42 protein-coding genes and 1 pseudogene are annotated in these 52,048 nt (G+C 70.5%); 24 read left to right on the top strand and 19 right to left on the bottom strand.

The window, feature by feature from the left end; genetic code table 11:
• Positions 1 to 593: 593 nt before the first annotated feature.
• The 3 genes from ACZ53K_RS38535 to ACZ53K_RS38525 all read right to left on the bottom strand — a co-directional run bounded on the left by ACZ53K_RS38535 (position 594) and on the right by ACZ53K_RS38525 (position 5,248).
• Positions 594 to 1,556, bottom strand: coding sequence for a carbon-nitrogen hydrolase family protein (locus ACZ53K_RS38535; protein WP_468846538.1), 963 nt, complete (start codon positions 1,554 to 1,556; stop codon positions 594 to 596).
• Between the two features lie 193 nt (positions 1,557 to 1,749).
• A complete protein-coding gene (locus tag ACZ53K_RS38530) occupies positions 1,750 to 2,661 on the bottom strand; it encodes an acyl-CoA thioesterase (RefSeq protein WP_468846535.1) in 912 nt (303 codons plus the stop codon).
• A 73-nt stretch (positions 2,662 to 2,734) separates the two neighbouring features.
• Positions 2,735 to 5,248, bottom strand: a complete 2,514-nt coding sequence (locus ACZ53K_RS38525) for a DEAD/DEAH box helicase (protein WP_468846533.1) — start codon at positions 5,246 to 5,248, stop codon at positions 2,735 to 2,737.
• 147 nt (positions 5,249 to 5,395) lie between these two features.
• On the opposite strand from ACZ53K_RS38525, the gene ACZ53K_RS38520 reads away from it, so the two are divergent.
• Positions 5,396 to 6,187 carry a metal-dependent hydrolase gene (locus ACZ53K_RS38520; protein WP_468846531.1) on the top strand — a complete coding sequence of 264 codons (792 nt, stop codon included), beginning with the start codon at positions 5,396 to 5,398 and terminating at the stop codon, positions 6,185 to 6,187.
• Between the two features lie 122 nt (positions 6,188 to 6,309).
• Here the strand turns inward: ACZ53K_RS38520 and ACZ53K_RS38515 are convergent, their stop codons facing one another.
• Both ACZ53K_RS38515 and ACZ53K_RS38510 read right to left on the bottom strand, forming a co-directional pair.
• On the bottom strand, positions 6,310 to 8,091 hold the full coding sequence (locus ACZ53K_RS38515) for an ABC transporter ATP-binding protein (RefSeq protein ID WP_468846528.1): 1,782 nt from the start codon (positions 8,089 to 8,091) through the stop codon (positions 6,310 to 6,312).
• A complete protein-coding gene (locus ACZ53K_RS38510) occupies positions 8,088 to 9,932 on the bottom strand; it encodes an ABC transporter transmembrane domain-containing protein (protein ID WP_468846525.1) in 1,845 nt (614 codons plus the stop codon). The genes ACZ53K_RS38515 and ACZ53K_RS38510 overlap by 4 nt, the downstream gene beginning before the upstream one ends.
• Before the next feature lie 311 nt (positions 9,933 to 10,243).
• Here ACZ53K_RS38510 and ACZ53K_RS38505 point away from each other — a divergent pair, with 311 nt between their 5' ends.
• A complete protein-coding gene (locus ACZ53K_RS38505) occupies positions 10,244 to 10,927 on the top strand; it encodes a L,D-transpeptidase family protein (RefSeq protein ID WP_468846522.1) in 684 nt (227 codons plus the stop codon).
• A 57-nt stretch (positions 10,928 to 10,984) separates the two neighbouring features.
• Here ACZ53K_RS38505 and ACZ53K_RS38500 read toward each other — a convergent pair whose 3' ends face one another.
• The 3 genes from ACZ53K_RS38500 to ACZ53K_RS38490 form a co-directional block, all read right to left on the bottom strand.
• Positions 10,985 to 12,466, bottom strand: a complete 1,482-nt coding sequence (locus tag ACZ53K_RS38500) for a Gfo/Idh/MocA family protein (protein ID WP_468846519.1) — start codon at positions 12,464 to 12,466, stop codon at positions 10,985 to 10,987.
• A gap of 372 nt (positions 12,467 to 12,838) precedes the next feature.
• The gene (locus ACZ53K_RS38495) at positions 12,839 to 15,796 is read right to left on the bottom strand and encodes an FAD-binding and (Fe-S)-binding domain-containing protein (RefSeq protein WP_468846516.1); all 2,958 of its coding nucleotides are present in this window, start codon (positions 15,794 to 15,796) and stop codon (positions 12,839 to 12,841) included.
• Positions 15,797 to 15,871: 75 nt separating this feature from the next.
• Positions 15,872 to 16,354: a MarR family winged helix-turn-helix transcriptional regulator gene (locus tag ACZ53K_RS38490; protein ID WP_468846514.1), complete on the bottom strand. Its 483-nt coding sequence runs from the start codon at positions 16,352 to 16,354 to the stop codon at positions 15,872 to 15,874.
• Positions 16,355 to 16,449: 95 nt separating this feature from the next.
• Here ACZ53K_RS38490 and ACZ53K_RS38485 point away from each other — a divergent pair, with 95 nt between their 5' ends.
• The 3 genes from ACZ53K_RS38485 (at position 16,450) to ACZ53K_RS38475 (ending at position 19,294) form a co-directional block, all read left to right on the top strand.
• Positions 16,450 to 18,306, top strand: coding sequence for an ABC transporter ATP-binding protein (locus ACZ53K_RS38485; RefSeq protein WP_468846511.1), 1,857 nt, complete (start codon positions 16,450 to 16,452; stop codon positions 18,304 to 18,306).
• 83 nt (positions 18,307 to 18,389) lie between these two features.
• Positions 18,390 to 18,749, top strand: a complete 360-nt coding sequence (locus ACZ53K_RS38480) for a DoxX family protein (RefSeq protein WP_468846545.1) — start codon at positions 18,390 to 18,392, stop codon at positions 18,747 to 18,749.
• A 122-nt stretch (positions 18,750 to 18,871) separates the two neighbouring features.
• Positions 18,872 to 19,294, top strand: coding sequence for an ASCH domain-containing protein (locus tag ACZ53K_RS38475; protein ID WP_468846508.1), 423 nt, complete (start codon positions 18,872 to 18,874; stop codon positions 19,292 to 19,294).
• 25 nt (positions 19,295 to 19,319) lie between these two features.
• On the opposite strand, the gene ACZ53K_RS38470 is transcribed toward ACZ53K_RS38475, so the two are convergent.
• On the bottom strand, positions 19,320 to 20,495 hold the full coding sequence (locus tag ACZ53K_RS38470; protein WP_468846543.1) for an SGNH/GDSL hydrolase family protein: 1,176 nt from the start codon (positions 20,493 to 20,495) through the stop codon (positions 19,320 to 19,322).
• A 293-nt stretch (positions 20,496 to 20,788) separates the two neighbouring features.
• Between ACZ53K_RS38470 and ACZ53K_RS38465 the strand changes: the two genes are divergently transcribed.
• A complete protein-coding gene (locus tag ACZ53K_RS38465) occupies positions 20,789 to 21,781 on the top strand; it encodes a hypothetical protein (protein ID WP_468846506.1) in 993 nt (330 codons plus the stop codon).
• Between the two features lie 60 nt (positions 21,782 to 21,841).
• Here the strand turns inward: ACZ53K_RS38465 and lacZ are convergent, their stop codons facing one another.
• From lacZ to ACZ53K_RS38445, 4 genes are all read right to left on the bottom strand, one after another.
• Complete coding sequence (lacZ, locus tag ACZ53K_RS38460; protein ID WP_468846504.1) at positions 21,842 to 25,033, bottom strand: beta-galactosidase, LacZ type; 3,192 nt, start codon at positions 25,031 to 25,033, stop codon at positions 21,842 to 21,844.
• Between the two features lie 110 nt (positions 25,034 to 25,143).
• A complete protein-coding gene (locus ACZ53K_RS38455; RefSeq protein ID WP_468846501.1) occupies positions 25,144 to 25,788 on the bottom strand; it encodes a LutC/YkgG family protein in 645 nt (214 codons plus the stop codon).
• Positions 25,785 to 27,260, bottom strand: a complete 1,476-nt coding sequence (locus tag ACZ53K_RS38450; RefSeq protein WP_468846498.1) for a lactate utilization protein B — start codon at positions 27,258 to 27,260, stop codon at positions 25,785 to 25,787. The genes ACZ53K_RS38455 and ACZ53K_RS38450 overlap by 4 nt, the downstream gene beginning before the upstream one ends.
• Positions 27,257 to 28,054, bottom strand: a complete 798-nt coding sequence (locus tag ACZ53K_RS38445; RefSeq protein ID WP_468846496.1) for a (Fe-S)-binding protein — start codon at positions 28,052 to 28,054, stop codon at positions 27,257 to 27,259. Before ACZ53K_RS38445 ends, ACZ53K_RS38450 begins: the two co-directional genes overlap by 4 nt.
• Before the next feature lie 582 nt (positions 28,055 to 28,636).
• Between ACZ53K_RS38445 and ACZ53K_RS38440 the strand changes: the two genes are divergently transcribed.
• The 3 genes and pseudogenes from ACZ53K_RS38440 to ACZ53K_RS38430 all read left to right on the top strand — a co-directional run bounded on the left by ACZ53K_RS38440 (position 28,637) and on the right by ACZ53K_RS38430 (position 31,365).
• Positions 28,637 to 30,016 carry an MFS transporter gene (locus tag ACZ53K_RS38440; protein WP_468846493.1) on the top strand — a complete coding sequence of 460 codons (1,380 nt, stop codon included), beginning with the start codon at positions 28,637 to 28,639 and terminating at the stop codon, positions 30,014 to 30,016.
• 238 nt (positions 30,017 to 30,254) lie between these two features.
• A pseudogene (locus ACZ53K_RS38435) lies at positions 30,255 to 30,677 on the top strand (acyl-CoA desaturase); the annotation flags it as partial.
• 199 nt (positions 30,678 to 30,876) lie between these two features.
• Positions 30,877 to 31,365, top strand: a complete 489-nt coding sequence (locus ACZ53K_RS38430; RefSeq protein ID WP_468846490.1) for an Asp23/Gls24 family envelope stress response protein — start codon at positions 30,877 to 30,879, stop codon at positions 31,363 to 31,365.
• A gap of 735 nt (positions 31,366 to 32,100) precedes the next feature.
• On the opposite strand, the gene ACZ53K_RS38425 is transcribed toward ACZ53K_RS38430, so the two are convergent.
• Positions 32,101 to 32,520 carry a spore-associated protein A gene (locus ACZ53K_RS38425; RefSeq protein WP_468846540.1) on the bottom strand — a complete coding sequence of 140 codons (420 nt, stop codon included), beginning with the start codon at positions 32,518 to 32,520 and terminating at the stop codon, positions 32,101 to 32,103.
• Between the two features lie 626 nt (positions 32,521 to 33,146).
• Here ACZ53K_RS38425 and ACZ53K_RS38420 point away from each other — a divergent pair.
• Both ACZ53K_RS38420 and ACZ53K_RS38415 read left to right on the top strand, forming a co-directional pair.
• Positions 33,147 to 33,782 (top strand): DUF4386 domain-containing protein, encoded by a 636-nt coding sequence (locus ACZ53K_RS38420; protein ID WP_468846487.1) that lies wholly within the window; start codon positions 33,147 to 33,149, stop codon positions 33,780 to 33,782.
• A 56-nt stretch (positions 33,783 to 33,838) separates the two neighbouring features.
• Complete coding sequence (locus ACZ53K_RS38415; protein WP_468846485.1) at positions 33,839 to 34,546, top strand: DUF4386 domain-containing protein; 708 nt, start codon at positions 33,839 to 33,841, stop codon at positions 34,544 to 34,546.
• A 1,786-nt stretch (positions 34,547 to 36,332) separates the two neighbouring features.
• Here ACZ53K_RS38415 and ACZ53K_RS38410 read toward each other — a convergent pair.
• The gene (locus ACZ53K_RS38410; protein ID WP_468846482.1) at positions 36,333 to 36,887 is read right to left on the bottom strand and encodes a DUF5994 family protein; all 555 of its coding nucleotides are present in this window, start codon (positions 36,885 to 36,887) and stop codon (positions 36,333 to 36,335) included.
• 569 nt (positions 36,888 to 37,456) lie between these two features.
• Complete coding sequence (locus ACZ53K_RS38405) at positions 37,457 to 37,927, bottom strand: DUF5994 family protein (protein WP_468846479.1); 471 nt, start codon at positions 37,925 to 37,927, stop codon at positions 37,457 to 37,459.
• Between the two features lie 389 nt (positions 37,928 to 38,316).
• Here ACZ53K_RS38405 and ACZ53K_RS38400 point away from each other — a divergent pair, with 389 nt between their 5' ends.
• From ACZ53K_RS38400 to ACZ53K_RS38380, 5 genes are all read left to right on the top strand, one after another.
• Positions 38,317 to 38,883: a DUF5994 family protein gene (locus ACZ53K_RS38400; RefSeq protein ID WP_468846478.1), complete on the top strand. Its 567-nt coding sequence runs from the start codon at positions 38,317 to 38,319 to the stop codon at positions 38,881 to 38,883.
• 64 nt (positions 38,884 to 38,947) lie between these two features.
• The gene (locus ACZ53K_RS38395) at positions 38,948 to 39,169 is read left to right on the top strand and encodes a hypothetical protein (protein WP_468846476.1); all 222 of its coding nucleotides are present in this window, start codon (positions 38,948 to 38,950) and stop codon (positions 39,167 to 39,169) included.
• Between the two features lie 480 nt (positions 39,170 to 39,649).
• A complete protein-coding gene (locus ACZ53K_RS38390; RefSeq protein WP_468846475.1) occupies positions 39,650 to 40,030 on the top strand; it encodes an STAS domain-containing protein in 381 nt (126 codons plus the stop codon).
• Positions 40,031 to 40,263: 233 nt separating this feature from the next.
• Positions 40,264 to 41,706: a PP2C family protein-serine/threonine phosphatase gene (locus tag ACZ53K_RS38385; protein WP_468846473.1), complete on the top strand. Its 1,443-nt coding sequence runs from the start codon at positions 40,264 to 40,266 to the stop codon at positions 41,704 to 41,706.
• A gap of 95 nt (positions 41,707 to 41,801) precedes the next feature.
• Positions 41,802 to 41,975: a CsbD family protein gene (locus tag ACZ53K_RS38380; protein ID WP_078575542.1), complete on the top strand. Its 174-nt coding sequence runs from the start codon at positions 41,802 to 41,804 to the stop codon at positions 41,973 to 41,975.
• Between the two features lie 104 nt (positions 41,976 to 42,079).
• Here ACZ53K_RS38380 and ACZ53K_RS38375 read toward each other — a convergent pair whose 3' ends face one another.
• Together ACZ53K_RS38375 and ACZ53K_RS38370 are read right to left on the bottom strand one after the other, a co-directional pair.
• A complete protein-coding gene (locus tag ACZ53K_RS38375; RefSeq protein ID WP_468846471.1) occupies positions 42,080 to 42,820 on the bottom strand; it encodes a hypothetical protein in 741 nt (246 codons plus the stop codon).
• A complete protein-coding gene (locus ACZ53K_RS38370) occupies positions 42,817 to 43,185 on the bottom strand; it encodes a helix-turn-helix domain-containing protein (protein ID WP_468846470.1) in 369 nt (122 codons plus the stop codon). Before ACZ53K_RS38370 ends, ACZ53K_RS38375 begins: the two co-directional genes overlap by 4 nt.
• A gap of 14 nt (positions 43,186 to 43,199) precedes the next feature.
• Between ACZ53K_RS38370 and ACZ53K_RS38365 the strand changes: the two genes are divergently transcribed.
• From ACZ53K_RS38365 to ACZ53K_RS38350, 4 genes are all read left to right on the top strand, one after another.
• Positions 43,200 to 43,673 (top strand): DUF5994 family protein, encoded by a 474-nt coding sequence (locus ACZ53K_RS38365; protein WP_468846469.1) that lies wholly within the window; start codon positions 43,200 to 43,202, stop codon positions 43,671 to 43,673.
• A 273-nt stretch (positions 43,674 to 43,946) separates the two neighbouring features.
• The gene (locus tag ACZ53K_RS38360) at positions 43,947 to 44,336 is read left to right on the top strand and encodes a hypothetical protein (protein WP_468846467.1); all 390 of its coding nucleotides are present in this window, start codon (positions 43,947 to 43,949) and stop codon (positions 44,334 to 44,336) included.
• The gene (locus ACZ53K_RS38355) at positions 44,333 to 44,791 is read left to right on the top strand and encodes a DUF5994 family protein (protein ID WP_468846466.1); all 459 of its coding nucleotides are present in this window, start codon (positions 44,333 to 44,335) and stop codon (positions 44,789 to 44,791) included. The genes ACZ53K_RS38360 and ACZ53K_RS38355 overlap by 4 nt, the downstream gene beginning before the upstream one ends.
• Positions 44,792 to 44,903: 112 nt before the next feature.
• A complete protein-coding gene (locus tag ACZ53K_RS38350; protein ID WP_468846465.1) occupies positions 44,904 to 45,902 on the top strand; it encodes an acyl-CoA desaturase in 999 nt (332 codons plus the stop codon).
• Positions 45,903 to 46,120: 218 nt separating this feature from the next.
• Here the strand turns inward: ACZ53K_RS38350 and ACZ53K_RS38345 are convergent, their stop codons facing one another.
• Positions 46,121 to 46,585, bottom strand: a complete 465-nt coding sequence (locus ACZ53K_RS38345; protein ID WP_468846463.1) for a TetR-like C-terminal domain-containing protein — start codon at positions 46,583 to 46,585, stop codon at positions 46,121 to 46,123.
• Between ACZ53K_RS38345 and ACZ53K_RS38340 the strand changes: the two genes are divergently transcribed.
• The 4 genes from ACZ53K_RS38340 to ACZ53K_RS38325 all read left to right on the top strand — a co-directional run bounded on the left by ACZ53K_RS38340 (position 46,566) and on the right by ACZ53K_RS38325 (position 50,561).
• Positions 46,566 to 46,883 (top strand): hypothetical protein, encoded by a 318-nt coding sequence (locus ACZ53K_RS38340; protein WP_361591820.1) that lies wholly within the window; start codon positions 46,566 to 46,568, stop codon positions 46,881 to 46,883. The genes ACZ53K_RS38345 and ACZ53K_RS38340 overlap by 20 nt on opposite strands.
• On the top strand, positions 46,880 to 47,011 hold the full coding sequence (locus ACZ53K_RS38335) for a hypothetical protein (protein ID WP_468846461.1): 132 nt from the start codon (positions 46,880 to 46,882) through the stop codon (positions 47,009 to 47,011). The genes ACZ53K_RS38340 and ACZ53K_RS38335 overlap by 4 nt, the downstream gene beginning before the upstream one ends.
• Positions 47,012 to 47,163: 152 nt before the next feature.
• Complete coding sequence (locus ACZ53K_RS38330) at positions 47,164 to 48,249, top strand: Rossmann-fold NAD(P)-binding domain-containing protein (protein ID WP_468846459.1); 1,086 nt, start codon at positions 47,164 to 47,166, stop codon at positions 48,247 to 48,249.
• Between the two features lie 830 nt (positions 48,250 to 49,079).
• Positions 49,080 to 50,561, top strand: a complete 1,482-nt coding sequence (locus tag ACZ53K_RS38325; RefSeq protein ID WP_468846457.1) for an MFS transporter — start codon at positions 49,080 to 49,082, stop codon at positions 50,559 to 50,561.
• Positions 50,562 to 52,048: the final 1,487 nt, after the last annotated feature.

Here is a 52,048-nt window from a genome sequence, read left to right as displayed (position 1 = left end):
GCAACAACTCCCACAGGTCTTCCGGCGCCATCCGCTCGACAAGCGCAGCAGTCATCACCCCAGACTCCCGCAAGATCACACCAACTGAAATGGCGTCTTAGGGGTTCATCTGCCGGAGATCCCCGTCACTGCTGCTACCCGGTGGTCCTGGCCACCACGTCCGGGGGCGGGCTGGTTACGGGCTGGACGCGGCGCCGTGCCAGGCGCCAGCGCGGAGTAATGCTGGAGCAGCGTGGCAGCTCGTCGCTATGTCGACTCAAGAGGGGTTTCTGCGATTCCGGGGGCCCGCCGGAATGGCTGGACGGCTGAGAAAGGTGCGGGGTGGGTCGATAGCTGACATAGCCACCCCTGTGCCGGGTTTTGACGCACCCGGCACCGGCACCGCGCTGGCGCTGGCGGAGATGTCTGCTCAGCCGCCTGAGGGCTCGTGGCGGGTGTCGGTGGCGGTGGCTGGGGCCGGGGCGGTGGCCGCGGCCCGCTGTCGGATGGGCCGAAGCCGGGTTGCGGCTCTCGGGATTCGGGTTGGTTACTCTCGTTACCCACCGCGTAACGATTGGGCACGACAACCCCGCATGGAGCCGTGACCGCCTGCTCTACCGCCCCGGAAGCGAACCAGGGCGCTGACCCTCGCGATCGCTCAGGACGACGCCTTGCTTCGCACGTTCGTCGACGTGGAGCGTGAAGATGTCCGGCCGGGAGTAGTGCCCCGTCACATCCAGGTCGAAGCGTGCCCGGGCGAGTTCGTCGAGATCCAGCTCGGCGGTGAGGGTGCCCTCGCCGTCCCGCAGCGGTCCGGCCAGCACCTCCCCGAGCGGGGAGACGATGACACTGCCTCCACCGATCAGCACAGTGCCGGCCTCGTCGCCCTGTACCGGGTGTACATCCACCGGCAGGTCCGCGCGCGTCAGATACTGGCAGGCGCTGAGCACGAAGCACCGGCCCTCCAAGGCGATGTGCTGCATCGTTGCCTGCCAGCTCACCCGGTCGTCCACTGTGGGCGCGCACCAGATGCCGACGTTCTCGGTGTACATCGCCGTGCGGAACAGCGGCATGTAATTCTCCCAGCAGATGGCCGAGCCCAGGCGAGCCCGGCCGGTCTCGATCACCGGCATCGTGGAGCCGTCGCCGAGGCCCCAGATCAGCCGCTCGGAACCGGTGGGCATCAGCTTCCGGTGCTTGCCCAGCAGCCCGTCCGGCCCGAAGAACAGCGCCACGCAGTACAGGGTGTGGCCGCTGCGCTCGACCGCCCCGACCACGGCATGGCACCCCAGCTCACGGGTCAGCGCTCCCAGCGCCTCGGTGGCGGGACCGGGTACGTCGATCGCCCCGTCCCAGTAGCGGCGGAACTCCTCACGCCCGGGTGCGGACCGGGACCCCACGGTCACCCCGAAGTCCAGGCCCTTGGGGTAGCCGCCGATGAACGCCTCCGGCAGAACGACGAGCTCAGCGCCCTCCCGCGTGGCCGCGGTGATGAGCCGCTGCGCCTTTGCCAATGCCTCGCCCGTATCGAACAGCGGAGACCCTGCCTGAACGACGGCCACCTTCATGCGGTCCATGACGCAAAGATACGGAGAGAGGTGCGAAGAAAGATATGGAGTTCGCACAGAGAACACAGAGTGGGCTGCGATATCGCGCGGAGGAGGGCGGGCCACCGAAACGACAGACGGCCTGGTCGGCTGATCGGTTGGTCGGACCGTGAGGGAGCCCGCTACCGCATCACCGGCCGGCCCGGGCCCAGACCCAGCCCCTCTACGCCCCCGCCTCTTCCTCGTACGGGCGTTCCAGGCTGTGGTCCTTGGTGTGGGGGCGGAGGAGGCCTTCCTGGACGACGGAGACGAGGAGATTGCCCGCGCGGTCGTAGATGCGGCCGCGGGCCAGGCCGCGGCCACCGGTGGCGATGGGGGACTCCTGGTCGTAGAGGAACCACTCGTCGGCGCGGAAGGGGCGGTGGAACCACATCGCGTGGTCGAGGGAGGCCATGTCGAAGCCGCGCGGGCCCCAGAGCGGTTCGATCGGGATGCGGACGGCGTCCAGCAGGGTCATGTCGCTGGCGTAGGTCAGCGCGCAGGTGTGGATCAGCGGGTCCTCGTCCAGGGGGCCGACCGCGCGCATCCAGACCGCGCTGCGCGGCTCCGCGCCCTCGATCTCCTCCGGCTTCCAGCGCAGCCGGTCGACGTAGCGGATGTCGAAGGGCTGTCGGCGGGCCATCCGCTCCAGCGCTTCGGGCAGCCCGCCCAGGTGCTCGCGCACCTCCTCCGCGACGGTCGGCAGTTCCTCGGGGGCGGGCACCACACGGCGCATCGGCAGCTGGTGTTCGAAGCCCGGTTCGGGCCGGTGGAAGGAGGCGGTCAGGTTGAAGATCGTGCGTCCCTGCTGGACGGCGACCACGCGGCGCGTGGTGAAGGAGCGGCCGTCCCGTACCCGCTCCACCTGGTACACGATCGGCACCCCGGGCCGACCCGGGCGCAGGAAGTACGCGTGCAGCGAGTGCACGGGCCGGTCGCCCTCCGTGGTGCGGCCGGCCGCGACCAGCGCCTGTCCGGCCACCTGCCCGCCGAAGACGCGCTGGAGGCTTTCCCGCGGGCTGCGGCCGCGGAAGATGTTCACCTCGATCTGCTCCAGGTCCAGCAGATCCACCAGGCGCTCGGCGGGATTGGTCATGGCCGTACGTCCTCCGTCGGGTGTGTCGACGCCCTTGTCGGGCGTCGCGCCCCTCGTGGGGCGCGGCATCCGGTCACAGCTGTCCCACGGCGGTGACGCGCACGACCGCGCGCCCCTCCTCGTCGGAGGCCGCCAGGTCCACCTCCGCGGAGATGCCCCAGTCGTGATCGCCGTTGGGGTCGGCGAAAGTCTGCCGTACCTTCCACAGCCCGTGCTCGGGTTCCTCCTGAATCTGCAGCAGCTTGGGGCCCCGCGCATCCGGACCGGTGCCCAGCTCGTCGTACTCGTCCCAGTACGCGTCCATCGCCTCGCCCCAGGCGTCCGCGTCCCAGCCGGACTCGGCGTCCATCTCGCCGAGCTCCCCGACCTTGTCCAGCGCGGCCAGCTCGACCCGCCGGAAGAGGGCGTTGCGTACCAGCACCCGGAACGCGCGGGCGTTCGCGGTGACCGGCTTGACCTGGTCGGCCCGCTCGGCGGCCTGCTCGGCGGTCTCCTCCGCCGGGTTGGCCAGCTGCTCCCACTCGTCCAGCAGGCTGGAGTCCACCTGGCGGACCATTTCACCCAGCCAGGCGATGATGTCCTCGAAGTCCTCGGACTTCAGATCGTCCGGCACGGTGTGGTCGAGTGCTTTGTAGGCGCTCGCGAGATAGCGCAGGACGATGCCCTCGGTGCGCGCGAGCTCGTAGAACGAGGTGAACTCGGTGAAGGTCATCGCCCGCTCGTACATGTCGCGGATGACCGACTTCGGCGACAGCGGGTGGTCGCCGACCCACGGGTGGCTCTTGCGGTAGAGGTTGTACGCGTGCGAGAGCAGCTCCTCCAGCGGCTTGGGGTACTCGACGTCCATGAGGCGCTCCATGCGGTCCTCGTATTCGACGCCGTCGGCCTTCATCTGGGCCACCGCCTCGCCCTTGGCCTTGTTCTGCTGGGCCGCGAGGATCTGCCGCGGGTCGTCGAGGGTGGACTCCACCACCGAGACCATGTCCAGCGCGTAGGAGGGCGACTCCGGGTCCAGCAGGTCGAACGCGGCCAGCGCGAAGGTGGACAGCGGCTGGTTGAGCGCGAAGTCCTGCTGGAGGTCGACGGTCAGGCGGACGATCCGTCCCTCCGCGTCCGGTTCGGCGAGGCGCTCGACGATGCCGCCGTCCAGCAGCGAGCGGTAGATGGCGATGGCGCGGCGGATGTGCCGCAGCTGGTTGCGGCGCGGCTCGTGGTTGTCCTCCAGCAGCTTGCGCATCGCCTCGAAGGCGTTGCCGGGCCGCGCGATCACGGACAGCAGCATGGCGTGGGTGACCCGGAAGCGGGAGGTCAGCGGCTCCGGCTCGGCGGCGATCAGCTTCTCGAAGGTGTTCTGGCCCCAGTTGACGAAGCCCTCCGGCGCCTTCTTGCGTACGACCTTGCGGCGCTTCTTGGGGTCGTCGCCGGCCTTGGCGAGCGCCTTCTCGTTCTCCACGACGTGCTCGGGCGCCTGTGCGACGACGAAGCCGGCGGTGTCGAATCCGGCGCGGCCCGCGCGCCCCGCGATCTGGTGGAATTCCCGGGCCCGCAGCGTCCGTACCCGGGTCCCGTCGTACTTGGTCAGGGCGGTGAACAGCACGGTACGGATGGGGACGTTGACGCCGACGCCGAGCGTGTCCGTACCGCAGATGACCTTGAGCAGGCCCGCCTGGGCGAGCTTCTCGACGAGCCGGCGGTACTTGGGCAGCATGCCGGCGTGGTGGACACCGATACCATGCCGGACATAACGGGACAGATTGCGTCCGAACTTGGTCGTGAACCGGAAGTTCCCGATCAGCGCCGCGATCTGGTCCTTCTCCTCACGGGTGCACATGTTGATGCTCATCAGCGCCTGCGCCCGCTCCACGGCCGCGGCCTGCGTGAAGTGCACGATGTAGACCGGGGCCTGCCGCGTCTCCAGCAGCTCGGTCAGCGTCTCCGTCATCGGGGTCGCCCGGTATTCGTACGACAGCGGTACGGGCCGGGTCGCGGACCGTACGACCGAGGTCGGCTTGCCGGTGCGCCGGGTCAGGTCCTCCTCGAACCGCGTCATGTCGCCGAGCGTCGCCGACATCAGCACGAACTGCGCCTGCGGCAGTTCCAGCAGCGGGATCTGCCAGGCCCAGCCCCGGTCCGGCTCGGCGTAGAAGTGGAACTCGTCCATGACGACCTGACCGATGTCGGCGTCCTTGCCGTCCCGCAGCGCTATGGAGGCGAGCACCTCGGCCGTGCAGCAGATGACCGGCGCGTCCGCGTTGACGGAGGCGTCGCCGGTGAGCATGCCGACGTTCTCGGTGCCGAAGAGCTTGCACAGGTCGAAGAACTTCTCCGACACCAGGGCCTTGATCGGCGCGGTGTAGAAGGTGACCTGGTCATGGGCGAGGGCGGTGAAGTGCGCACCGGCCGCGACCAGGCTCTTTCCGGAGCCGGTGGGGGTGGACAGGATGACGTTCGCCCCCGAGACCACCTCGATCAGCGCCTCCTCCTGGGCAGGGTAGAGCGCGATGCCCTGCTGTTCGGCCCAGCTCGAAAAGGCTTCGAAGAGGGCATCGGGGTCGGCGTCGTTCGGGAGATGATCGATGAGGGTCACGCCCCCATACTGCCTTCCCCTGGTCCGGATCGGACAACCGGCGGGTCAGACCTAGATCATCTGACGCTACGCTGTGTCGCCGACCCGGCGTCAGAAACCGGGCATCCGAGCTTTGAGTCCAGAACGATCCGGGGATGGGGAACGACCATGATGGGACCGGCGCACTCGCTGTCCGGCGCTGCGGCCTGGCTGGGGGTGGGCGCGGCGACGGCGGCCGCGGGGTATCCGATGCCCTGGCCGGTACTCGTCGTCGGCGCGCTGATCAGCGCCGGTGCGGCGCTCGCCCCCGACCTGGACCACAAGTCGGCCACGATATCGCGCGCCTTCGGACCGCTCTCACGGTCGGTGTGCGGCGTCGTCGACAGCATCTCGCACGCGGTCTACAAGGCCACGAAGATGCGCGGTGACTCGAACCGCAACGGCGGACACCGCACCCTCACTCATACGTGGGTGTGGGCGGTCCTGGTCGGCGGCGGCATGTCCCTGCTGGCGGTCACGGGCGGCCGCTGGGCGGTGCTCGGCATCCTCTTCGTCCACATGGTGCTGGCGATCGAGGGACTGCTGTGGCGGGCGGCCCGGGTCTCCAGCGACGTCCTGGTGTGGCTGCTGGGCGCCGCGACGGCCTGGATCCTCGCCGGAGTCCTGGACCAGCCGGGCAACGGCGCGGGCTGGCTGTTCACCGAGCCCGGCCAGGAGTACCTGTGGCTGGGCCTGCCGATCGTGCTGGGCGCGCTGGTCCACGACATCGGCGACGCGCTGACCGTCTCGGGCTGCCCGATCCTGTGGCCCATCCCGATCGGCCGCAAGCGCTGGTACCCGCTCGGCCCCCCGAAGGCGATGCGGTTCCGCGCCGGAAGCTGGGTGGAGCTGAAGGTACTGATGCCCGCGTTCATGCTGCTGGGCGGGATCGGGGGGCTGGGGGCCTTGGGGTACATCTGACGGTGTCGCGGGGGGACGAGGACTGCGGGCGCCCCCCGCCGCCGTACGACGGCCCGTACCGCAGCCCGTACGACCCCCCGCGCGCCCGCCCAAGCAGCTGCCCCCCACCAGGCCCCCTCGTGCTATCCGTGCCACGACCTCCACAACGCCGCATAAGCCCCGTCCGCCGCGACCAGCTCATGATGGCTGCCCAGCTCGCTGATCCGGCCCTCCTCGACCACCGCGATCACATCCGCGTCGTGCGCGGTGTGCAGCCGGTGGGCGATCGCGACGACCGTACGGCCGTCCAGCACCCGGCCCAGTGAGCGTTCCAGGTGCCGGGCCGCGCGGGGGTCCAGCAGCGAGGTCGCCTCGTCGAGGACGAGCGTGTGCGGGTCGGCCAGCACCAGCCGGGCCAGTGCGATCTGCTGGGCCTGTGCGGGGGTGAGGGGGTGGCCGCCCGAGCCGACCTCGGTGTTCAGGCCGCCGTCGAGCGCCCGCGCCCAGTCGTCCGCGTCGACCGCGCCGAGCGCGGCCCACAGTTCGGCGTCCTCGGCGTCCGTACGGGCCAGCAGCAGGTTGTCGCGCAGTGAGCCGACGAAGACGTGGTGCTCCTGGTTGACCAGTGCCACATGTTCCCGTACCCGCTCCGCCGGCATCCGGGACAGTTCGGTGCCGCCGAGTGTGATCTCGCCGGTGCGCGGGGCGTAGATCCCGGCGAGCAGCCGTCCGAGCGTCGACTTGCCCGCGCCGGACGGCCCGACCAGCGCCATCCGCGTCCCCGGGCGTACCCGCAGCGAGACCTCGTGCAGGACGTCGACGCCGGCGCGGTAGCCGAACCGTACGTTGTCCGCCCGTACGTCCCGTCCCGCCGGCTCCGCCCGTTCGTCGGCGGCGTGCGGCTCGATCTCCCGTACGCCCACCAGCCGCGCGATGGAGACCTGGGCGATCTGGAGTTCGTCGTACCAGCGCAGGATCATCGACACGGGCTCGCTCATCATCTGCGCGAGCAGCGCGCCGGTCGTCAGCTGCCCCGGCGTGAGCCAGCCGCGCAGCACGAACAGGCCGCCGAGCAGCAGCACCGAGCCCAGGATCAGCACATGCGTGACGTTGACGACCGGGAAGAGCACGGAGCGCAGGTAGAGGGTGTAGCGCTCCCATCGGGTCCATTCGCGGATCCGGCGTTCGGACAGCTTGATGCGGCGTTCGCCGAGCCGGTGCGCCTCGATGGTCCGGCCCGCGTCCACCGATTCGGTCAGCGCCGCCGAGACGGCGGCGTATCCGGCCGCCTCGGAGCGGTAGGCGTGCGGGGCCCGCTTGAAGTACCAGCGGCAGCCGACGAGCAGGACGGGCAGGCCGACGAGGACGGAAAGGGCCAGCGGGGGAGCGGTGACGGTCATGCCGCCGAGCAGCAGCGCGATCCAGACCACGCCGATCGACAGCTGCGGCACGGCCTCGCGCATCGCGTTGGACAGCCGGTCGATGTCCGTGGTGATGCGGGACAGCAGATCGCCGGTCCCGGCCCGTTCCAGTACGCCCGGCGGCAGGGCCACGGACCGTACGAGGAAGTCCTCGCGCAGATCCGCCAGCATCCGTTCGCCGAGCATCGCGCCGCGCAGCCGTACCAGACGTACGAACACGGTCTGGACGGCGAGCGCGAGGACGAACAGGCCGACAACGCGTGTCAGGTGGAGGTCGCGGGCGCCGTCGCCCAGGTCCTCCACCACACCGCCGAGCAGGTACGGGCCGGCCATGGAGGCGAGCACGGCGACGGCGTTCACGGTCACCAGCAGGACGAAGGCCCGCCGGTGCCGGCGGATCAGCCCGCCGACGTACGCGCGTACGGTCGCGGGCGAGCCGACCGGCAGGGTCGTGGCCGTCCGCGGGGCGTCCGGATCGTGCTCCGGTGGCGCCAGGCCGATCATGCGCTCTCCTCGATGTGGTCGATCCGGTCGGTGCCGGTACGGGCGAAACGCCGGCCGGCCGTTGCCGGGCCGGCCACGGACGCGGCCGCCGGCTCGGGTTCGTCTTCGGTCTCCCGGGTCACCACGGCCCGGTAGGCGGGGTCGGTGTGCAGGAGTTCACGGTGGGTGCCGGTGCCCGCGACCCCGTCCGGGCCGAGGAAGACCACCCGTTCGGCGCGGTCCAGCAGCAGCGGGCTGGAGGTCAGGACCACGGTCGTGCGGCCCGTCCGCAGGGCGCGCAGCCCGTCCGCGATACGGGCCTCGGTGTGCGAGTCGACGGCGCTGGTCGGCTCGTCCAGGACCAGCACCTCGGGGTCCGTGACCAGCGACCTGGCCAGTGCCAGCCGCTGCCGCTGCCCGCCCGACAGGGACCGGCCGCGCTCGGTGATGTGGGTGCGCATCGGGTCGCCGGAGTCGTCGGCCGAGTTCTGCGCCAGCGCGGTCAGCACGTCGCCGCACTGTGCCGCCGTCAGCGCGTCCTCGGCCCGTACGGATCCGGCGGACGGGATGTCCAGCAGTTCGCCGAGCGTTCCGGAGAGCAGGATGGGGTCCTTGTCCTGGACGAGGACGGCGGTACGGGCAAAGTCGCGCGGTACGTCGTCCAGCGCGGTGCCGCCGAGCAGGACCGACGGGGTGCCGTCCGGCGTGTCGGCGGGGTGGCCGCCGAGCCGGTCGGCGAGCCGTCCCGCCGCGTCCGGGTCGCCGCAGACCACGGCGGTGAGCTGCCCGCTCGGTGCGCACAGCCCGGTGACCGGGTCGTACAGGTCGCCGCCGAGTGCTCCGGCCCCGGTGATCCGCCCGTCGGCGGGCCGGCTCAGCGCGAGAACGCGTGCGGTGCGGGTGGCCGAGGGCTTGGAGAAGGAGTAGGCCTGAGCGATCTCTTCGAAGTGCCTGAGGGGGTACAGCAGGAACGTCACCGCGCTGTACACGGTCACCAGTTCGCCGACCCCGATCCGGCCGTCGAGCGCGAGCCCGGTCCCGTACCAGACCACCGCGATCAGCAGCAGTCCGGGCAGCGCGACCTGGACCGCGGAGATCAGGGACCACATGCGGGCGCTGCGTACGGCGGCCCGGCGGACGTCCTGGGAGGCGCGCCGGTAGCGGCCGAGGAAGAGTTCCTCGCCGCCGATGCCGCGCAGGACGCGCAGGCCGGCGACGGTGTCGGAGGCCAGTTCGGTCGCCCGGCCCGCTTTCTCGCGCTGCTCGTCGGCGCGGCGGGTCGCGGGCGGCAGCAGCGGCAGTACGGCCAGTGCCAGTACGGGCACGCCGACCGCCACGACCACGCCCAGCACGGGCTGGTAGACCACCAGGGCCACGCAGACGCCGACGGAGGTCAGGGCCGCGGCCCCGAACCGGGAGACGGCCTCGACGAACCAGCCGATCTTCTCCAGGTCGGCGGTGCTCACGGCCACGATCTCACCGGCGGCGACCCGCCGGGTCATGGCCGACCCCAGCTCCGTGGTCTTGCGTGCCAGCAGTTGCTGGAGACGGGCCACCGAGGTGATCCAGTTGGTGATCGCGGCGCGGTGCAGCATCACGTCGCCGACCGCGACCAGGGCGCCGAGCAGCAGCAACAGCCCGCCGGCGAGCAGCAGCCGGGAGCCGGAACGGTCCACGACGGCCTGCACCGCGAGGCCCACGGGGACGGGGAAGGACGCCACGCCACCGGTGTGCACCAGCCCCCAGCACAGTGCCTTGGTCTGTCCGCCGAGCTGCTGCCGGTACAGCCAACGGAGCAATCGGCCGCCGGAGCGGACGTCCGGGACCCCTGGGTCGGCATGGGGAAGATCGCGAATGTGCATGATGTCCAAAGTTCGGTCGGATGGCGGCGTTTCGGAGCTGGACGTGGCCGAGTGCCGGCCGGAAGGCCCGGTGACCGGCCCGAGGAATGGCGGGCCGGTGCCGGTCGCCGTGCAAGCGCGCGGGCGGAAGGAAGGACGCGGCTTCGGGGGAGCCATGGAAGACTGGCGCGTCACGGCACCCCGGTTCAACCGGTTTTCCGCGCGGGGCGCACACAACGGGACGCTGTCGTACGGCCCGTACGCGCCCTCGGGGTGCGACCATGGGAGCCATGCGAACTGCGTGCTGCATGGTACGAAGGGCGGCGCCGGCCATGGTGGGCTTGATCCTCCTGGCGGGCTGCGGCGCGAGCGGCGGATCGGCGAAGGACAACAGCAAGGGCAGCGGCGGCCGCACGGCCGAGGCTGCCGGATACGCGAAGAACATCCCGGGCGTGGGCGCGAAGCTGCGCTCGCGCATCCCCCGGGACACCCGGCAGGTCGTGGCCGTGTACGGCAAGGGCGCCGACTCGCCCGACGCCACGCTGGCCCTCTACGATAAGGCCGCCAAGGGGTGGCAGCGCACCGCGACCTGGCCCGCGCACAACGGCAGGAAGGGCTGGACCGCCGACCACCACGAGGACGACCTGCGCAGCCCGGTCGGCGTCTTCGGCCTCTCCGACGCGGGCGGCGTACTGCCCGACCCGGGCGCGAAACTGCCGTACACCCACTCGTCGGCCTTCACCCCGCCGCCGTACTGGGAGAAGAAGACCCGGCACGACTTCGACCACGTCATCGCGATCGACTACAACCGGGTCAAGGGCACCACGCCCCTGGACCCGACCCGGCCGCGGGGGCAGAAGAAGGGCGGCGGCATCTGGCTCCACCTGGACCACGGCGACGGCACGTCCGGCTGCGTGAGCATCTCGAAGGCGGGCATGGTCGAGCTGCTGCGCACGCTCGACCCGCGGCGGCATCCCGTCGTCGTCATGGGGGACATCGCGCGGCTCGCCGCCTGAAACCGCCCGGTGGTGCCGGGGCCGGACGGGGCGTCAGGCCCGCCCGGCCCCGCCCGGTCACTCCTGCGGCTTCGGGGAGTCCACGCCCTGCCGCGGCTTGCGCCACAGCCCCCGGGTGAAGTCCGGGATCTCCTGCGGTTCGCCCTTCGCCTTGATCGAGGCGTGGCTCAGCGGCACCGGCGCGCTCCAGACGGCCGCGTCGTACACGTCGAAGTCCGGTACGAGCCCGAGATGGAAGCACTGCATGAGCCGGTACAGCATGATGTAGTCCATGCCGCCGTGGCCGCCGGGCGGGTTGGAGTGCTCCTTCCACAGCCAGTGGTCCCACTCCGCGTACTTGCTGAAGTCCCCCCACTCGTCGTTGGTCTGGTCGGGTTCGATGTAGATCCGCTCCGGGTAGTCCTCGAAGACGCCCTTGGTGCCGCCGAGGCTGTTGATACGGCTGTACGGGTGTGGCGTGGACACGTCGTGCTCCAGTCGCAGCACCCTGCCCTTGGCGGTCTGGATGAGGCTGAAGGTGCGGTCGCTCTCGATGTACGACTCCCGCCAGCTCGGGTCGCCGGGCGGCATGTGCGCCTCCCGGTATTCGGCGAGTCCCAGTGCGGGCGTGCCGAAGCTGGAGATCCGTACCACCCGGTCGCCGCGGTTGATGTCCATGTAGTTGGCGATCGGCCCGAAACCGTGGGTCGGGTAGAGGTCGCCGCGCAGCCGGGTGTGCCACAGCCGCCGCCACGGGCCCTCGTAGTACGTCGGGTCGAACATCAGCTGGCGCAGGTCGTGGTTGTACGCGCCGGCGGCGTGCAGCAGCTTGCCGAAGCGGCCCGCGTGCGCCATCCGCAGGACGCGCATCTCGTTGCGGCCGTAGCAGCAGTTCTCCACCTGCATACAGTGGCGGCGGGTGCGTTCGGAGAGGTCGACCAGTTCCCAGAGCTGGTCCATGCGCATGGAGACCGGGCATTCCACGCCGGCGTGCTTGCCGCCCAGCAGCGCGGCCTTGGCCATCTCGAAGTGCCAGTCCCACGGGGTGGCTATGTAGACGTAGTCCAGGTCACCGCGCTCGCACAGGTTCTCGAAGTCCTCGTCGCCCTTGGTGTAGACGGCCGGCGCGGGCTGTCCGGCCGCGGTGACCAGCTGGGCGGCCTTCGCCGCTTTCTCCTTGACCGGGTCGCAGAGCGCCACCACCCGTACGCCCGGGATGGCGAGGTAGAGGGGCAGCATGCCCATGCCGCGGTTGCCCAGGCCGATGATGCCGATCCGTACCGTGCTCCGTCTTTCGAACGGTACGCCGATCATGGTCTTGTGCCGGCCCTTGGGAGCCGCTTCCGCCGGTCCGGAGGCGGCCGTTGCCGCCGCTCCCCGGTCGGCGTCGGCCGCGGCGGCGCTGCCCGTGCCCAGCCCGGCGATGCCGAGGCCGGCTCCCGCCGCTCCGGCGGTCCACAGAACGGAGCGTCTGCTGGGCCCGGCCCCTTCGGGACCGGGCCCCTCCTCGTGGCCGTCGTTCTCGCGGGGCTCGTGGTTCTGCGATGGTGCCTCGTTCATCGGTCCTCCATGGGAACGGATGGTGCGTGGCGGAAGCGTGAACCTCGCAGAGGACCTTGACGCTTGTGCGGCTCGCTGCACAAGAGGGCCGCCAGGACTGATCTTTTGTACGGAGGTCCGGGGGTCTGCCTGCTGTGGACCGGCGGCGGAGGGAGTCCGTTTCTTGCCCGAACTCCCGGACATGCTTGTGGGAGCTCTTGACGAGGCAACCGGCGGAACGTCAGGCTCCTTTGGACATTCCCTCCGTGGAGGATCGGTACGCGGCTGCCCGCCCGAAGACGGCCCGCGGTGTCCCGCCACCGCACACCGCGAAGAGCGCGGCGCCGCCGCATGCACCGGACTGAAGAGCCGCGGGAGGCAGCGCCCCCGCCGTCACCCCTCCGTCCGCGTCGCCCGCTCCAGAGCGAGCAGCGCCGAGTGGTACCCCCGGCCGCCGGTCGCGTGATCCATCCCCACCTCGCACATCCGGTTCGCCGACAGGTGCGCGTCGTAGTGCCGGGACGTCACCTCCGCCGCCTCCTTGGCGGTCGCCGCCTCCGTCAGCTCCTTGTGCAGCATGCCGCGGTCGCCCGCGAAGGCGCAGCAGCCCGCGTCGTCCGGGACGACGACCTCCGCCGCGCACGCCTCGGCGACCGCGCGCAGCTGCGCCTCGTCACCCAGGTGCCGCATCGAACACGTCGGGTGGAGCACGGCGGAACCGACCGTCCGCAGGATCTCCAGGTGCGGCAGCAGTTCCTCGGCCGCCCAGACCACCGAGTCGACGACGGTCAGCTCGGCGTGCAGCTCCCGGTTGCCGGGGGTCAGGTACGGCACGACCTCGTGGGCGATGCCCAGCGTGCACGAGGAGGCGTCCGCCACCAGCGGCAGCCGCCCGCCCGCCGTCCAGCCCCACGCGGCCTCGACGATGCGGTTGGCCATCACCCTGTTGCCCTCGTCGTAGCCCTTGGAGTGCCAGATGGTGGCGCAGCAGGTGCCGGTCACGTCGTCGGGAATCCACACCGGCTTTCCGGCGCGCCCGGACACCGCCACGACCGCCTCGGGCAGGGACGGGCCGTCGAAGCCGTCCGGTTCGCCGAAGATGCGGTTCACACAGGCCGGGTAGTAGACCGCGGCGGCGCCCACCCGCCGGGTGGCGGGCAGCCGGCGGGCCGCCGCGCCGGGGATCTGCGGCAGCCATTCCGGTACGAGGTCGGGGCGTACGGCCTTGCGTGCCGCGCCGGTCAGGGAGCGCAGCAGCCGGTCGGCGCGCCCCGTGCCGATCCGGTCGCCGATCTTCGCGGCGGCGGCCACCGCCAGCCGCGCCGACCGCTCCACCGTCGTGAAGTGCCGGGCGGTCAGGGCCGCGGCGCGTTCCTCCATGGGGGAGTGCCGCCGGTGCCGGAAGTCTTTCATCATCGCGCCGGTGTCGATGCCGACCGGGCAGGCCAGCGCGCAGGTCGAGTCGCCCGCGCAGGTGTCCACCGCGTCGTACCCGTAGGAGTCCAGCAGTGCGCCGGTGACCGGCGAGGCCGGGGTCTGGCGCATCATCTCGCGGCGCAGCACGATGCGCTGCCGCGGTGTCGTGGTGAGGTCCTGGCTGGGGCAGGTCGGTTCGCAGAAGCCGCATTCGATGCAGGGGTCGGCGACCGCCTCGACCCGCGGAATGGTCTTCAGGCCGCGCAGATGGGCTTTCGGGTCGCGGTCGAGCAGGACGCGCGGGGCCAGGATGCCGTGCGGGTCGACGGTCTGCTTGACGCGCCACATCAACTCCGTCGCGCGCGGGCCCCATTCGAGCTCCAGGAACGGTGCGATGTTGCGGCCGGTGGCGTGCTCGGCCTTCAGCGAGCCGTCGAAACGCTCGACGGTCAGGGTGCAGAACTCGTCCATGAAGGCGGCGTAGCGCTCCACGTCCGCGGGCCGGGCGGCGTCAAAGGCGAGCAGGAAGTGCAGGTTGCCGTGGGCGGCGTGGCCCGCCACCGCCGCGTCGAAGCCGTGCCTGTCCTGGAGTTCCAGCAGCGCCGTGCAGGCCTCGGCGAGCCGGGACGGCGGTACGGCGAAGTCCTCGGTGATCAGTGTCGTGCCGGACGGGCGGGAGCCGCCGACCGCGGTGACGAACGCCTTGCGGGCCTTCCAGTACCCGGAGATGGTCCCGGCGTCCCGGGTGAACTCATTGGTGACGGACGCGACCGGGGCGACCAGCTCCAGCCCCGCCAGCACCTTGCGCGCGGCCTCCTCCTGCGCCTCCCGCGCCGCCTCGTCGGGCGCGCGGAACTCGACCAGCAGCGCGGCGGTCGCCTTCGGCAGCTCCGCCCAGTCGGCCGGCACCCCGGACACGCGCACCGACGCGCGCAGCGTGTTGCCGTCCATCAGCTCCACGGCGATCGCGCCGGCCTCGTTGAACAGCGGTACGGCCGCCGCGGCGGCGCTCAGCGTCGGGAAGAACAGCAGGGCGGTGGAGGTGTACCGGTTCAGGGGCAGCGTCTCGAAGACGGTCTCCGCGATGAAGCCGAGGGTGCCTTCGGAGCCCACCGCCAGCCCGCGCAGGATCTCGACGGGGGTGTTGCCGTCGAGGAAGGCGTCCAGGCGGTAGCCGTTGGTGTTCTTGATCTCGTACTTGGCGCGGATGCGGGACACCAACTCCGGGTCCGCCTCGATCTCCGCCTTCAGCGCCAGCAGCCCGCGGCACAGTCCGGGTTCGGCGTGGGCCAGTTCCTCGTCCGCCGCCGGGTGGCCGGTGTCCACGATCGTGCCGGAGGGCAGTACGAGCGTGACGGAGGCGAGCGTCCGGTAGGAGTTGCGGGTGATGCCCGCCGTCATGCCGGAGGCGTTGTTGGCGACCACACCGCCGAGCGTGCAGGCGATGGCGCTGGCCGGGTCCGGGCCGAGCAGCCGGCCGTACCGGGCGAGCGCGGCGTTGGCCCTTACGACCGTGGTGCCGGGCCGGATACGGGCCCGGGCGCCGTCGTCCAGCACCTCGACGCCTGCCCAGTGCCGGCGTACGTCGACGAGGATGTCCTCGCCCTGCGCCTGCCCGTTGAGCGAGGTGCCGGCCGCCCGGAAGACGACGTCGCGGCCCTGGCCGTGCGCGTAGGAGAACACCGCGGAGATGTCGTCCACGTCCTCGGCCAGCACGACGACCTGCGGGACGAAGCGGTACGGGCTGGCGTCGGAGGCGTACCTGACCAGGTCGGAGATGGTGTGCAGCACCTTCTCGGGGCCGAGCAGCGCGGCCAGGTCGTCGCGCAGCCGTTCCGGTGTGCCGGACGCCTGCCGGTCGGCGACCCGGTCGTGGTACGGGCCTTCGGTGGCGGCCGGCCGCAGGGTCCCGGGCTTCGGTTCCAGCAGGGGCATGACGACTCTCCTCCGGTCGGCGCGGGCTCGCTCCGGCGGCGCTCCGGCGCCGGTGCGGCCGCCCGGTTCAGTGTTTCAGCAGCGTGCCGCCGTCCCGTCCACCAGGGTGGACAACAGGCCGCCGAGCACGTCCCGCTGTTCGGCGGTCAGTGGGGCCAGGATTTCGTGTGCCGCGTCCCGGCGCGCGCCGCGCAACGCGCGCAGCGTCGAACGGCCGGCGTCGGTCAGCTCGATCCGTATGACGCGGCGGTTGGCGGGGTCGGGCACCCGGCGGACCGCGTTCTTCGCCTCCAGCGCGTCGACCAGCGTCGTCACGGCCCGCGGCACCACCTCCAGGCGCGCGGCCAGGTCGGCCATGCGGGGCGGTGTGCCGTCGCGGTAGTGGTCCACGATGCGCAGCAGCCGGGTCTGTGCGGGGGTCAGTGCGATGTCGAGCGTCTCCATGTGCCGTTTCTGCGCGCGGTGCATCCGGCGGGTGAGCCGCACCAGCTGCTCCGCGAGATCGGGGTCGGTGAGGACGGGACCGGGTCCGGCGGTGGCGGGATCGGGGGAGGACATGGCCGGAGGATATCAGGACCAAGCTCATTGTGAATATAGGTAACAATGAACTATGCTCGACGGGCCCCGGCCCCGCGACCCCTCCGAAGGAGCCCATGCGCCCCGACGAACCCGAGTGGACCCCGCCGCCCAGGGACCCGGCCCAGCCGGCCCAGGTGCGGCGCATCCTCGCCCTCTTCCGCCCCTACCGCGGCCGGCTGGCCACGGTCGGCCTGCTGGTGGCCGCCTCCTCCCTGGTCTCGGTCGCCTCGCCGTTCCTGCTCCGCGCCGTCCTGGACGTGGCGATCCCCCAGGGCCGTACCGGCCTGCTGACCCTGCTCGCCGCCGGCATGATCGTCACTGCCGTGCTGACCAGTGTCTTCGGCGTCCTGCAGACCCTGATCTCGACCACCGTCGGCCAGCGCGTCATGCACGACCTGCGCACCGCCGTCTACGCCAAGCTCCAGCGGATGCCGCTGGCGTTCTTCACCCGCACCCGCACCGGCGAGGTGCAGTCCCGCATCGCCAACGACATCGGCGGCATGCAGGCCACCGTCACCTCCACCGCGACCTCCCTGGTCTCCAACCTCACCTCCGTGGTCGCCACCGTCGTCGCCATGCTCGCCCTCGACTGGCGGCTGACCCTGGTCTCCCTGCTGCTGCTCCCGCTGTTCGTGTGGATAAGCCGCCGGGTCGGCAACGAACGCAAACGGATCACCACCGCCCGGCAGAAGCAGATGGCCGCGATGTCCGCCATGGTCACCGAGTCACTGTCGGTCAGCGGCATCCTGCTCGGCCGCACGATGGGCCGCGCCGACTCCCTCACCGCGAACTTCGCCACCGAGTCCGACCGGCTGGTCGGCCTGGAGGTCCGCGCCAACATGGCCGGACGCTGGCGGATGGCCACCATCGGCATCGTCATGGCCGCCATGCCCGCCGTCATCTACTGGTCGGCCGGCCTCGTCCTCCAGCTCGGCGGCCCGGCCTTCTCCATCGGCACCCTCGTCGCCTTCGTCACCCTCCAGCAGGGCCTGCTGCGCCCCACCGTCTCGCTGCTGTCCACCGGCGTGCAGATGCAGACCTCCGTCGCGCTCTTCCAGCGCATCTTCGAATACCTCGACCTGCCGGTGACCATCACCGAACCGGAGCACCCGGTACGCCTGGCCGAACCGCGCGGCGAGATCCGCTTCGAGCAGGTGACGTTCGCGTACGACAACCCCGAGCGCGAGTCCGGCGCCGCGCCCGCCCCGGCGACCCTGCGCGACATCGACCTGCGCGTCCCGGCCGGCAGCAGCCTGGCCGTCGTCGGCGCGACCGGCAGCGGCAAGAGCACCCTGAGTTACCTGGTGCCGCGGCTGTACGACGTGACGGCGGGCCGGGTCACCCTGGACGGCACCGACGTCCGCGACCTGGACTTCGACTCCCTCGCCCGCGCCGTCGGCGTGGTCTCCCAGGAGACGTACCTCTTCCATGCCTCCGTCGCCGACAACCTCCGCTTCGCCAAACCGGACGCCACCGACGAGGAACTGAAAGCCGCCGCCCGCGCGGCACAGATCCACGACCACATCGCGGGCCTTCCGGACGGCTACGACACCCTCGTGGGCGAACGCGGCCACCGTTTCTCCGGCGGCGAGAAGCAGCGCCTTGCCATCGCCCGGACGATCCTGCGCGACCCGCCCGTCCTCGTCCTCGACGAGGCCACCAGCGCGCTGGACACCCGCACCGAACACGCTGTGCAGCAGGCCATCGACGCGCTCTCCAAGGGCCGTACGACGATCACCATCGCGCACCGCCTGTCCACCGTTCGCGACGCCGACCAGATCGTCGTCCTCGACGCCGGCCGGATCGCCGAACGCGGCACCCACGGTGAACTCCTCGCGGCCGACGGCCGTTACGCGGCTCTGGTGCAGCGTGACGCACACCTCGCCCCCAACGGTGATCAGCCCCTGTCCGCCGACCTGACCCACGGGTAAGGTCGGCCCCGACCGCACCGGACCGACCCTGGGAGCGCCCCGTGGCAGCCGCCGACTGCACCGCCGACCGATCCGCCCTGACGATGGCCCGGATGCTCGGCGGCATGGGGGCGCTCCACTTCCTCACCCCCAAGCCGTTCGACGCGATCGTGCCCCGCGCCCTGCCGGGCTCCCCGCGCACCTGGACGTACGCCAGCGGCGCCGCCGAACTCGCCGTGGCCGCCGCGGTCGCCCTGCCGCGCACCCGCCGGGCCGGCGCACTGGCCGCCGCGGGCCTGTTCGCCGCCGTCTTCCCCGCCAACATCAAGATGGCCCGTGACTGGCGGCACCGCCCCGCGCCCCTCAAGGCCATCGCGTACGGCCGCCTGCCGCTCCAACTGCCCATGGTGGCCTGGGCCCTGCACACGGCACGCGTGGCTGGGCGGCAGGACGACCGTCCCTGAAGGGCAGGCGCCTCGCGCCACGCAGTCGCCGACGGCACGCGGGCACGAACTCGCCTGATCCACCCGGCCGCCGTGCTCCACGACCGAAAGCCTCCCGGAGCCGGCCGCTTAGGATGAGCCGCATGCCTGCCCACGAAGACCTGCCGCCCTTTGAGTTCGCCTTCCCCGGCCCGCTGCGGGACCAGCTCGTCGCCGCCGTTCTCTCCGGTGCCAAGACCACCACGACGGGCCTGCTGGCGGACTACGAGCACGAGGGCGACCCGCTGCCGCGCGCCGGTGACCGCTATCAGGTTCCGGACTCCGAGGGCCGCCCCGTCGCCGTCATCGAGGTGACGGAGGTACGGGTGCTGCGGCTGGCCGATGTGGATCTGCGGCACGCCGTGGACGAGGGGGAGGGCAACGAGACCGTGGCGGACTGGCGGGCCGATCACGAGAGTTACTGGCACGGACCGGAGATGCGCGCGGCGCTCGGCGACCCGGATTTCCGTGTCGACGACGACACCCGGGTCGTGGCCGAGCGCTTCCGGGTCGTCGAGCGCCTGTAGGTGACGGGAAGGCGCCGCGGCGCGCTCAGAGGGATGCCAGGTCGATCGCCGCGGCCATCGCCCGGTACCCGGCGTCGTTGGGGTGCTTGTGGTCGCCGCTGTCGTAGGCGGGCAGCAGCGCCTCGGGGCGCGACGGATCGGCCAGCGCCGCCGCGAAGTCGGCGACCGCGTCGAACGCGCCGGAGGTGCGGATCCAGGTGTTGATCTCTTGGCGCTTGGCCTCGGCTTCCGGGGTGTGGTACTCGGCGCCCTGGAACGGCATGATCGTTCCGCCGGTCACCCGTACCCCGGCCGCGTGCGCCTGCGCGATCAGGTCGCGGTAACCGTCGATGAGCTGCGCGGCGGACAGCTTCGGGTTCGGCCGGTACGTCGGGAAATCGGCCCCGTCCACCTCGCTGAACCCGATGTCGTTCAGGCCGACGAGCACGATCACCGTCCGTACCCCCGGCTTGTCCAGGACGTCCCGCCGGAAGCGCGTGCCGGCCCGTTCGCCGAACCAGGGCGCGTCGTTGAGCAGCAGGTTTCCGCCGATCCCGGCGTTGAGCACCGGGCGGGCCCGGCCCTCGGCGGCCAGTCGCCCGGCGAGGGCGTCCGGGTAGCGGTGGCCGGCGTCGGTGGTCGAGGCGAAGCCGTCGGTGATCGAGTCGCCGAACGCCACCACGGTGTCCTGCCGGGCCGGGCCGCCGGTCAGCTCGACGTCGGCGAGGAAATACCAGGACACCGTGGTCTCGGTGAAGACCGCCGGGTCGGCGGCGGTCAGCTGGTCGCCCGCCGCGCGGTAGGCGGTGGTGAACGCCTGGGCGTGGAAGGTCGCCGGACCCGTCGGCCGGGCGAAGTACAGGCTCACCGTCAGCTGGTCGAAGGGCGCCACGGGCAGCTCGGCCGCGTCGCTCCAGACTTCGCCGCCCGCGGGGATCCGGACGGACCCGGCGCCCGCGAAGGTCAGCCGGCGGGTCGTCCCGTCCTGGACGGCGGCGCCTTGATCCGTACGGGCGAGGGTGGCGCCGCCGACCTCCAGGGGAGCGCTGCCGAAGCGGTTGGAGAGGCGGACGCGGGCCGCCGTGCCGGAGCCGGTGACCCGGACGACCTGACGTACCGTCTGGTCCGCGAAGCCCTCCTCGGCCCAGTTCTTGTCGAATCCGGTGCTGGGGCGCTGTACGGCGGTGCTCCAGCCGGCGTTCCACCCGATGGCGTCGCTCATGGTGATCACTCGCTCTTCTCTCGTCGTTGCGGTGATCACGAGTCTGCTGCGCGCGGGTCGGGGCACCCAGCCCTCCCGGATGCGTACGCATCCGGTGCCTACCAACGCGAGGGTCACCCTGCGGGTCCGGCCGGTCCCCTCCCGGCGACCGAAGTTGGCGCAATCTTGATCGAGTGGAGTCAGGAAGCGTGCCGAGTGGAGTTTCACCCGATCAGACCCGGCAAGGCGAACGGCACACACCCCACCAGAGATCACCCTGACCCCTGACACCCCTACGGACACACGGAGGCGACGTGCTCGACAGCGCATCCGCACCGGGCCGCCGCAGCGCCCTGGCCGCCACCGTCGCGGCCGGCCTCGGCCTCCTCACCGCCTGCGCAGGGACGGCGGACGGCGACGCGCCACCGCGCCGCGCGGCGCCGCCCCGGACCTCGGGCACCCCCGGCGGCCGGACGGGCAGCCCCACGCCCTCGCCGACCAGGAAGCGGCCCCAGCTGCCGCGCGGCGGCCGGGAGCTGTTCCCCCGGCACCGCCTCGCGGGCTACTGCGGCCTGCCCGGCGCCGCCGCGCTCGGCCGCCTCGGCACCGGCGACCTGGACCAGCGCGCCCGCGAGATCGAGAAGCTCGCACAGACCTACGCCGCCGACGACCGCGAACCACTGCCCGTCCTGGAACTCCTGGCCGTGGTCGCCAACTCCGGCGCGGGCCCCGACGGCACCTACCGCTCCCGCACCTCCGCCGACACCGTCCGCCGCTTCCACGAGGCGGCACGCAAGCACCGCGCGCTGCTGCTCCTGAACATCCAGCCGGGCCGCGCCCCGGCCCTCGGCGAGGTCAAGGCGCTGCGCGAATGGCTGGTGCACCCGGACGTGGGGGTCGCGCTGGACCCCGAGTGGGAGATGGGCCCGGGCGAGAAGCCGGGCGACACCTACGGGAGTACGGACGGCGGCGAACTCACCGAGATCGCCCGCTACCTCTCCGGCCTGGTCCGGGAACACGACCTGCCGGAGAAGCCCTTCGTCTTCCACCAGGTGGCGACCTCGGTGGTCGAGGACCAGGACGCCTTCCGCCCGCAGCCCGGCGTCGCCGCCATCAAGTGCGCCGACGGCATCGGCTCGCCGGGACTGAAGCGCGGCACCTGGAACGACCTGGTCAGAAACCTGCCCCGCGGGATGCACACCGGCTTCAAGCTCTTCTACGACGAGGACACCGAGGGCAGCCGCCTGATGACCCACAAGGAGGTCCTGGCGCTGCGGCCGCAGCCCGAGTACGTCATGTACGAGTGACGGCACGCCGGCCCGCGTGCCCCCGCTCCGCGACCGACACCCGGAGCGGGGGCACCGGCTTCACGCCGGCCGCAGCCGGTACGCGTAGTTGTAGGGCCGGTCGGCGTGCAGCAGGTAGGTGTCCAGCGGCGGCGCGCCCCACGAGTCGTTCCCGCCGACACCCATCTGCCGGTGGTTGACGCCGAGCACCGTCTCGGGGCGCCGCTTCAGCTCGTACGGGTGCTCGTGCCGCTCGCTCTCCAGGTCGGCGGGCGCGTGGTGCAGGGCGCTCAGCTCCAGGAGCGGCGCGCCGTCGCCGGGCTCCGCGCGCACGGTCAGCCCCGTACCGTCGTGGCCGGTGAGGGAGGCGTGGCGTACGTCGGTCACGTTGCCGGTCTGCTGCGGCCGGACGTAGTTGCCGAGCTGGGCGTCGACGCTGCCGCGGTAGCGGCCGACGAAGGCCGCCGAGTGCCGGTCCCAGTAGTTCTCGTGCGGTCCGCGTCCGTACCAGCTGAAGGTCTCCAGCCCGGCCGGTACGGTCAGCAGCGCGCCCACCACGGGCAGGTCGGGCAGTCCGGCGCCCGGCGTCAGCGTGTGCCGTACCCGCACCTCGCCGTCACCGCGCACGGTGAGGACGGTGTCCCACCGTGAGGCGGCGGGGGAGGTGGGCAGGGTGGCCGAGACCTCGATGGTCACCTCGGAGGCGGACGGCTGGGCGGCCTTCACCCGCGTCACGGTGCGCTTGGCGCCCGCCTCGCGCCAGGTGCGCAGCGACTTGTGCGCGTCCCGGCCGATGTCGTTGTCCGTGGGGCCGCGCCAGAAGTTGGGCACCGGGCCGGCGGTCAGCAGGGCCCGCCCGCGGTGGCGGTAGGCCGACAGGGTGCCGCTCGCCTTGTCGAGGACGAGTTCCAGGTCGCGCCCGCCGACCGTGACGGCGTGGTCCGACTCGGTGAGGTGCAGCGGCGGCAGTCCGGCGGGGGAGGGGGCGGCGGCTGCGGGGGCGTGCCAGGGCAGTGCGAGCTGTTCGGCGGCGACGCTGTGGCCCGCGTCGGCCCAGGAGGTGGCGTGCCGCAGCACGAAGGAGAGATTCAGCCAGTACTCGGCGCCCGGAGCGGGCCGTTCGGGCCGCTCGAAGGGAATCCGTACGGTCGTGTCCCGGCCCGGCGCGACCTTCGGCGCGGGGAGCGTGCCGTGCTGGAAGCGCTCTCCGTCCCGGGTGACCTCCCAGCGCAGCTCGTAGGCGTCCAGGCCCAGGAACAGCTGCCGGTTGGTGACCCGAACCGTGCCGGTGGCGAGGTCGGCCGCGGCTGCCCGAACGGCCTGGTAGACCTTCTTCACCTCATGGATGGCCGGGTGCGGCGCGCGGTCGGCGGCGACGATGCCGTTGCAGCTGAAGTTCCAGTCGGTTGGGTAGCCGGGGTGCCAGTCGCCGCCGTAGGACAGATAGGTGCGCTTCGGGTCGCCGGGGACGGGCCGGCGGATGGCCTGGTCGACGAAGTCCCAGATGAAGCCGCCGTGCAGGTTGGGGTAACGCTCGAAGACGTCCCAGTACTCCTGGAAGTTGCCGGTGCTGTTGCCCATGGAGTGCGCGTACTCGCACAGGATGAACGGTTTCGGGTTGCCGGATCTGCCGTACCGCTCGACCTCGTCCGGCTTGCCGTACATCCGGCTCTCGATGTCCGCGACCGCGTTCATGCCCTCGTAGTGCAGCGGCCGGGACGGGTCGCGGCGGCGCGTCCAGCCGGCCATCGCCACGAAGTTGAGCCCCTGGCCCGCCTCGTTGCCCAGCGACCACACCACGACGGACGGGTGGTTCTTGTCCCGCTCGACCATGGACCGCATCCGGTCCAGGCAGGCTCCGGTCCACGCCGGAAGGCTGCCGGGCAGCCAGTCGCGCACCCCGTGCGACTCCAGGTTGGCCTCGCCGACGACGTACAGGCCGTACTCGTCGCACAGGTCCAGCCAGCGCTGGTCGGCGGGGTAGTGGGAGGTGCGTACGGCGTTGATGTTGTGCTGCTTCATGATGCGGATGTCCTGGAGCATCCGCTCCTCCGGGACGGCCTGTCCGCGGTCGGGGTCGGTCTCGTGCCGGTTGACGCCGCGGAAGACGACCGGCTGCCCGTTGACGGTGAGCTTGCCGGGCCCGTACGCGATGGAGCGGAAGCCGACGCGGGTGCTCTGTACGTCGACGGTGCGGCCCGCCGGGTCGGTGAGGGTGAGGACGAGCGTGTAGAGGTTCGGCGTCTCGGCGGACCACAGGTCCGGGGCCCGGACGGTGGCTTTCGGTGCGACTGTGACGTCCTGCCCGCCGGTGAAGCGGACCGTCGCGGTCAGCGGCGCGGGCAGCACCGGCCGTCCCCGGCCGTCGTACAGCACCGCGCCGAGCCGGTGCGCGTCCGCCGCTGCCGCGCCCCGGTTGCGTACCGTCGCTTCCACGGTCATCTCCGCGTCGTGGTGCGCGGCGTCCAGAGCGGTGCGCACGTGGAGGTCCTGGAGGTGCACGGAGGCCGTGGAGTACAGGTACACGTCGCGGAAGATCCCGGACAGGTCGATCATGTCCTGGTCCTCCAGCCAACTGCCGTCGGACCACCGGTAGACCTCGACGGCCAGCACGTTCGTGCCGGGACGCAGCCGCTCGGTGATGTCGAACTCGGCCGGCGTGTAGCTGTCCTCGCTGTAACCGACCCGCTCGCCGTTGACCCACACGAAGAACGCCGACTTCACGCCCTGGAAGGAGAGCAGGGTGTGGCGGCCGTCCCAGTCGGCGGGCACGGTGAAGGTGCGCCGGTAGGAGCCGACAGGGTTGAAGCCGTGCGGGACGTGCGGCGGCCGCGGGTCCTCGTAACCGATCCAGGGGTACTTGACGTTGAGGTAGATCGGCTCCGGATAGCCCTCGATCTCCCAGTTGGAGGGCACGGTGATCCGGTCCCAGCCGCTGTCGTCGTACCGGGGCGCGAAGAAGTCGCGGGGCCGCTCGTCGGGGTTCTTCGACCAATGGAAGCGCCAGCTGCCGTTGAGCGAGCAGTAGTACGGTGACGCGCCGAACTCCCCGGTGCGCGCCGCCCGGGCGTCCGCGTACGGGACGAGGCGGGCGCGGGCCGGTTCGCGGTTGACCTGGAAGACGCGCGGGGCGGCGTCCCACTCGGTGCCGGCGGTGGCGGTCGTGCCGACGGTGGCGGCGAAGGACCGTTTCTGTGCGGTGAAGGCGGCCCACCCGGCCAGCGCGGCACCGGTGGCGAGGAACGACCGGCGGTTGATGCGGCGTACGTTCATGGAACAGCTCCGAACGTAAGGCAACAGGAAGCGTCAGGGTCGAACGTTGGTGGCGTGCATGACAAGACATCCGCGCGTCACTTCCCACCGCCCCGGCCCGGCCGTGCCCCTCACTCCGAAAGCAGGACCACCTCCAGCTTCCGCGGCCCGTGCACCCCCTCCACCCGGTCCAGCTCGATGTCACTGGTCGCCGACGGACCCGAGATCCACGTCAACGGCCGGGCCGGATCAAGGCGTTCGAGCGCCTGCGGCACCGAGTCGACAACCTGGTCCGGCACACGGATCACACAGATGTGGTGATCGGGAACGAGCGAAACCCGGCGGCGCCCCTGGTCGGGCGAACCGTCCAGCACGATCGTCCCGGTCTCGGCGATCGCCACCGCGCAGCCGGTCACGACACTCTCCACCGCGTCCAGTTCCCGCGCGGTGCTCGCCGCCCGGTCGTGGACGCGGGCGGGCTCCGCGGCAGCCGTCCACTCCGGATCCAACCCCGGCGGTACGAGTACGGACCGCGCACCGTGCTCGTTGAGCAAGCGCGCGACCAGCGTGCCCACGTCGCCCGCGCCGCAACGATGCACCACCGCCCGGTACTCCGCGAGATTCTCCGCCAGCAGCGCCACCCGCTCCGCCGCCGTACGGGAGCCGTGCACCCGCAGATAGTCGCGCGGGACCGGCGGATCCTCGTACCCCTCACCGCGCGGCACGTCCGCCAGCGCCCGGCGCACCCGCGCCAGCACCACATCCCTGCTGCTCACTTCGCCCGCTCCTCTCCCCGCGTGCGCCGCCACCAGTCCCGGAAGGACTCGGCCGGCACCGGCGGCAGGTCCCGGGTGTCCGACCAGGCGCGCCCGGGCCCCGGCAGCCGGCGCGGATGCAGCCGCCGGGTACGGGCCGCCAGCCGCTGGCCCGTACGCAGCACCCCCGGATGGTCGAACGCGAACCCCGCCGCGCGCATCGCGGCCCGCTCGGCGGCGTGCCTCTTGGCGGGCTTGAGGACGGTCTTCACGCCGCGTCGCGTCACCCGGCCGCCCTGCACCACCCGCTCCCGCAGATGCACCAGTACCTCCGGGATGTCGATGGCCACCGGGCACACCTCGTAGCAGGCGCCGCACAGCGACGACGCGTACGGCAGCGAGGCGTCCAGCTCGCTCGCCGTACCGCGCAGCTGCGGGGTGAGGATCGCGCCGATCGGACCGGGGTACGCCGAGCCGTATGCGTGCCCGCCGGCCCGCTCGTACACCGGGCACACGTTCAGGCAGGCCGAGCAGCGGATGCAGCGCAGCGCCTGGCGGCCCACCGTGTCGGCGAGGGTGTCGGTGCGCCCGTTGTCGAGCAGCACGAGGTGGAAGGCGCGCGGTCCGTCGCCGTCCGTCGTGCCGGTCCACATCGAGGTGTACGGATTCATCCGCTCGGCCGTCGAGGACCGGGGCAGCAGCTGAAGGAAGATCTCCAGGTCCTGCCAGGTCGGCACCACCTTCTCGATGCCGACGACCGAGATCAGCGTCTCCGGCAGGGTCAGGCACATCCGGCCGTTGCCCTCGGACTCCACGACGACCAGCGTCCCGGTGTCGGCCACCATGAAGTTGGCGCCGGAGACCCCGACCTTCGCGTTCAGGAACTTCTCGCGCAGATGCAGCCGCGCCGCCTCCGCCAGCTCGGACGGCGCGTCGGACAGTTCCTCCGGCGCCGGGCGGCCCCAACGCCCCATCTGCTCCCGGAAGATGTCGCGGATCTCGCTCCGGTTGCGGTGGATCGCGGGCACCAGGATGTGCGACGGCAGATCGTCCCCGAGCTGCACGATCAGCTCCGCCAGGTCCGTCTCGTACGCGCTGATGCCCGCGTCGGCCAGCGCCCGGTTCAGCCCGGTCTCCTGCGTCGCCATCGACTTGACCTTGACGACCTCGCGCTCGCCGGTCTCCCGCACCAGCCGGGTGACGATGGCGTTGGCCTCGGCGGCGTCCGCCGCCCAGTGCACCTGCCCGCCGGCGGCCGTCACCGACTCCTCCAGCTGTTCCAGGTAATGGTCCAGATGGCGCAGCGTACGGTCCTTGACGGCGGCGCCCGCCGCCCGCAGCCGCGCCCAGTCGTCCAGCTCGGCCACCGCCTTGGCCCGTTTGTCGCGGATGGTGTGGGTGGCGTGGCGCAGGTTGCCGCGCAGCCGCTCGTCCTGCGTGGAGGACGCGGCGGCCGCCGGGAACGCGGGCATACCGAGATACGTGCCGCTCACCGCGGACTCCCTTCCTCGGCGGGGGCATGGGCGGGTTCCCGGGCGTCGGCCTCCGTGGCGGCCAGGATCTCCGCGATGTGCACGGGCCGGGCCGCCGCGCCCTGCCGCCGGAGCGTGCCGCCGATGTGCAGCAGACAGGAATTGTCGACCGTGCAGACCGCCTCCGCGCCCGTCTCCCGGATCGCCCGCGCCTTGTCGGCGCCCATCGCGGCCGACACCGCAGGGTTCTTCACCGCGAAGGTGCCGCCGAAGCCGCAGCACTCCTCGGCGCCCGGCAGCTCCCGCAGCTCCAGCCCCCGTACGTGCTCCAGCAGCCGGCGCGGCCGGTCGCCCAGGCCCAGCATCCGCAGGCCGTGACAGGTGGGGTGGTACGTGACGGTGTGCGGGTAGTACGCGCCCACGTCCGTCACCTTCAGCACGTCCACCAGGAACTCGGTCAGCTCGTACGTCTTCGGCACGGCGCTCGCCGCGGCCCGCGCCAGCTCCTCCCGCCCGGCGCGCCCCTCCTCCGCGGCCCGCGCGGCGATCCGCGGATAGTTGTCCCGCACCATCGCCGCACACGACCCGGACGGGGTGACCACATGGTCGTAATCGGCGAAAGCACGGTCGAATCGGTGCACCAGCGGCTCGGTCAGATGCCGGTAACCGGTGTTGAACTGCGGCTGGCCGCAGCAACTCTGCGCTTCCGGGAATCCCACCTCGACCCCGAGGCGTTCCAGCAGCGTGATCACTGCCCGGCCGGTGTCCGGGTGGAGCGTGTCGTTGATGCAGGTGACGAACAGTGCTACGCGCACGTTGCCATCTCCTTTCGGCTGCCGGGACCGCTGGCGGCGGGCCGCCTCACCGGTACATGATCACCTGTCGGCTCATCCTGCCCCAGCGGCGGGCGAAGGAGAAGGACCCGGAGCGGAGGACCATGACATGTGTGCAACAGGCCGAGGACGTGACGGAGGACGGCGCGCCGCGGAAGGTGTCGCAGGTACGGCAGCTGGCCGCGGCGTCGGTCGGCAACGCGGTGGAATGGTACGACTGGTTCTCCTGCACGGACGCCCAGGCAGTCTACTTGAGTGCCTCGTGCCTGCATCGATGCAGGTCGGCATAGATGTGTGAGCGGTCATTCATGTGCAGGTGTTACTGGGCTCCGCCGCCTCTGGCCGGGTCGATTCTGACTATCCGCTGACTTGCCTGACGGGTAGTCAGGTGTGCTGCGAGCGCCTGAGCCGAGCCCTTGCGAGGTGGAGGTTCTCGTTCCTGGTGTCAGGCGACCTCGATGAAGCGGTCGCTGGTGAAGGTTCGTCCGTGGCGTTAGCGCTACGCACTCTGGAGAGATTGGCGTGGCGTAATCGCCGTGCCCGAAGGCGGGGAGATTCGTCATCATGACAGCTTTCAGAAAAGGCTCTGCGCCCGTGGACGGGCCGCATTTCGCTACTGATGAGACGTTTCGCGCGAGTGCTGTGACATCTCCGGCGCGTCCTGTGCGGCAGCTGCTAGCCGCCTCGGTCGGTAATGCGGTCGAATGGTACGATTGGTATACATATACTTTCCTTGCCGCATACATCGCCGCGCAGATCTTTCCCAAGAGCGCGGGGAATTCGCTCGTGCCGTTGCTGTCAACGTTCGCGGTCTTCGCGGTGGGGTTCTTCATGCGGCCCATCGGCGGGCTGCTGATGGGTGCGGTCGCCGACCGGCGCGGGCGCCGTGCGGCGCTGACGGTGACCATTCTGCTGATGGGCGGCAGCAGCCTGCTGGTGGGGCTGACGCCGACGTACGCCGCCGCCGGGATCCTCGCGCCCGCCATCCTCGTCCTGGCCCGGCTGCTGCAAGGGTTGTCGGTGGGCGGAGAGTTCGCCGCGTCGACCACGTTCCTCGTGGAGTCGGCCGGGCCCGGGCGACGGGGGCTCTTCTCCAGCTTCCAGTACGTGTCGACGACCATCGGGCAACTCGTCGCGTCCGGCGTCGCGGCGGTGCTCGTCGCGAACCTTGCGCCCGCCGCCATGGGCAGCTGGGGCTGGCGCGTCCCGTTCGTGCTGGGCGCGCTCCTGAGCCTGGTGGGCTTCTGGGTCCGGCGCGGCGCCCACGAGACCCTTCCCCAAGCTCTCAATTCCGTTCGAGCAGAGCAGACCCCCATCGAGGAGCAGGCGAAGGCGCCCCGTCCCGGTCTCTTCGAGGCGCTGCGCCGCCATCCGCGCGAGTCGCTGCTGATCTGCGGGATCACCGCGGGGGGTACGCTCGCGTACTACACGTGGACGTCGTTCCTGCCGACGTATGCTGAGCTGAACGCCGGAGTTGAGAAGGCAGACGCGCTGCTGGCCGGCACCCTTTCTCTGACGTTCTTCGCCGTGCTCCAGCCCGTCGCGGGCATCGTGTCCGACCGTTTCGGGCGCAAGCCGCTGCTGCTGATGTTCGGGATCGGCTTCGCCGTGCTGAGCGTGCCGCTGCTGCGCGCGCTCGACGACTCCTTCGTCACGCTGCTGCTCGTGCAGTGCGCGGGCATGATCCTGCTGAGCGGCTTCACGGCCATCTCGGCGGCCGTGAACGCGGAGACGTTCCCGGCGCGGGTGCGCGCCGCGGGCATCGGGTTCCCCTACTCGCTCACCGTCGCCCTCTTCGGCGGCACGGCGCCCTACATCGGCACACTGTTCAAGGACATGGGGCAGGCCGGCCTCTTCCCCGTGTACGTGGCCGTGCTGTGCCTGGTCTCCTCCGCCGTCTACCTCCGGCTGCCCGAGACCGCCCACCGCCCGCTGGAGCGGTGAGGACGCGGGGCACCGGTTGCCTACCTGGGGCGGCTCCTTTCCGGGGGCGCCGAACGGCGCGACCTGGGCACCCATGTCATGAAGCCGTCTACCGGACCGGTCTGACCTGTGATTTTGCAGCCTTCCGCGCCTCTGACCTGCGGAGATCGGCCTTTCAGTGCTTTCAGCGTTGTTTCGCTTTGCGTAGCCGGTTCTCCCCAGCGGCCTCTGTACTCCCCAGATTCTCCCCAGGAGGGCGCTAGTGCTCCCGCCCGGCATGGCGGTGGCCTTCCTGACGGCCCACCAGTGTCTGTTCGGCGTCTACCTGGGCCCCATCTTCGCTCCCAACCACAAGGGCATGCCCACCCTGACCGGCCCCGAACGCCTCGATTTCCTGCGCCGCCAGGTTCTTACCTCCCGGAACGTACGCGGCGGCTGGTTCACCGACATCGCACTGGGCGGCCTGAACTACCAGATCGAACACCACCTGTTTCCGAACATGCCCAGCCCGCCCCTGCGCAAGGCGCAGCCCATCGTCCGCCGGTACTGCCAGGAGGCGGGCATCGACTACCTGGAGGCCGGCCTGTTCGCCTCCTGCCGGCAGGCCCTCAAAAGCCTGCACCACGCCGGCACCCCAATCCGTCAGGGGACCCGGACCGCCCCTGACACGCCCACCGGGTAGTGGCGGCTCTGTCATCCGGCGCCGTCATGAACAGCGCGCCGGACCTCAAAGCCGCAGGTGCTCCGGATGGGGGAGCGACGCCCCGGAGACATCGTTAAAGCCTGCGCAGATGCTGAGTTGGCCGGTACTCGGGGTGTACGGCGTAACTCCGACCGTTGGAGCATGAGAGCCGGGGGACCACCCAAGGAGGTGGCTTCGCATGACGGAGCCGATCAGCCCGAGCACGCACCAACCCGCTGAGCCCCGCCGCCCGGACAACGCGACGACACCATCCGGGCGGACCGGCCCCGCCCAGTTGTCCTCGCCCCGGGGCAAGACCACCATCGCGGACGGAGTGGTGGAGAAGATCGCCGGAATGGCGGCCCGCGAAGTGCCCGGCATCCACGCACTGGGCGGCGGCCTTGCCCGTACCTTCGGTGCGATGCGCGACAAAGTCCCCGGCGGCGGCTCGAACTTCAGCCGCGGGGTCAAGGTCGAAGTCGGTGAACGGCAGACAGCCATCGACCTGGACGTGGTCGTCGAGTACGGGGGCGGCATCCCCACCATCGCCGCCGACGTCCGCAACAACGTGACCTCAGCCCTGGAACAGATGACCGGCCTGGAAGTCGTCGAGGTCAACATCTCCGTCAACGATGTCCACCTGCCCGACGACGACACCACGGAAGACACCGAAGACCGAGTCCACTGACAACCGGCCTAGTTCCGCTGCGGAGAAGCGTTCCGTCAGAAGGCAGGCCCGAAGACCTCCCGTCCGTCGCCGCACTCCAGGATGGCCGGTACGCGGGACGCCAGACCCGCACCACGTCCTGTTCGACGGGCGGCCCAGCACGCTCGGGCCCGACACACACGAGTTCGCCACGGCCATCCGGGCGCGCGGCCCGGTCGGCACGCGTCAGTTCCCCACCCCGACGGCTGCCCCCATCCTGGGTCGCTCCGTGCCAACTGGGCCGCGTGCGTGTCGTCGGGCACAGCATCGTGCTGTTTGTGACCGACGCCGAGGGCCCCGGCCGACTCGATGACACGATGGTCGGAGCTGGCCCCCGGACACACCACGGGCCCGGGGCAGCGCCCCGGAGCATCTGCTGCCGTCGCGACCTCCCCCTTTGTCTCCCAGCGCAGGGGCACTGCTTGGGAGAACCTGGGCAATCTCGCCGGCGCTGGGGAGGTGGTGGGGAGGATCGGTTGCGTAGGACAGCACGAACCTGAGAGTTCCAGAAAACAGAACCGTTCAGCTCAGGCGGACGGAGCATCACATCAGGCGCGGACCACGGCCGTTGTGGGAAGGGTTCAAGAACACTTTGCCCGGTCGTGGGGTTTGGCCGGCTGTTCGCCATCAAGTGGTGGCGAGAACCAGGTTTTGCTGGGAGCAAGAGGCCGTCGCCTCCTCTTTCTCCGCCGCATCACCAGGTCCGGCTGGTACACCTCACCGGGCGATGCGGCCACAGTTGGTGCCGCTCTTACCGGCTGACTCACCCGCGATTACTCCACCCCAGGAGACACAGTAGCCTTTGGCATCGAGGTAGACCGGACCCGCGTACGAACGGTAATAGCCGTCGTCATCGGCGTAGTCTCTCGTGTCGTCCCGCTGGACCCAGACGTACATATGGACAGCAGGACCAGCGGTTTTCCGGACGGTCACCGCACAGTTCTTCCCCGTCGCGGCGTTGTAGGTCAGGTAGGACGTGCCCACCTTTCCTATGTCGGCCTGGTTCACGACCTTGTAGCCGGCGCCACATGCTTTGTTGTAGGCGGCCGCGGCTTTGGCCGGAGCTGCTGCCGCCCCGGTGGCTGTGGCCATGACGCCCCCAGCCGCCAGTGCCACCGCGGCCCCCACCGATCGGATGTGTCCCCATCGTTGCATCGTGTGTCCTCCTCGAAGCCATGCCCGGTGTACCACCCGGCGCCCCGCCGATTTGGCTGGCGCCTGTGGTGGCACTTGCATCTGCAATGACACGGTTGAAGCCCCGACCGGTTGCATCCCGTGCTTTGCGACTCGTCGTCGTCGGCACGTTCCGGCTCAGAGAACACTCCGGCCCCAGGCGCCATACCGGACGGTGCATCAGGCACCGCACCCCGACGAAGCCGGGCCCGCTGATCGGCGTACTCCTCCTGTCCACGAAACGCGGGAGGGGCCGGGCCCGCCATGGCCGTGCGGGCAGGGCGACAGCTCCAGAACCAGGTCTTTGGGTTCTCCGCTGTCCGGAAGAGGATCGCGCGGACCCTGGCGGGTGGGCGTCGGCGGGAGGAAGCTCTGAAGGACCCGGCCCGAGGGGCCGGCGCCGCAACGGTTTCCGAAGGGAGCCCCGTCGATGCCGTACTCCCTGACCGGGAAGATACGGGCCTGAGGCGCATGGGAGAAGACATCAGGCCGGTACTTCTCGGCGAGCCCCATCGAGACCGGTACGCCGACGCCGGTCACCGACATCCGTCGTCCCGGCTTCCGTGTGCGCAGCGCAGAGGAGAACGCACATGACACACAGGAAAACTGCCATCTTCGTGGGACTGCTCTTCATCTCTTCGACGGTCACCTTTGCCGCGGGCAGTTCCCTCGTACATGCTTACTTCTCCGATGTCCCCCCAAGCAGCGGGACGCTGTTCGGCGGGGTTTTTCTGGAGTGGTACACAGCTTCAGCGGCTGCCGTGATCGGTATCGCGTTGTTCCCCGTCCTCAAGCCACACGGGCAGAACCTGTCGGCGGGCTACCTCATTCTCCGGGCCATGGAAGGCGCGGCGATCATCGCGGTAGGGGTCTACTTTTTGGTGAGCCGACACCAATTCGAGGACTACGTTCTGCTCGTCTACACCCTGTCGGGCGCCGCCGGCCTCATCCTGTCCTACCTGTTGCTGCACTCCGGGCTGGTCGCCCGGTGGCTGTCGATGCTCGGGATCGCGGGCTACGCCGCCCTGCTGGCAGGGGTTCTGGCCGATATGTTGGGAGCAGTCGACCTTGATACCGGCGCCGGAATCGCGTTCCTCGTTCCTGGCGGCCTGTTCGAAATAGCTTTTCCGCTGGTGTTGATCTTCAGGGGTTGGCGCTCCGTCAACCCGGTCGCCTGCACGGAGGGCAGTCGTGCGGGAGTGCTGCCCGGTGGGCCTCGTGGGTGACTTCTGTCGCCCTGGAGCAGCCGGGCCCCGTTCAGGCATTCACCCGGGAGGGAAGCATGGAGGCTTCGGAGCCGACGAACCGAGACCTACGCAGGGCGGCCTTGGTCGCGGGCATGGGAATTCTGGCGATGGCCGCCCTCGCCGCCTTCGCGAATTTCACCGTCGTGGAGAACCTTGTCACTGAAGGTGATGCCGAAAGGACAGCACGCGACATACACGCTTCCGAGATGACGTTCCGTTACGGCGTCGCCGCCTGGGCGTTGGTGGCCGTTCTCGATGTCATCGTGGCCTGGTCGCTGTTGGCCTTCTTCGCACCAGCGCACAAGGGTCTCTCCGCACTTGCGGCGTGGTTCAGGCTCGCGTACGCAGCGGTGCTCATGGTCGCCGTGAGTCAGCTGGCCGGAGTGCCTTCACTCGTCCGGGGTAGCATGCGGCCTGGGGCGTCAAGCGCGGGCCGGTCGCATGAAGAAGCGCTGATGAAGATCGACGCCTTCCACGACATCTGGGACGCCGGTCTCATTCTCTTCGCCTTCCACCTGCTGACACTCGGGTACCTTGCTTACAAGTCAGGCTACGTCCCCAAGGTTTTGGGAACCCTGCTCGTGATCGCAGGACTCGGCTACCTGGTGGACAGCTTCGGCCCCCTGCTGTCTGCCGGCTATGCGGCCGAGGTTGCCATGTTCGCCTTTGCCGGCGAGTTCCTGCTGATGGTGTGGCTCCTGGTCAGAGGCAGGAACGTCACCTTGAAGGAACCCCGGGCCTGACCGACGCAGCTGCGGGGCGGGGCAGCAGATGCCGCGGTGCGTCAAGGCGCCACGACCCCGGCCCGCAGACCTGCCGTCAGCCCGGTCGTCGGTGCAGGGAGCATCCGGCAGGGACGCCCAGGATCGGCAGCCGCTCGCCGCTCGCCGCTCGCCGGTCTCCTCGTCAACCGGCGATTCCGAGCCCATGCCAGCCCTTGTCGGCGGTGATACATCGGCGAGTTCGGTGCATCAGTCCTTCATCCGCGCAGGTTTCGCGGCAACGAACCCCACGTCGGCAGCGCCGCCCCGCGCGTCAGGACGAAGAGGCTCGCACTGCCGCTGGTGCCGGTGTCATTACTACCCACGCACCGCCGGCTGCAGAGCTGATCGGGCCGAGTGCCCCTCACTCTTCCCGTACCCGTTACCCCAGTCCGGGCGGGGCGATCCGGTATCACCGCGGACCTACGTGCACCTCGTTGCCTGCTGTCGTCAGGGCCGCCCGCCTGCGAATGCGTGATCATCTGTTGTCGTCACGTGCCCTGGCGTCACCGGTGATCGGGCACTGGCTCATACTCGGCTTGGGTGTCTTCAAGCCAGGGCCGCAGGGGGTGGCAGGCCGCTGGCGGTGGAGGAGTCTGTCCAGTGACAGTCTGGTGACACCCGGGAGGCCCGGGCCCGGCTTACCCGCGTTCGGGCCGAGCACACCCGGAGCCCTGGCTGTCATCGAGGGGGGTGTCATGGCGTGGCCGGCACGTGGGTGAGCCGTCCGGCGACGCCATGGCCGCCATCCTGACGTTGCGGGCCGCGGAGTTCGACGGCGTCGCGATGTATGGCGCTCCGCCCCCCCGGTCGTGTGTGCGCGGCCGGCCCGGCGGCTGTCTGCGAGGTACCGGGCAACCGGCACGGCAGTTTCTTGGAGACCTCCGGCTTCTTTCACACCCATACACAAGATCTTCGGGCTCCGGCCCGCGCAGATCGTGATCGACCGTGCGGCACGCGACCTGATACGCGGCCACCTCGATGCGCGCAGGGCTGACCCGTCAGCCAGCGTCGAGGGGCTCGCGGCCGACGGCTGCTGGCCCGACGCGGGCCGCTTGCTGGTCCGCGAGCACTTGCAGGAAGCGCATCGGCGAGGATCGCGAAGGCCAACAGGCAGCAGGTGGGCAGTCCGGTGCGGACCGTGGCCGTGACCCTTGTCGGTGGTGGTGCCCACGTGAGACCGCTTCGTGTACTCCGGTCTTGTCTTGTATTCCTTCGGGTCCACGACGCCGCGATCGCGCCACTCACGAATACCGGCTGCACGGATCGTGGTCTGCCTCCCGAGCCGCCCAACTGGGCGGATGCCCGCCGGTCAACGGCACCCACGACCTGCTGAGCCCCGGGCCGCCCCTGGTTCTTCGAGGCAGCCGGGGAACCTCTGCACCGTGCCCTGCCTCGGCAGAGGTTTCGGCCGCAGTGTTGTCAGGCGGCCGGGGAAGCCGGCAGGAGGCGGGTGCCCCGGGCGCGGGTCAGCAGCGCCCCGGCCCTGCTCCGGCCCCGCCCCAGGCTCCCGGCATCGATGCCTCGGGAATACGGGCTGCCGGCGGTGCCGGCGACGCTGTAGCACGGCCGGAACAAGAACGCGCCCTTCGACGTGCTGAATCCTCAGGAGGCTTCGCGCTGCAGCCGCGACGGCCGAGCGGTACCTCGCTGAACTCGAAGGAGGCAATCCATTGGGTGGGCCGGGCATGGAGTGCGCGGGAAAGGACAACTCCTGCTGCGGCCAACACGAGAAGATGGGCAACGGTGAGCACGATCGTCATCGTCGTCATCGCGCCCGGGCCGGTAAGCCGAAGGGGGCGGCCGGTACCCCACCCAGGTGCGGCGCGGTGACGCCCTGACTCTCCCCGGCGTCGTCGGGGTATCCGAGGCCAAGGGCGTCCTCGTTCGCGATCAGGGCGGCGGCCGTGCCGTGGCTGTGCGGATCGGCTGCGGCGGCCATCGCCCGTGCGGCCGCGGATGGGCCGCTCCCCAGCGGGATGATCAGTGGGTTCCAGCGGTCCACGGTGCAGGAGAGCAGTGACCGTATGCGCGGGTCCTGCTCCTGCCCGAATCGCCCCACGTGCACCACATGGCCGGTGGCCTGCAGCCTCCACGGGTTCAGCGGCCAGTACGTGGGTTTGACCGTGACGTGGGTGATCCGCCCCCAGCGGTGGTCGAGCAGATCGATGAGGGCGGGAAGCTTGCGTGCCAGACCACAGGAGCGTGGCCACCAGGCGCCGTCCAGCAGTCCTCGGTGCGCGCCGGGCTGATTCAGCGACACGTGCCCTGACGAAGCCACATGCATGTCGGCAGTCGGCAAGAGAGCGATGGTCGTCGTCATGGCGCGAACCTGCCCCCGGGGGTGTTTTCGGCCGCCCGGCATGGCCTCTCGCCGGGAACGGCGCCGACGTGGAGACGGCGCGCGGAGTGTTCCCAGCTACGTCACCCTACTCCGGCGAGGGCCCCGGACGGGCGGCTCGAACGGACGAAATCTTCCCTGTCTGCTGCACAGCAGTGGCCAGGACACGAAGTGAGGAGACAAGCCGAAATCCCCAGGTTTGCTGCATCACGAAGTTCCGCGATGGCGTATACCAGCCCCATGCTCTTCGGCTATGGGAAGGCAACAGCGCTCTACCGCCGGGAGCGAAATTCGCTGCGATGCCGCCCCGCTGTGCGGGAACACGCCACTGTGTGCAACGGTTGTTCATTGACCGCCGGCACCGCCGTACTCATGCCTTGCATCGCGCAGACCCGGCCCTCGACCATCGCGTGCGACGAGACAGTCCTTGTGGTCGCGGTGACAGCACCGAGCACTCTCACGCCCAGCTCGGTTCCGACCTGTGCGCCGAGTCGCCGGCCCGCTCCTCTGCGGCAACGGAGCAGGCCGTTGGCAGGCCAGGGCTCTGCTCCTCAAGCGGGGATGACTCCGGTGGCGGCAAAGATCTCCGCGGCCGATGTGCTGTTGCCGTCCTGGATGGCCATGGCCATGGCTGCGCGTGCCGCGGACGCGTCGGCCTGTGGCGGGAGCATCAGGAAGGAGAAGATGTCCTGCCGCCCACGGGTGACGAGCATTGTGCCGTCGCCGACCTCGGACCAGTCGATACGGATCAGGTGACCGTCGACGACCAAGTGGTGCGGGTGCGCGTCCCAGGCGCTCGCGTCCAGTCCGAGACGCGCGAGGGGCCCCAGCCGCTCGGTCAACACGCGGATCAAGCCGGGCAACTCGGTCTCCAGGTCCCGGGACCTCGGCCACCACGTGCCGTCGAAGGTCCCGTCGCGGCGAGGAGCCGTCTCCATCCTCAGTACGGCTATCCCTGGGCCCGCCTGATGGGCTCGGGCGCCGTCCGGCAGCATCACGGGCAGCAAAGGGTCAACGGTCATGGCGCACCGTCCGCACCCGATTGCGGCAGCAGTTGCTGAGGTGTCCATGGCCGGGAGGCCCGTTTGCCGGTCACCGGCGGACCGAGTGTGTTCGTGGTCATCACGCCACCTCGCCCGGGGCAGCCCCGGTGTGGTGCTTCGCCGAGAACGACACGGGAAACGCAGCCCGCGTACGAGGAGCCCTCGGTGTAACCAGCCTACTCTCGAACCACCACTTCCCTGGTCAGGGTCTCTGCGGCAGGGCTCCGGCAGTCGGCAGTCGTGGTCGGCGCTGCCGGCAGAGTACGCTGGTGGTACCGAGAGCATTTCCTGACCGGCTTCCTTGCCGGTATCTCTCTCGGTTCCAAGTACCGGGCCGGGCACGCCAGGTCCGGGGACGGGTCGACACCATGATGGTGATCACCGAACGAGCCCCGCCGGCCGCGCCGGCTGTCAGCCCCTCCGGCCAGCCGCCGGTCCGGCTCTCCCTCAAGCCCTCGGGCCCGCGCACCGGGCTGCTCGACGGCGCTTGGTGGCCACGCTCGCGTGACCTCGCACGTGAGCTTCCCGCCCTGACCGGGCAGCTGGAACCGCTGTGGGGCCGCATCACGCGCATCACCGTCAACCCGACGCACTGGCCGGTTGTGCCACGCAAGATCCCTGCCAACGGCCGTGTGATCAAGGTGGGCTGGTTCACCGACGAGCAGGACCCGCATCAGCTCCTGTTGCTCTCCTACCGCGTCGGGCGCTGGGACCTGCTGATCGTCCCTCCGGAGACCGGCGCGGCCGCCGCCGCACGGCTCATGCGCGCCGCTTCGGACCCGCGCACCGCCCTAACGGGCAGTGAACTCATGGGGGCCGAGTTGGCCCGTCACCCCGCGGCCTCTGCCGAGGCGGCTTCGCCGGGCCGCACCGAGACATGGGAGGCGGAGGGCGGCGCCATGGCCGCACCGGTTTCCACGACCGACGGGAGGTGACACGGCCATGGGCACCGGCCTCACCGTCACTGTCATACTCGCGATGATCGCTCTGGGAGTATTCGTGATCCATCTTCTGAACGCCCAGCACGACGACCGGATCGCGCTGCACCGGTACAGCCGCCGCCTTCCGGACCGCCGCGGCTTCCGCAGCCCGGCCCGGCCGCGGCCGGTCACCGCCGCCCCTCCCGCCGTCCCCGCCCGCCGGGACCACAGGGACGGAGGCCGCGGACGTCTGCGCCCGCGGCACAGGACCACCGGCGCCTTCCAGGGCCGGAGATCCTGACAGGGAGAACAGCGCGACGCGGCGGGCCTGTGACCGGGCCTGCCGTGCCGTTCTCGCGGCAGCAACTACGGGCCTGCCCCGGGCGGCGAGCGGGCACTCGGTGCCAGTACGGATTCGAGGGCTGATGAGCCGCGCCGACGTCCGCGTAGTCGCCGCACCCCGCACTCGTCCCGGTGGTCGCGCCGATGCCCGAGTCGGGCTCCATGCGCAGCCCGGCCGGACCCGCGTCTTGTGCGCTGCCGTGCCCTCGACCGCTTCCCCGTCCCCGAGCGCCCCGTTACCGCCGTGCCCGAATTCCTCTCGGCCGTACGCATTTTGGGGTTCGCCGCTCCCGGTCCGCTGGGCCCGGGGCTACCCTCGTATCAGGACGTCGACGTTCCAGACCCCGACGGCGCGTTGCTGCTGAGCGCACACCTGCCGGGACCACGGCCCGCACCGCCGCCAGCCGTCCCGGCCCGGACGCCCGGAACCGGAGGCGCCATGTCCCTGCCCGGTCTGAACGTTTACCGGCACGACAAGCGGGACCGTGCACTGATCACTCTGGCCGGTGAGATCGACCTGGCGACGGCGCCGTTGGTCAGCGCGTCCCTGCGGGAATGCCTGTACGGCACCCTGCGCACCATCGACGTCGACCTGACCGCCGTCACCTTCTGCGACGTGAGCGGCCTCAACGCCTTCCTGCACGCTGCCGCGCAGGCCACGCAGACAGGCAGAAGCCTGCGACTGCATCATCCGCCGCTCGCTCTACGACGCATCCTCTCGCACGGCAACTCTGCCCTGCTGCTGGGCGGCGTTCCAGCGAGTCACCGCGGGAGCACGCCCTCACCATGGCCCGCTCCCTTTCCGGTAGGTACACCGTGACGGGCACCAGACCCGGACCAGGCCAGGAGCGGTCCACGCCTCGCTCGGCGCGAATTTGGTGGATCAGGCCGGCCACGCTGCCCACAGTGCTTTTCCGGCGTGGGGTGGCAGGACATCGGACAGGTCCGCAGGCTCTCCGGACCGGTGGCGCAACGGGCACGATGCTGTCCGCCGCGTCCTCGCGCATGACACCCGTATGCAGCGTCCTGGGCAACCGGAAACGAGGTGGGCACATGCCGGACGGCAAACAGAGCGGGAAGCCTGAACTCGTCTCCGAGGACGGCCGGGAACGAGAAGCGCGACGTATCGCGGCGGTTCGCCGTTACGACATCCTGGGCATCCCGCCGGACGGGGCGTTCGACCGGATCGCCGCGCTGGCCGGACGCCTCTTCGACGTCCCGATGGCGACGGTGACGATCGTGGACACCGACCGGGTCTGGTTCAAGGCCGCCTATGGGCTGGCAGGCGTCACCCAGACCGGCCGGGACGCGAGTTTGAGCAGCTCGGCAATCCTCTCCGACGCTCCCCTGGTCATCCCCGACACCCATCACGATGCCCTGACCCGCGCACACCCGATGGTGACCGGCCCCGTCGGCACCCGCTTCTACGCCGCGGCACCGATCACCACTGCCGACGGCCACCGGCTCGGCGCCGTCGAGGTCCTGGACACCCGGCCCCGCCGGACCACCCCCGAGCAGGCCGCTGCGCTGACCGATCTGGCCACGCTGGTCATGGACCAACTGGAGCTGCGGCTGTCCGCGTTGCACATGCTGCGCAGGGAACGCGAACTACTGGAGGTCGCACGCGCGGCACGCGACCGGGCCGAGCAGGACCGGGCCCGGACCGCCGCATTCGCCACGGCCCTGCAGAGTTCCCTGCTGCCGCCGGCCCTGCCCCACGTGCCGGGCCTCCAGGCGGCCTGCCACTACACGACTGCCTCCGTCCACGACATCGGCGGCGACTTCTACGACATCTTCCCCCTGGGCGCCGGCCGGTGGGCGTTCTGCCTCGGTGACGTGAGCGGCAGAGGTACGACGGCGGCCGCGCTCACCTCGATGATCCGCCACACTCTTCGCTCCACGGCGCTGCTGGAGCCCGACCCGCGCACCGTGCTGAAGACGCTGAACACGGCTCTGCTGGCAGACCCGACCGCCGGCGTCCGCCTGTGCACCCTGATCTTCGGGACCTTGGTTCCCGACCCAGCAGGCGGGTTCACCATCACCCTGACCGGAGGCGGCCACCCTCCCGCGTACCACCTGCGTCCGGCCCGCCGGGGACTGCGCCCCCGTGCTGAACCGATGCAGTTGTCCGGCGGCATGCTCCTCGGTGTACTCGACGGCGCCCCGATCGTCTCCCGGACGTTGCGCCTGGCACCGGGCGAGGCACTCCTGCTGCACAGCGACGGCCTGACCGCCTCGCGCACCTCCCACGGCGCCCGTTTCGACGAGGAAAGCCTGGCCGCGCACCTCACCCATCACGCAGCCACCAGGACGGCCCCCCGCGCAGCCGCCGTCATCGACGACCTCGCCGCCCTGCTGGCGACCTTCCCCGTCGGCCCGGCGGACGACGTGGCCCTTCTCGCTCTCAGCGCCACCCCCTTGGAAGCCGACGGCGCACCCGTCGGCGCATCGGGCACCACCCACACCAGCGGTCCCCGTCCACAACAGCGCGCGTGATCTCGCCACCGGACGGAGCCGCGGACCACTTTTCCGTAACGCGCACATCCACGATCCCCGAAGCGACAGTCACCACACCACAGGCGAGGACCACCATGGACATGGGACGAGTCATCAGGAACAAAGCCCAGACAGCCAAAGGCAGGATCAAGGAGACCCTCGGCCGGACCGCCCGCAACAGGCAGACGCAGCGCGAAGGCCGGTCGGACCGCTCGATGGGGAACCTCAAGCAAGCCGCCGCCAAGGCCAGGAAGGCGTTCAAACGCTGACCGGTGCGGAGACGCTCCGGAAAACCGCTGCGGCGCCGCGATCACGTTGTCGCGGGCATCGGCGGCAAGCACGGGAATGCTCACTCCGTACTCGACGACCACCATCAGGTCCACGGCGGTCTGGCGCATACCGACCTCGTTCGTGTCCCCATGGTCCGTGCTCGATCCGCCACCGGGGCCTTCTCGCGCATCGCATCGAAAGTCCGGTGGCCGACACGAGCCCTCTGCCCGTGTGACGCGGTGTCCGGGGAGCAGCAGAGAACCCACGGGAGCGGGATGGCGCCTGGGTGCGCTCCGGCGCGGGCTGCCGGTGGTTTCGTCTCGTACCCGGGCCAGGGCATTGCTGAGCAGACGTGAGATGTGCATAGGGGAGACGCCAGGGTGCGGCGCTCGCGTTCGGACAGGCGTGCCAGGGCCGGCTTGGCCGATTCCCGGCCTTCGACGAGCCCGAAGCCCTCCTCCGTCGCGCCCAGAGCCTCCCCCAGGGTGTAATTGTCGGCGCCGCTGCTGTCCGCGGCCCCGTCCAGCGACAAGGAGCGGTAGCACTCCATGACCTTCAGAGCGCGCAGCACGTCATTCTGCGACAGGCGGGCGTGCCGGTGGTAGGCGCTGTTGCGGGAGGACGCGTTCATGGTGATCTCGTGTCCGTCCCGGATTCGCAGGGCTCCGTAGACCCAGGTCTTCGCCGGTCCGTGACCGTGGTCGACCTCGGACTTGATGCGGCGTCCGTCCGGCGACCAGCCCGGCACCGGCGGGAAGCTACGCGGGATCAGCGGTCCAAGCTCGTCGGCGCAGACGACCGTCGCACCCTCGGGCGGGAAGGTGTGGGGTTCGATGATCCTCATCCTTTTCCCTGGAAGTCCGCGTCCTCGGAGCGGACCCAAGGCCGGGTACGGCGCCAGCGCACCCCTTCAGCCAGCAGAATCCGACGGACCTGGCTGCGGCCGGCCGCGATACCCAGCCGATGCGCCTCGGCTGCCAAGGCGTCCACGGTCCACTCCGGCAGTCCGAGAACATCCGCCGCGGCCGGTCTCCCGTCGGCCTGCAGGGTCAGCCGTCCTGGAGGCGGCTGCCTGACCAGGCCGAGAATCTCGGCGCGTACCGCTTCGGTGATCCGCCGTTTGCGGCCCTGACCGCCCAGGTCCTCCAGCCCGTCCAGGCCCGAGCGGTTGAAGCGGTGCAACCAGCGGCGGGCCGTCTTGGGGTGCACCTCAACTCAACGCGATGACCGGCACTCGTTGCCCGGGCCAGCTCAGTTCTACCATCCGTGCCCGCAGCACCAGATCACGCGGCGCCTTGCGCGCTGGCGCCCCCACGGTGAATCCCTCCCACTGGCCGGCGATTCCGCACAAGGTGCCCGTCAACGGCCGCGTGGTGAGGGCCGGCATGTTCGCGGCCGAACAGGGCCCGCACGAGCTGTTCCTCGCCTCCTACACCCTGGGGTGCTGGGACCTGCTGATCGTGCCGCCCGAAACCGCCCCTGACCGGGCAGCGGAGCTGATGCGGGCCGCGGCCGACCCGCACAACACCCGTACAGCGAGCGGTTTTATGGAGACAATCGGGCCGTCAGCGGTTCCGGCCGCCCGTCGGGCGGGTACGCGGAACACGCTGTCCGACGCGGCCGACGACGCGGCCGGGTGGGAGAGCGAGGGCGGAGCCGTCCGCACGGCTCCGGCCCGCACCGGGTACGGCCGGTGAACACCGGGAGTTCCCTGTCACGATGACAGTGCCACGCACCGTCATCGCTCCGGTCTCTCCATGCTTCTCCGGTCCGTCTCCCGGCACCGCGAATACACCGCGGGCTCGCGCTCCGGCCATCCCGCGCCCGGTTCCGACGGCGAAGACCGCCGGGGCCTGAACGGGGGAGCGCTGGACGCACCCGGGGGGGCAGCCACCCCGCGCGGACCGCAATGACCGCCCACGGCGGTGGTCGTGACCGACCGCGCCCCGCACGGCCCGGAAGGAATACGTATGATAGGTCGAGGCCCACTGTCCGACCGCCTTGAGCGCATCACTCTACGACCGGGGGCCGCCACGACGGCCGAGGAGCCGTTGCCCGCGCCGGGGCACGCCGATGTCCGCATCGATGCGGCGCCCCCCGAAGCGGCCCGCCTGGTGGCCCAGACGCTGCGCGACCGCTACGCCGGTGCCGAGCAGCGCAGTTACCCCGCCGAAGCACCCGACGGCGGCACCAGGATCCACCTGACGGTCGACACCACCCGCACCCCCGGTGCCATAGAGCGACCCCGGCCGTGGCCGGTCGCCGGCCGGCCCCACCACGACGAACTCGCGAACGCCGTCCCGTGGAGGTCCGCACCCACCACCTCGGACGAACCGTCCGGAGAGAGGCTGACGCCATGACCACCACCAGCGTGCCCCCGACCGCCCCTCAACGGTCCCTTCCCGCCCGGCTCGCCCTGCTCCCGCAGGGCACCGGCTTGCACCGGATCGACGGGGCATGGTGGCCACGCACCCGCCACCTCGCCACCGAACTGCCGCCTCTGCTGGATGCATTGGCCCCCCGCTGGGGCCGTATCACCCGGGTCACCGTCGACAGCTCGATGTGGAACTCCGGCCCCCACCGCCTGGTGCTCGGCCGGCGGGTGATCCACATCAGCCGGTCCGTCGGGGTGGGGCACCGCCACAGCGTGTGTCTGCTCACCCTGGGCACCGGCCGGTGCGACCTGCGCGTCATAGCGCCCGACACCCCGGCGGACCAGGCCGGCCGCATCATGGCCAACGCCTCCCGCACGGGCGGCGGGGACGGGCGGCGGTTCGGCGCAACGGGCCACGGCCCGCACACCACGGCCGGCTGACGGCCCCGGGGCGACACAGGACGCCGCCTCCCGCCGTTCTGGAACCCCCCTATCTTGCAGGCCCAGGACCCCGGCCGCACCGAACCTCTCCGACCAGGCCGAGGAGCCACGCATGATCACGATCACCGCACCCCAGGCACCTCCCGAACGGCACGGGAGCCCACACGCTTATGACGGGTCCTCCCCCTTCCCGGAGGGGCGGCCCGGCCCCCGTACCGGTGCCCAGCGTCTCCAGATGCTTCTGACGGGGGCCATCGTGGCGTTCCCGCTGCTGGCCGTGGTTCTGGCCGGTTGGGTGCTGTGGGGGCGCCTGCTCGGGCCGGCCGACCTCCTCATCGCCTTCGTCTTCTACGTCGTCACCGGTCTGGGCGTCACCGCGGGATTCCACCGGGGCCTGACGCACCGCAGTTTCACCGCCACCCGGCCGCTGCGTCTCGTCCTGGCGGTGGCCGGCTCGATGAGCTTCCAGGGCGACGTGATCGGCTGGGTCGCCACCCACCGGCGCCACCACGCCTTCACCGACCGCCCCGGCGACCCCCACTCACCGTTCCGCTACGGCACCAGCCTGCGCGGTCAGCTCCGCGGCCTGGCACACGCCCACGTGGGATGGCTGTTCCACCGCGAAACCAGCGCCACCGTCCCCGCCGAACGCTACGCACCCGACCTGCTCGCCGACCGCGGGCTGCGTACCGTCTCCCGCGCCTTTCCCGCATGGTGCGTCCTGAGCCTTGCGCTGCCGTTCCTCATCGGCTGGGGCGCCGGCGGCACCCTACGCGGCGCGTTCACGACACTGCTGTGGGCCGGCCTGGTACGCGTCGCCCTGCTCCAGCACGTGACATGGAGCGTGAACTCGCTGTGCCACATGGTCGGCACCCGCCCATTCCGTACCCGCCGCCACGACCGCGCCACCAACCTGTGGCCGCTGGCTCTGCTCTCCTTCGGCGAGAGCTGGCACAACCTCCACCACGCCGACCCCACCTGCGCCCGCCACGGCGTCGACCGCGGCCAGCTCGACCCGACCGCCGCCGCCATCCGCCTCTTCGAACGCATCGGCTGGGCCACCGACGTCCACTGGCCCACCCCCACCCGCCTCGACCACCACCGCCGATGACCCACGCGGCGCGCGGTGACCGGGCGCCGGTGCCATCGACTGCTCCGGCCGGACATACGGGCCGGGCGCGGGGCGTGACGCCCGTCCTCGCCTGCCACCTGCGCGCCGCCCAACGCCCTCTGGGTGCCCGCCTGGACCGTGACCGGAGCGCGTACGCCGGCAGCCGATTCTGTGAGGCCATGCGGCGCGGTCTCAGGGCCTCTGTACGAGGTGGGCCATCACCCGGGTCGGCGCGCGAGTACGCGGTCGACCAGGTCGTCGATGCAGTCCGGTGTCAACGGCCCGACGCCGAACAGCACCCGGGCATAGGTCGGCGTCAGGACGACGTCCAGCACATCCGACATGTACAGGGGTTCCTCGCCGCGGGGGCGGGCCCGGTCGAGCATGCCCCGGTCCCGTTCGGCGCGGGCGGCGAGGCACCGGACGCGCGCCGCCTCACCGTCGGGTCGGCGGCCGGCGCTGTAACGACACCCGCCCGCCCTCCCGGCCGCAACCGAGGTGATCGTGCGGGCCGCGTCGTGCTGGGAACGGTAGTTCGAACCGGTCGCATACCGGAGTACGGTGGCAGTACCGGGCGTGTCTCGTATGCCGTCATCCCTTTCGGTGTCGCTCTCGGCGAACGGCAAGCCCGGGGGCCCGTCGGCTCCCGAGGACGTGGGACTGATGTATTCGCAATCGTCCATCTACAGCCGCTGCAACAGCCGCTCGGCACCGACCGAAGAGATGCTCTTCGGGCTGACCTGCGTTATCTGCGGCACCGACTACCGGAGCGCACCGACCGCGGACGGCCTGGTGGTCTCCCGCAGCGGTGATGGGCCCACACTGGCCTGCCGGGGTGTGTGCGCCCGGCTGGCCAGCGGGTCCGCTGCCGGCCTGGACGAGACCCCGCTGTCCCTGACCGAGCGCGTACGCCGGTACGAGGCGCGCTCCCGGAAGCACGTCGGCCAGGCGCAGGGCGACCAGCGGGGAAGCGACGCATGAGCCTGATGACCCTGGGCGTACTCTCCTCCCGCCACAAGGAGAACGAGTTCCGCCTTCCGCTGCACCCCCGCCATCTCGACCGCATCGACTCCGATATACGCGAGCGCATCTTCCTCGAGCGCGGCTAAGGTCTCCGCTTCGGCCTCGACGACGAGGCGCTGCGCCCCTTCGTGGCCGGCCTGCGCTCCCGCGTGCGGCTGATGGCCGACAGTGACGTGCTGCTGCCCAAGCCGATGCACGAGGATGTCTCCGCGATGCGCACTGGGGATGGCCGCACTGCGTGCAGGACGAGGAGCTGACCCAGCTCGGCATCGACCGGCGGCTGACCGTGATTGCCTGGGAGGCCATGAACCGTTGGACCGCCACGGGCGACCTCAGCGTGCACGTCTTCCACGAGAACAACGAGCTGGCCGGCTACTGCTCCGTCCTGCACGCGCTGCAACTGGGCGGCGCGACCGGCAGCTACGGCCGGCGTCTGCGCGCGGTGGTCATCAGCTTCGGTGCGACGGCGCGTGGAGCGGTGACGGGCCTGGGCGCCATGGGCGTGTCCGACGTCACGGCGCTCACCCAGCGCGATGCGGTGGCGGTCGCCTCGCCGATGCCGTCCGTGGTGATGGGCCATTTCCAGGAGCAGCCGGACGATCCGTCCCGCCGCCAGGCCCTGACCCCTGCTGGGCCGGTACCGCTCGCCGAGTACCTGTCCGGGTTCGACATCGTCGTCAACTGCATGAGGCAGGACACCGACGCGCCGCTGATATTCGTCACGGACAAGGAGCTGGACCTGTTCCGGCCGGGAACCTACTTCGTGGACGTGTCGTGCGACGGAGGCATGGGCTTCGAGTGGGCGTACCCGGCCACTTTCGGCGAGCCGATGACCACCATCGGTGCCGGCTGCCACTACTACGCCGTCGACCACAGCCCGTCGCATCTGTGGGATTCGGTTACGTGGGAAATCAGCGAGGCCGTCCTCCCGTTGTATGTGCGCAGAGTCCTGGAAGGCCCCGGGGCGTGGGAGGCCGACGCCACGATCAGTAAGGCGATCGAGATCCGCGACGGCGTCGTCCAGAACCCGAAGATCCTCTCCTTCCAGCACCGGGCCACCGCCTACCCGCACGACGGACGTCGTAGGTCCCCGACTCACGGACCGGGCCGTAGGCCCTGTCGCTGTCACTGTCGTCGTATCAGCCTCGGCGTGATAGAGCCCGTGCGGCTGCCCAGGAGCGGGCGTCTTCTCCGGCCTGCACAAGATTCTGCCGCGCGAAACGGAGCGGACCGGCCGCCCGGAGGCGGTACAGCGACTCCGGCAGTGGTTCGGCAACAGCCCCCAGTGGCCCCTGTGCCGCCTGTAGGGATCGTGACTTCATGAGCACTCGCTCCTGCAGAAACACCGGAATCCGCGCCTAATGAACAGTGCTCGCGTTCGGTGATCATGAGCAGAATCGCCAGACAGGCTCGAAGCGGTAGTCACTGCTGGTAGCGGGCCCCGATTCAAGGGCAGCAAGAAGGGTGCGTCTTTCATGTTCTCCGCGGAAAGCTGGGGGGTGGGGCGAGCTTCAATGATCGCTACGATCACCGGTTGCCCAAACCGGTGATCGTCGGCTAGGTTGCGTTCGCCTGGCAGGGGAGGCCCTCTGCGCGGAGGCCCTCTCAGACCTCGTTGGGTGCGGCTCTTGGAGCGCGACCAAGCCGATCAAGCAGTAGGGCTGTAGTCCGTCCAGCTCGCTCGCACCGGCCTCGTACGACGGAGTCGCATCGAGAGCGTCGGCCCGAAGAGGGCCGCCACGATCTTGTTCGGGCAAAGGACCGTTTCTGACAGTGGGGGTTTGGCACTGCGCGGTCGGACCGGCGCGGGGCGGGCCCACTATCTGGTGTGCGGCGGCGCCCGGGAGTGTCGTATGGTGGACGAGTTCCTGCGCCGAGGTATCGGTGGCAGTGACCGGAATTCTCTGTTCCTTCTGTGTCGATCTTGAGGTGACGTCTTATTAACCAGGCCATGTAGTCGTCCGTGTTCCCCGCGTGCTGTTGTGTCGCACGTGTCCGGGGGCGGACCTCGCGCTGGCCTGAGTTGCGTCACCCATCCCCGCAGATTTCTTTCCCGGGTGCAGCTCTGCCGTCTGCCCCGGGCTTTGGTGTTTTCCGGCCCCGGTGCGGCTGTCGGCAGGGCTCCCCGATTCCTTTGGATCAGGAGTTCCCGTTTTGTCTTCCTCCGCGCTCGGCAACGAGCCAGAGCACACGACCACCCAGACCCCGACCCACCCAGCACCTCGCCGCCCGAAAACGGCCCTCGCGGCCTGGATCGCCCTCCTGGTGCTGCTGACCGCCGAGCTGATGAACATGCTCGACCAGTCGGTCGTCCTGACCGCCCTGCCCGCGATCCAGGAGTCGACCGGCGCCGGACCGGTCACGGTGCAGTGGCTGACCACCGCCTATTCCCTGCCAGTCGCCGTCGGGCTGATCACCGGCGGACGGCTCGGTGACCTCTACGGCCGCCGCAGGATCCTGCTCATCGGCACCGTCGTGTTCACCGCCGCCTCGCTGCTGTGCGGTCTGGCCACCGGCCCGGGCGTGCTGATCGGTGCCCGCCTGCTCCAGGGCGTCGGCGTGGCCGTGATGATCCCGCAGGTCCTGGCGACCATGCACGTCACCTTCGAGGGCCACAACCGCAGCAAGGCATTCGGCCTGTACGGAGCCGTCCTGGCCATCGCCAACGTCCTGGGCCCGGTCCTGGGCGGCGTGCTCACCCAGGCCGACCTCTTCGGGCTGTCCTGGCGGCCGATCTTCCTGGTAAACGTGCCCGTCGGGCTGGCCGTACTCCTCCTCGGACGCAAATTCATCCCCGAATCCACCGTCCGCAAGGCCGACCGGCTCGACCTGATCGGCATGCTGCTGTCCGGCCTGGCCATCGTCCTGATCCTCTTCCCGCTCACCGAGGGCCACGCCCACGGATGGCCGCTGTGGTGCTTCGCCATGCTCGCCGCCGGCGTCCTCGTCCTCGGCATCTTCCTGCGCCACCAGCGGCGCAGGCAGGACAACGCCCCGCTGGTGCCCCTGTCCCTCTTCCGGGTCAGGCAGTTCTCCGGAGGCATGGCCGCAGACCTGCTGCACGGCCTGCTGTGCGGCCTGTTCTTCATGACCTGGACGCTGTACCTGCAGCGCGGACTGGGCTTGAGCCCGCTTGAGGCAGCCCTGGCCTTCGTGCTGCTCTCCGTGGGAGAACTCGCCGGCGCGACGGTCGCGGCGAAGACCGCCGGACGTTTCGCCCGTCGTCTGCCGCAGGCCGGAGCCCTCATCGCGACCGCTGCGATGGTCACCTACGGACTCCAGATCGGCAGCCACCAGGCCGACCTGACCCTGCTGGCGATTACTGCTCCGGTGGTGCTGATCGGCTTCGGCCTGGGAATGGTCTCCGGCCCACTCGCCGATCTGTCGCTGGCCCGGGTCCCGCACGAGGACGCCGGCTCGGCCTCGGGCCTGTTCAACACCGCCATTCACCTGGGCATCGCGCTGGGCACCGCGCTGACCGCCGTGGTGTTCTTCGCCATCACCGGCGGCTCTCCCGACGGCGCGGTCAACCGCGACGCGTTCGTCACCGTGCTGTGGTGGGTCGGCGGCCTCCTCGCCCTGATGTGGGCCCTGATGTTCTGCCTGCCCAAGCACGCGAACAGCCAGGACGACTGAGCCACCCCCCCCGGGCCCCGGCCGACGTCGCGGCCGGGGCCCGGGCGCTCTCAGCTTGCCCTCCGGCACCACCAAAAGGTCCCCGCCGGTGCCGGCGCGAGCGCGGGATCGGCCCGGTGCGCAGCGCGGGCCACCGCCTCGTAGACCCGCCGCTCAGCGACCATGCGGGCCTCCGACACCTGCCCGGCCAGCACCGATACCCCGGGCAGCAGGAACCGCGCGCCGCCCAAACCGGAAGATCGATAACAGTCAACAACTGACCGCTACCGAGCGATACCGTTGCCCATGATCACGCGGAAGTGTCCAAACGGTGCCCGTGATCACGCGGAAATGTCCACGGAATCGCGGAACCTAGATCATCAGCTCTAGGATCCTCAATTTTGCGAGCAGTACCGGACGTTTGACCAGCAGCGTTGTGCAACGTGCGCAGTGAACGCTGCTGTCGTTGTCGGTGGTTGGTGAGCAATCTCCGCCTCGGAAACGCTCGAAGGGGTCACATTGCGTGATGTGGCCGCGCGGGCCGATAAGAGGGTGCATCGCCCCTCCCGGCTGCTCATGATGCTCAGCGCCTTTCGCTGGTGCCGCGTTGTCGACCTGCTGCTACTTCCAATCCCCGGTTGATGCCGCGACGGGTGCGGCGGGTGGGATGGGACGCCTCTCGATCCGGCTGGCGCTGCTGGAGACGGCTCCGGCCGGCCACGGTGCAGGTGCGTTTCATCCAAGACCAACGGTCCGGGGCCCGGACGTGCACCGCGCGCCGTCTTGAGTGCCCTGCGCCGGGCCGGGAGGCATGCGTTGCATGAGCAAGACAGCAACGGCGAACCGTCAGGATCGTGCGGCAAGGATGCAGGCTTCGATCGCGTCTGTCCCGTCCTTCGTCATCTTGTCGCTGTCCCGGGTGAAGTTGTTCAGTTCGCTGTTCGTCCCGGGGCAGGTTGCCCCTCGCCGCGTACGCCCCGGGGCAGATGTCCCAAGGTGTCTTGTCGCACGCTGTTGTCTGTCCCGCTCGCTCTCAGGGGCGGTTTGGACGCTGATCCGTTGCTGGCTGGAGGGCCGTGTGGCTCTCTCGTGATTAGGGCGGTGTCGGGGCCACGCGCCAGGAATGAAAGCGTCCCGTTGTGCGCTCCCAGTGTCTGCATGCGTCCTCCAGATGCCACGGTTTCGCACATGCGGTGTTCCCCAGAACAGGCAGACGGAGACGCGGGAGCGCTGGAAGGCTCCCGTGGCGGCACCGGGCACCTCCCGCAGCTCGGACACGCCACGGTCGAGAAGCACGGTCACCGGCTGGCAGCAGCCATGGGGGGACGGTGACCGTGCCGGCTGGGCACAACCCGCCGTCCCCCGTATGGGTGGATGGTGACGGGCCTGGACGTTTCTGCATGGGCCTTTGTTCCTAGGAGTTGTCTTCAAATGTCACGCCCACATCAGGAGCGATGCAAGGGTGACGGCTGCTCGGTAGGACTCGGCGGTCTTCTCGTAGCGGGTGG

Source organism: Streptomyces sp. NPDC033221, from assembly GCF_055577005.1.
The sequence above is the reverse complement of the archived record's forward strand: the minus strand, read 5'-3'. Positions and strand labels throughout refer to the sequence as shown.

Coding starts and splice junctions, on each gene's coding strand:
- ACZ53K_RS38500 (WP_468846519.1), bottom strand. CDS start 12,466: ATGAACGAGGCACCATCGCAGAACCACGAGCCCCGCGAGAACGACGGC.
- ACZ53K_RS38380 (WP_078575542.1), top strand. CDS start 41,802: ATGGACATGGGACGAGTCATCAGGAACAAAGCCCAGACAGCCAAAGGC.
- ACZ53K_RS38405 (WP_468846479.1), bottom strand. CDS start 37,927: ATGACCGTTGACCCTTTGCTGCCCGTGATGCTGCCGGACGGCGCCCGA.
- ACZ53K_RS38340 (WP_361591820.1), top strand. CDS start 46,566: ATGTATTCGCAATCGTCCATCTACAGCCGCTGCAACAGCCGCTCGGCA.
- ACZ53K_RS38335 (WP_468846461.1), top strand. CDS start 46,880: ATGAGCCTGATGACCCTGGGCGTACTCTCCTCCCGCCACAAGGAGAAC.
- ACZ53K_RS38475 (WP_468846508.1), top strand. CDS start 18,872: ATGCCTGCCCACGAAGACCTGCCGCCCTTTGAGTTCGCCTTCCCCGGC.
- ACZ53K_RS38485 (WP_468846511.1), top strand. CDS start 16,450: ATGCGCCCCGACGAACCCGAGTGGACCCCGCCGCCCAGGGACCCGGCC.
- ACZ53K_RS38355 (WP_468846466.1), top strand. CDS start 44,333: ATGACCACCACCAGCGTGCCCCCGACCGCCCCTCAACGGTCCCTTCCC.
- ACZ53K_RS38490 (WP_468846514.1), bottom strand. CDS start 16,354: ATGTCCTCCCCCGATCCCGCCACCGCCGGACCCGGTCCCGTCCTCACC.
- ACZ53K_RS38410 (WP_468846482.1), bottom strand. CDS start 36,887: ATGACGACGACCATCGCTCTCTTGCCGACTGCCGACATGCATGTGGCT.
- ACZ53K_RS38470 (WP_468846543.1), bottom strand. CDS start 20,495: ATGAGCGACGCCATCGGGTGGAACGCCGGCTGGAGCACCGCCGTACAG.
- ACZ53K_RS38515 (WP_468846528.1), bottom strand. CDS start 8,091: ATGATCGGCCTGGCGCCACCGGAGCACGATCCGGACGCCCCGCGGACG.
- ACZ53K_RS38505 (WP_468846522.1), top strand. CDS start 10,244: ATGGTGGGCTTGATCCTCCTGGCGGGCTGCGGCGCGAGCGGCGGATCG.
- ACZ53K_RS38535 (WP_468846538.1), bottom strand. CDS start 1,556: ATGGACCGCATGAAGGTGGCCGTCGTTCAGGCAGGGTCTCCGCTGTTC.
- ACZ53K_RS38400 (WP_468846478.1), top strand. CDS start 38,317: ATGATGGTGATCACCGAACGAGCCCCGCCGGCCGCGCCGGCTGTCAGC.
- ACZ53K_RS38530 (WP_468846535.1), bottom strand. CDS start 2,661: ATGACCAATCCCGCCGAGCGCCTGGTGGATCTGCTGGACCTGGAGCAG.
- ACZ53K_RS38390 (WP_468846475.1), top strand. CDS start 39,650: ATGTCCCTGCCCGGTCTGAACGTTTACCGGCACGACAAGCGGGACCGT.
- ACZ53K_RS38495 (WP_468846516.1), bottom strand. CDS start 15,796: ATGCCCCTGCTGGAACCGAAGCCCGGGACCCTGCGGCCGGCCGCCACC.
- ACZ53K_RS38415 (WP_468846485.1), top strand. CDS start 33,839: ATGGAGGCTTCGGAGCCGACGAACCGAGACCTACGCAGGGCGGCCTTG.
- ACZ53K_RS38420 (WP_468846487.1), top strand. CDS start 33,147: ATGACACACAGGAAAACTGCCATCTTCGTGGGACTGCTCTTCATCTCT.
- ACZ53K_RS38350 (WP_468846465.1), top strand. CDS start 44,904: ATGATCACGATCACCGCACCCCAGGCACCTCCCGAACGGCACGGGAGC.
- ACZ53K_RS38440 (WP_468846493.1), top strand. CDS start 28,637: ATGACAGCTTTCAGAAAAGGCTCTGCGCCCGTGGACGGGCCGCATTTC.
- ACZ53K_RS38365 (WP_468846469.1), top strand. CDS start 43,200: ATGACCGGCACTCGTTGCCCGGGCCAGCTCAGTTCTACCATCCGTGCC.
- ACZ53K_RS38345 (WP_468846463.1), bottom strand. CDS start 46,585: ATGGACGATTGCGAATACATCAGTCCCACGTCCTCGGGAGCCGACGGG.
- ACZ53K_RS38375 (WP_468846471.1), bottom strand. CDS start 42,820: ATGAGGATCATCGAACCCCACACCTTCCCGCCCGAGGGTGCGACGGTC.
- ACZ53K_RS38520 (WP_468846531.1), top strand. CDS start 5,396: ATGATGGGACCGGCGCACTCGCTGTCCGGCGCTGCGGCCTGGCTGGGG.
- ACZ53K_RS38360 (WP_468846467.1), top strand. CDS start 43,947: ATGATAGGTCGAGGCCCACTGTCCGACCGCCTTGAGCGCATCACTCTA.
- ACZ53K_RS38385 (WP_468846473.1), top strand. CDS start 40,264: ATGCCGGACGGCAAACAGAGCGGGAAGCCTGAACTCGTCTCCGAGGAC.
- ACZ53K_RS38480 (WP_468846545.1), top strand. CDS start 18,390: ATGGCCCGGATGCTCGGCGGCATGGGGGCGCTCCACTTCCTCACCCCC.
- ACZ53K_RS38510 (WP_468846525.1), bottom strand. CDS start 9,932: ATGCACATTCGCGATCTTCCCCATGCCGACCCAGGGGTCCCGGACGTC.
- ACZ53K_RS38430 (WP_468846490.1), top strand. CDS start 30,877: ATGACGGAGCCGATCAGCCCGAGCACGCACCAACCCGCTGAGCCCCGC.
- lacZ (WP_468846504.1), bottom strand. CDS start 25,033: ATGAACGTACGCCGCATCAACCGCCGGTCGTTCCTCGCCACCGGTGCC.